This window comes from Streptomyces sp. NPDC026246, assembly GCF_055567995.1.
Map to the genome: position 1 here is coordinate 228,905 of NZ_JBVHPJ010000005.1, position 56,175 is coordinate 285,079.

At 71.3% G+C, this 56,175-nt stretch carries 50 protein-coding genes and 1 pseudogene (2 of these 51 only partly in view); 16 read left to right on the forward strand and 35 right to left on the reverse strand.

Annotated elements, in window-relative coordinates:
* The 3 genes from ACZ4M5_RS15455 to ACZ4M5_RS15465 all read left to right on the forward strand — a co-directional run.
* On the forward strand, window positions 1-904 hold the 3' portion of the coding sequence (locus tag ACZ4M5_RS15455; RefSeq protein WP_467736891.1) for a carbohydrate ABC transporter permease. The gene continues 83 nt to the left of window position 1, outside the view; only the last 904 of its 987 coding nucleotides appear in the window; its start codon lies off the left edge, out of view; it ends in the stop codon at window positions 902-904.
* Complete coding sequence (locus ACZ4M5_RS15460) at window positions 901-1,815, forward strand: carbohydrate ABC transporter permease (RefSeq protein WP_467736893.1); 915 nt, start codon at window positions 901-903, stop codon at window positions 1,813-1,815. The genes ACZ4M5_RS15455 and ACZ4M5_RS15460 overlap by 4 nt, the downstream gene beginning before the upstream one ends.
* Before the next feature lie 136 nt (window positions 1,816-1,951).
* Window positions 1,952-2,437 carry a hypothetical protein gene (locus ACZ4M5_RS15465; protein WP_467736895.1) on the forward strand — a complete coding sequence of 162 codons (486 nt, stop codon included), beginning with the start codon at window positions 1,952-1,954 and terminating at the stop codon, window positions 2,435-2,437.
* A gap of 18 nt (window positions 2,438-2,455) precedes the next feature.
* Here ACZ4M5_RS15465 and ACZ4M5_RS15470 read toward each other — a convergent pair whose 3' ends face one another.
* On the reverse strand, window positions 2,456-2,794 hold the full coding sequence (locus tag ACZ4M5_RS15470) for a hypothetical protein (RefSeq protein ID WP_467736897.1): 339 nt from the start codon (window positions 2,792-2,794) through the stop codon (window positions 2,456-2,458).
* 117 nt (window positions 2,795-2,911) lie between these two features.
* Between ACZ4M5_RS15470 and ACZ4M5_RS15475 the strand changes: the two genes are divergently transcribed.
* Window positions 2,912-3,646 (forward strand): SOS response-associated peptidase, encoded by a 735-nt coding sequence (locus ACZ4M5_RS15475; RefSeq protein WP_467736899.1) that lies wholly within the window; start codon window positions 2,912-2,914, stop codon window positions 3,644-3,646.
* A gap of 126 nt (window positions 3,647-3,772) precedes the next feature.
* On the opposite strand, the gene ACZ4M5_RS15480 is transcribed toward ACZ4M5_RS15475, so the two are convergent.
* The 3 genes from ACZ4M5_RS15480 to ACZ4M5_RS15490 all read right to left on the reverse strand — a co-directional run bounded on the left by ACZ4M5_RS15480 (window position 3,773) and on the right by ACZ4M5_RS15490 (window position 6,874).
* Window positions 3,773-6,049 carry a catalase gene (locus ACZ4M5_RS15480; RefSeq protein ID WP_467736901.1) on the reverse strand — a complete coding sequence of 759 codons (2,277 nt, stop codon included), beginning with the start codon at window positions 6,047-6,049 and terminating at the stop codon, window positions 3,773-3,775.
* Between the two features lie 155 nt (window positions 6,050-6,204).
* Window positions 6,205-6,591: an SRPBCC family protein gene (locus ACZ4M5_RS15485; RefSeq protein WP_467736903.1), complete on the reverse strand. Its 387-nt coding sequence runs from the start codon at window positions 6,589-6,591 to the stop codon at window positions 6,205-6,207.
* A gap of 43 nt (window positions 6,592-6,634) precedes the next feature.
* Entirely contained in the window at window positions 6,635-6,874 is a 240-nt protein-coding gene (locus ACZ4M5_RS15490; protein WP_467736905.1) for an HU family DNA-binding protein, read from the reverse strand.
* 176 nt (window positions 6,875-7,050) lie between these two features.
* Here ACZ4M5_RS15490 and ACZ4M5_RS15495 point away from each other — a divergent pair, with 176 nt between their 5' ends.
* The gene (locus ACZ4M5_RS15495) at window positions 7,051-7,974 is read left to right on the forward strand and encodes an NADP-dependent oxidoreductase (RefSeq protein ID WP_467736907.1); all 924 of its coding nucleotides are present in this window, start codon (window positions 7,051-7,053) and stop codon (window positions 7,972-7,974) included.
* Between the two features lie 113 nt (window positions 7,975-8,087).
* On the opposite strand, the gene ACZ4M5_RS15500 is transcribed toward ACZ4M5_RS15495, so the two are convergent.
* The 3 genes from ACZ4M5_RS15500 to ACZ4M5_RS15510 all read right to left on the reverse strand — a co-directional run bounded on the left by ACZ4M5_RS15500 (window position 8,088) and on the right by ACZ4M5_RS15510 (window position 12,576).
* The gene (locus ACZ4M5_RS15500; RefSeq protein WP_467736909.1) at window positions 8,088-9,524 is read right to left on the reverse strand and encodes a serine/threonine-protein kinase; all 1,437 of its coding nucleotides are present in this window, start codon (window positions 9,522-9,524) and stop codon (window positions 8,088-8,090) included.
* 141 nt (window positions 9,525-9,665) lie between these two features.
* Window positions 9,666-10,082, reverse strand: coding sequence for an STAS domain-containing protein (locus tag ACZ4M5_RS15505; RefSeq protein ID WP_467736911.1), 417 nt, complete (start codon window positions 10,080-10,082; stop codon window positions 9,666-9,668).
* Window positions 10,083-10,152: 70 nt separating this feature from the next.
* Window positions 10,153-12,576 carry an ATP-binding SpoIIE family protein phosphatase gene (locus tag ACZ4M5_RS15510; RefSeq protein WP_467736913.1) on the reverse strand — a complete coding sequence of 808 codons (2,424 nt, stop codon included), beginning with the start codon at window positions 12,574-12,576 and terminating at the stop codon, window positions 10,153-10,155.
* A gap of 166 nt (window positions 12,577-12,742) precedes the next feature.
* Between ACZ4M5_RS15510 and ACZ4M5_RS15515 the strand changes: the two genes are divergently transcribed.
* Window positions 12,743-13,093 (forward strand): STAS domain-containing protein, encoded by a 351-nt coding sequence (locus ACZ4M5_RS15515; protein ID WP_467736915.1) that lies wholly within the window; start codon window positions 12,743-12,745, stop codon window positions 13,091-13,093.
* A 50-nt stretch (window positions 13,094-13,143) separates the two neighbouring features.
* Here ACZ4M5_RS15515 and ACZ4M5_RS15520 read toward each other — a convergent pair whose 3' ends face one another.
* From ACZ4M5_RS15520 to ACZ4M5_RS15530, 3 genes are all read right to left on the reverse strand, one after another.
* A complete protein-coding gene (locus tag ACZ4M5_RS15520) occupies window positions 13,144-14,916 on the reverse strand; it encodes a serine/threonine-protein kinase (RefSeq protein WP_467736917.1) in 1,773 nt (590 codons plus the stop codon).
* A 529-nt stretch (window positions 14,917-15,445) separates the two neighbouring features.
* Window positions 15,446-16,009, reverse strand: a complete 564-nt coding sequence (locus ACZ4M5_RS15525; protein ID WP_467736919.1) for a DUF305 domain-containing protein — start codon at window positions 16,007-16,009, stop codon at window positions 15,446-15,448.
* A gap of 59 nt (window positions 16,010-16,068) precedes the next feature.
* Window positions 16,069-17,001, reverse strand: a complete 933-nt coding sequence (locus ACZ4M5_RS15530) for a DUF1996 domain-containing protein (RefSeq protein WP_467737370.1) — start codon at window positions 16,999-17,001, stop codon at window positions 16,069-16,071.
* A gap of 349 nt (window positions 17,002-17,350) precedes the next feature.
* On the opposite strand from ACZ4M5_RS15530, the gene ACZ4M5_RS15535 reads away from it, so the two are divergent.
* The 3 genes from ACZ4M5_RS15535 (at window position 17,351) to ACZ4M5_RS15545 (ending at window position 23,109) form a co-directional block, all read left to right on the forward strand.
* Window positions 17,351-18,352, forward strand: a complete 1,002-nt coding sequence (locus ACZ4M5_RS15535) for a LacI family DNA-binding transcriptional regulator (protein WP_467736921.1) — start codon at window positions 17,351-17,353, stop codon at window positions 18,350-18,352.
* Between the two features lie 255 nt (window positions 18,353-18,607).
* The gene (locus tag ACZ4M5_RS15540; RefSeq protein WP_467736923.1) at window positions 18,608-21,181 is read left to right on the forward strand and encodes a discoidin domain-containing protein; all 2,574 of its coding nucleotides are present in this window, start codon (window positions 18,608-18,610) and stop codon (window positions 21,179-21,181) included.
* Between the two features lie 224 nt (window positions 21,182-21,405).
* On the forward strand, window positions 21,406-23,109 hold the full coding sequence (locus ACZ4M5_RS15545; protein ID WP_467736925.1) for a glycosyl hydrolase family 28-related protein: 1,704 nt from the start codon (window positions 21,406-21,408) through the stop codon (window positions 23,107-23,109).
* Between the two features lie 48 nt (window positions 23,110-23,157).
* Here the strand turns inward: ACZ4M5_RS15545 and ACZ4M5_RS15550 are convergent, their stop codons facing one another.
* On the reverse strand, window positions 23,158-24,363 hold the full coding sequence (locus ACZ4M5_RS15550) for a glycosyltransferase (protein ID WP_467736927.1): 1,206 nt from the start codon (window positions 24,361-24,363) through the stop codon (window positions 23,158-23,160).
* A gap of 286 nt (window positions 24,364-24,649) precedes the next feature.
* Window positions 24,650-25,837 carry an MFS transporter gene (locus ACZ4M5_RS15555; RefSeq protein WP_467736929.1) on the reverse strand — a complete coding sequence of 396 codons (1,188 nt, stop codon included), beginning with the start codon at window positions 25,835-25,837 and terminating at the stop codon, window positions 24,650-24,652.
* Window positions 25,838-25,925: 88 nt separating this feature from the next.
* On the opposite strand from ACZ4M5_RS15555, the gene ACZ4M5_RS15560 reads away from it, so the two are divergent.
* Window positions 25,926-26,687 (forward strand): DeoR/GlpR family DNA-binding transcription regulator, encoded by a 762-nt coding sequence (locus ACZ4M5_RS15560; RefSeq protein ID WP_467736931.1) that lies wholly within the window; start codon window positions 25,926-25,928, stop codon window positions 26,685-26,687.
* A 24-nt stretch (window positions 26,688-26,711) separates the two neighbouring features.
* Here ACZ4M5_RS15560 and ACZ4M5_RS15565 read toward each other — a convergent pair whose 3' ends face one another.
* Window positions 26,712-27,218 carry a MarR family winged helix-turn-helix transcriptional regulator gene (locus ACZ4M5_RS15565; protein WP_467736933.1) on the reverse strand — a complete coding sequence of 169 codons (507 nt, stop codon included), beginning with the start codon at window positions 27,216-27,218 and terminating at the stop codon, window positions 26,712-26,714.
* Window positions 27,219-27,268: 50 nt separating this feature from the next.
* On the opposite strand from ACZ4M5_RS15565, the gene ACZ4M5_RS15570 reads away from it, so the two are divergent.
* Window positions 27,269-27,694: a nuclear transport factor 2 family protein gene (locus ACZ4M5_RS15570; RefSeq protein ID WP_467736935.1), complete on the forward strand. Its 426-nt coding sequence runs from the start codon at window positions 27,269-27,271 to the stop codon at window positions 27,692-27,694.
* Window positions 27,695-27,812: 118 nt separating this feature from the next.
* Window positions 27,813-29,984, forward strand: coding sequence for a TerD family protein (locus ACZ4M5_RS15575; RefSeq protein ID WP_467736937.1), 2,172 nt, complete (start codon window positions 27,813-27,815; stop codon window positions 29,982-29,984).
* Window positions 29,985-30,321: 337 nt separating this feature from the next.
* Here the strand turns inward: ACZ4M5_RS15575 and ACZ4M5_RS15580 are convergent, their stop codons facing one another.
* Together ACZ4M5_RS15580 and ACZ4M5_RS15585 are read right to left on the reverse strand one after the other, a co-directional pair.
* Window positions 30,322-30,525, reverse strand: a complete 204-nt coding sequence (locus ACZ4M5_RS15580) for a cold-shock protein (protein ID WP_333930472.1) — start codon at window positions 30,523-30,525, stop codon at window positions 30,322-30,324.
* A gap of 380 nt (window positions 30,526-30,905) precedes the next feature.
* Complete coding sequence (locus ACZ4M5_RS15585; protein ID WP_467736939.1) at window positions 30,906-31,292, reverse strand: gas vesicle structural protein GvpA; 387 nt, start codon at window positions 31,290-31,292, stop codon at window positions 30,906-30,908.
* Between the two features lie 341 nt (window positions 31,293-31,633).
* Between ACZ4M5_RS15585 and ACZ4M5_RS15590 the strand changes: the two genes are divergently transcribed.
* Window positions 31,634-32,305 carry a LolA-like protein gene (locus ACZ4M5_RS15590; RefSeq protein WP_467736941.1) on the forward strand — a complete coding sequence of 224 codons (672 nt, stop codon included), beginning with the start codon at window positions 31,634-31,636 and terminating at the stop codon, window positions 32,303-32,305.
* 288 nt (window positions 32,306-32,593) lie between these two features.
* Window positions 32,594-34,102: a cryptochrome/photolyase family protein gene (locus ACZ4M5_RS15595; protein ID WP_467736943.1), complete on the forward strand. Its 1,509-nt coding sequence runs from the start codon at window positions 32,594-32,596 to the stop codon at window positions 34,100-34,102.
* 66 nt (window positions 34,103-34,168) lie between these two features.
* Here ACZ4M5_RS15595 and ACZ4M5_RS15600 read toward each other — a convergent pair whose 3' ends face one another.
* Entirely contained in the window at window positions 34,169-35,239 is a 1,071-nt protein-coding gene (locus ACZ4M5_RS15600) for a glycoside hydrolase family 5 protein (RefSeq protein ID WP_467736945.1), read from the reverse strand.
* Between the two features lie 246 nt (window positions 35,240-35,485).
* Here ACZ4M5_RS15600 and ACZ4M5_RS15605 point away from each other — a divergent pair, with 246 nt between their 5' ends.
* A complete protein-coding gene (locus ACZ4M5_RS15605; RefSeq protein WP_467736947.1) occupies window positions 35,486-36,205 on the forward strand; it encodes a LamG domain-containing protein in 720 nt (239 codons plus the stop codon).
* 112 nt (window positions 36,206-36,317) lie between these two features.
* Here the strand turns inward: ACZ4M5_RS15605 and gap are convergent, their stop codons facing one another.
* From gap to ACZ4M5_RS15625, 4 genes and pseudogenes are all read right to left on the reverse strand, one after another.
* A complete protein-coding gene (gene gap / locus ACZ4M5_RS15610) occupies window positions 36,318-37,316 on the reverse strand; it encodes a type I glyceraldehyde-3-phosphate dehydrogenase (protein WP_467736949.1) in 999 nt (332 codons plus the stop codon).
* Between the two features lie 187 nt (window positions 37,317-37,503).
* A complete protein-coding gene (locus tag ACZ4M5_RS15615; protein ID WP_467736951.1) occupies window positions 37,504-38,463 on the reverse strand; it encodes a GlxA family transcriptional regulator in 960 nt (319 codons plus the stop codon).
* A gap of 165 nt (window positions 38,464-38,628) precedes the next feature.
* A pseudogene (locus ACZ4M5_RS15620) lies at window positions 38,629-39,352 on the reverse strand (dienelactone hydrolase family protein).
* Window positions 39,353-39,590: 238 nt separating this feature from the next.
* Window positions 39,591-40,847 carry a cation:proton antiporter gene (locus ACZ4M5_RS15625; RefSeq protein ID WP_467736953.1) on the reverse strand — a complete coding sequence of 419 codons (1,257 nt, stop codon included), beginning with the start codon at window positions 40,845-40,847 and terminating at the stop codon, window positions 39,591-39,593.
* A gap of 259 nt (window positions 40,848-41,106) precedes the next feature.
* Between ACZ4M5_RS15625 and ACZ4M5_RS15630 the strand changes: the two genes are divergently transcribed.
* The gene (locus ACZ4M5_RS15630) at window positions 41,107-41,622 is read left to right on the forward strand and encodes a hypothetical protein (protein WP_467736955.1); all 516 of its coding nucleotides are present in this window, start codon (window positions 41,107-41,109) and stop codon (window positions 41,620-41,622) included.
* A gap of 130 nt (window positions 41,623-41,752) precedes the next feature.
* Here the strand turns inward: ACZ4M5_RS15630 and ACZ4M5_RS15635 are convergent, their stop codons facing one another.
* The 15 genes from ACZ4M5_RS15635 to ACZ4M5_RS15705 all read right to left on the reverse strand — a co-directional run.
* Window positions 41,753-42,742, reverse strand: a complete 990-nt coding sequence (locus ACZ4M5_RS15635) for a BtrH N-terminal domain-containing protein (RefSeq protein ID WP_467736957.1) — start codon at window positions 42,740-42,742, stop codon at window positions 41,753-41,755.
* Between the two features lie 90 nt (window positions 42,743-42,832).
* On the reverse strand, window positions 42,833-44,611 hold the full coding sequence (locus ACZ4M5_RS15640) for a carbamoyltransferase family protein (RefSeq protein WP_467736959.1): 1,779 nt from the start codon (window positions 44,609-44,611) through the stop codon (window positions 42,833-42,835).
* Between the two features lie 15 nt (window positions 44,612-44,626).
* Window positions 44,627-45,022, reverse strand: coding sequence for a pentapeptide repeat-containing protein (locus ACZ4M5_RS15645; protein ID WP_467736961.1), 396 nt, complete (start codon window positions 45,020-45,022; stop codon window positions 44,627-44,629).
* A gap of 15 nt (window positions 45,023-45,037) precedes the next feature.
* A complete protein-coding gene (locus ACZ4M5_RS15650; protein ID WP_467736963.1) occupies window positions 45,038-46,075 on the reverse strand; it encodes a BtrH N-terminal domain-containing protein in 1,038 nt (345 codons plus the stop codon).
* Window positions 46,076-46,079: 4 nt separating this feature from the next.
* Window positions 46,080-46,832, reverse strand: coding sequence for a DNA alkylation repair protein (locus ACZ4M5_RS15655; RefSeq protein WP_467736965.1), 753 nt, complete (start codon window positions 46,830-46,832; stop codon window positions 46,080-46,082).
* Complete coding sequence (locus ACZ4M5_RS15660) at window positions 46,829-48,331, reverse strand: B12-binding domain-containing radical SAM protein (protein ID WP_467736967.1); 1,503 nt, start codon at window positions 48,329-48,331, stop codon at window positions 46,829-46,831. The genes ACZ4M5_RS15655 and ACZ4M5_RS15660 overlap by 4 nt, the downstream gene beginning before the upstream one ends.
* 15 nt (window positions 48,332-48,346) lie before the next feature.
* Complete coding sequence (locus ACZ4M5_RS15665) at window positions 48,347-49,180, reverse strand: carbon-nitrogen hydrolase family protein (protein WP_467736969.1); 834 nt, start codon at window positions 49,178-49,180, stop codon at window positions 48,347-48,349.
* Window positions 49,180-49,887 (reverse strand): class I SAM-dependent methyltransferase, encoded by a 708-nt coding sequence (locus tag ACZ4M5_RS15670; RefSeq protein ID WP_467736971.1) that lies wholly within the window; start codon window positions 49,885-49,887, stop codon window positions 49,180-49,182. The genes ACZ4M5_RS15665 and ACZ4M5_RS15670 overlap by 1 nt, the downstream gene beginning before the upstream one ends.
* Window positions 49,874-51,256, reverse strand: a complete 1,383-nt coding sequence (locus ACZ4M5_RS15675) for a coproporphyrinogen-III oxidase family protein (RefSeq protein WP_467736973.1) — start codon at window positions 51,254-51,256, stop codon at window positions 49,874-49,876. The genes ACZ4M5_RS15670 and ACZ4M5_RS15675 overlap by 14 nt, the downstream gene beginning before the upstream one ends.
* Window positions 51,253-52,227: an ABC transporter ATP-binding protein gene (locus ACZ4M5_RS15680; protein WP_467736975.1), complete on the reverse strand. Its 975-nt coding sequence runs from the start codon at window positions 52,225-52,227 to the stop codon at window positions 51,253-51,255. The genes ACZ4M5_RS15675 and ACZ4M5_RS15680 overlap by 4 nt, the downstream gene beginning before the upstream one ends.
* On the reverse strand, window positions 52,220-52,996 hold the full coding sequence (locus ACZ4M5_RS15685; protein ID WP_467736977.1) for an ABC transporter permease: 777 nt from the start codon (window positions 52,994-52,996) through the stop codon (window positions 52,220-52,222). Before ACZ4M5_RS15685 ends, ACZ4M5_RS15680 begins: the two co-directional genes overlap by 8 nt.
* Entirely contained in the window at window positions 52,993-53,847 is an 855-nt protein-coding gene (locus tag ACZ4M5_RS15690) for a carbon-nitrogen hydrolase family protein (protein ID WP_467736979.1), read from the reverse strand. The genes ACZ4M5_RS15685 and ACZ4M5_RS15690 overlap by 4 nt, the downstream gene beginning before the upstream one ends.
* Window positions 53,844-55,025, reverse strand: coding sequence for a tyrosine decarboxylase MfnA (gene mfnA / locus ACZ4M5_RS15695; protein WP_467736981.1), 1,182 nt, complete (start codon window positions 55,023-55,025; stop codon window positions 53,844-53,846). Before mfnA ends, ACZ4M5_RS15690 begins: the two co-directional genes overlap by 4 nt.
* A 1-nt stretch (window position 55,026) precedes the next feature.
* Window positions 55,027-55,815 (reverse strand): carbon-nitrogen hydrolase family protein, encoded by a 789-nt coding sequence (locus ACZ4M5_RS15700; RefSeq protein ID WP_467736983.1) that lies wholly within the window; start codon window positions 55,813-55,815, stop codon window positions 55,027-55,029.
* Window positions 55,812-56,175, reverse strand: partial view of a carbon-nitrogen hydrolase family protein gene (locus ACZ4M5_RS15705; RefSeq protein ID WP_467736985.1) — the final stretch only. 575 nt of this gene lie beyond the right edge of the window; the window shows 364 of its 939 coding nt (coding positions 576-939); the start codon falls outside the window, past its right edge; its stop codon occupies window positions 55,812-55,814. Before ACZ4M5_RS15705 ends, ACZ4M5_RS15700 begins: the two co-directional genes overlap by 4 nt.

Here is a 56,175-nt window from a genome sequence, read left to right on the forward strand (position 1 = left end):
GGTCCGGGCGGTCCCACGCTCCTACCAGTGGTGGACGCCCTATGTGTTCATGGCACCGTACCTGGTGCTGTTCCTCACCTTCGTGGTGATCCCCATCGGCTACGGACTGTGGATCAGCCTGCACCAATGGGACATCAACCTGCCGGCCAAGCCCTTCGTGGGACTGGCCAACTACCGGGAGTTGTTCGATCCCGGCAGCGTGGACGCGCCGCGTTTCTGGCAGGCCATGCGCGCCACGGGCATCTTCACCCTGCTCTCGGCGCCGCTTTTGCTGATCGTGCCGCTGTTCACCGCCCTGCTGATGAACGGCAGATTCCGCGGCCGCAACCTGTACCGGGCCGTCTACTTCGCCCCGTACGTCCTCGGCGTCGCCGTCGTCGGCCTGCTGTGGCGGTTCCTGCTCGACGGCAACATCGGTCTGGTCAACCACTACCTGGGGCTGATCGGCCTGCCCGACGACATCCAGTGGACCACCGACACCCCGGCCGCCTGGTGGGCCCTGGTCCTGGTCACCGTGTGGTGGACGCTCGGGTTCAACTCCGTCATCTACCTCGCCGGCCTGCAGGACATCCCGGCGGAACTGTACGAGTCCGCCAAGGTCGACGGGGCGAACGCCTGGCAGCGCTTCCGGCACGTCACGCTCCCGGGCCTGCGGCCGGTGGCGCTGTTCGTCGTCAACTCCACGCTGCTGGCCTCGGCCAACATGTTCGGCCAGTCGTACATCATCACCGGTGGGGCTCCCGCCGACGAGACCAAGACCGCCATCTTCCTCATCGCGGAGACGGGTCTGCGGCGCTTCGAGATGGGCTCGGCGTCCGCCATGAGCTTCATCCTGGCGCTCGCCCTGATGGCAGCCAGCGCGGTGGTGTTCCGTGTCTTCCGCGAGCGTCAGGAGGAACGATGACCCCTACGGAGACCGAGCAGTGGCGGACGGACCGGCACCCCGTCACCTCCGGGCGGAGCCCGTCGGGAAGGCCGCCTGCCGCCGCCGCCCGGCGCCTGCGCCGGGCGCTGCTCCACCTCGTCCTGGCCGTCGTGGCTGCGCTGTATCTCAGCCCGCTCGCCTACATGGCGGTCACCTCCTTCAAGACCGGGGAGGCCGCCGGGTCCACGGACCCGCAGTGGTTGCCCTCCCCCGCCACCGTGCAGGCCTACCGGGAGATCCTCACCGCCACGGACAGTCCGGTCCTGCGGTGGCTCGCCAACAGCGTCCTCGCCGCCGCCGCGCACGCCGCGCTGGTCCTGGTCACGGCGACGCCCGCGGCCTACGCCCTGGCACGCATGCGGTTCAGGGGCAGGAGGGTCTTCTTCACCTCGATCGTCGCGACGCTGTTCGTGCCGCCCATGGTCCTGCTCATCCCGAACTTCCTGATCGTCAACGAGCTGGCCTGGGTGGACAGTCTGCCCGCCGTGATCGTGCCGGGCGCGGCCAGTGCGTTCGGCGTGTTCTTCCTGCGCCAGTTCTTCCTCACCGTTCCGGCCGAGCTCGAAGAGGCTGCCGAACTGGACGGCTGCAACCGGTGGCAGATCTTCGTCAAGGTCGTCCTGCCCCTGTCCAAACCGGCGTTGACCACGCTCGGCATGCTGTCGTTCCTCGCCAACTGGAACGACTTCCTGTGGCCGCTGTACGTGCTCCTCAGCCCCGAGTCCCTCACCTTGCCGGCGGGCCTGGCCAACTTCCAGAACGCCAACAGCATCCACTACGACCTGCTGATGGCCGGGGCGGTGATCGCCAGCGTGCCCGTCCTGCTGCTGTACATCGTGGCGCAGCGCTGGGTCATCGAGGGTGTCTCCCGATCGGGCCTCAAGGGCTGAGCGCCGGGAACCTGCACCTGTCACCCAACTTCCTTTCCACCATGGCTCGTTGCCGCCGTTGACCACCCCGTCCCCTCGTGCGATCTTCGGACCGCCCCCGCGGTCGCGGGTGGTCACTCGACGGGAGGCGGACACGGTGGCGACCAGCAGGAGAAGCATCAGGCACCGGCATGCCGCGGCCGCGGTGGCGTTACTGGCCTCGGGCCTGGTGACGGCCGTCGCCGGGCCGGCCGCGGCAGCGCCTGCCGCGCCGCCGGCACACGCGCCGGTGGCCGTGGCATCCGGCACGCTGGGCGACCCGACCCCCGAGGAGCAGGAGAAGCTGCGGGCCGTGGCCGGTGCGATCTGGAGCCCGGAGCTCGCGGCCGGCTGGAACATGAACGCCGAGGTGGCGGACATCCTGTCCACCGCCACCGGCGAGATCCTCCAGTGCAGCGAGGCGTTCGCCCTCGTCCCGCGCCCGCCCGGCTTCGTCCCGGGGCTCGGCTATCTGGTCGGCTATTGGCAGAACCTGCGCGACTACTTCCGCGCGGTGTACGCCAACCGTACGTACCGGGCCTGCGTGGTCACCGCTGCCGCCTCCTACCGCTCCCCCGTCGAGATCGCCTCCATGGGCATCTGAGGACGGGGCGCCGCCGGGTCAGTCCTGCGCCTCGTCGTCCAGGGCCCCGTCGTCGAGGCGCGCCAGGCCCTGTTCCCAGCGTCGCCGGCGCTCGTCCGGGGTCTGGTCCCACCAGGGAGTGCCGCGTTCACCGAGCGCGATCTTCGCCTGGTCGACGCGTGCGCGCGCCGCCCGCTCGGCGTTCGCATCCCCGGCGCCCGTAGCCGTGCGCACCGCGCGGCGGGCCGCCATGAGGTGACGGCGAAGCCGTGCGGCGATCTCCTCGGGGACGGCCGGATCCGTGGCCCGCCACTTCCTGCCCTTGATGAGGACGAAGTGCCCGTCCGGGGTGCGCTCCGGTGACTGGTCTGCTTCCACGCGGACGATTGTGCCCGCCGGGCGGGCCGGTGTGCGGTCGGCGCCCGCCCGTTTCGGGCACCCGCCACTGCGGAGGTATCCGCACCCGCGGCGGCGGGGTCGTGGCACAGTGGCGGTATGTGTGGCCGCTATTCCTCCACCCGTGCACCCGAAGACCTGACCCAGCTGTTCGGCGTCACCGACTGGCGTCCCGAGGAGACCTTGGCACCGAGCTGGAACGTCGCGCCGACCGACCCGGTCCACGCGGTGCTCGAGCGTGCCTCGCGGGACGGGAAGGAGGAGGTCCGGCGGGAGCTGCGGGCACTGAAGTGGGGGCTGGTGCCGTCCTGGGCCAAGGACCCGAAGGTGGGAGCCCGGATGATCAACGCCCGGGTCGAAAGCGTGCACGAGAAGCCGGCCTACCGGCGCGCCTTCGCCAAGCGGCGCTGCCTGCTGCCCGCCGACGGCTTCTACGAGTGGGAGCAGGTGAAGGACGAGGCGACGGGCAAGACCCGCAAGCAGCCGTACTTCATCCACCCCGCCGACGGGCAGGTGATGGCCATGGCGGGCCTGTACGAGTACTGGCGCGATCCCGGGGTCCGAGACGACGACGACCCGGACGCCTGGCTTCTGACCTGCACGATCATCACCACCGAGGCCACCGACGCGGCCGGCCGGGTGCACCCCCGCATGCCTCTCGCCCTCGACCCGGAACACTATGACGCCTGGCTCGACCCCGGCCACCAGGACACCGAGGACCTCCGCGCCCTGCTCACTCAGCCCGCGGACGGGAACCTGCGGGCTCGGCCGGTCTCCACGGCGGTGAACAACGTCCGCAACAACGGTGCGCACCTGCTGGACGCGGTCGGCTGACCAGACGCACGGCCGCGCCGCGAGCCGATGGATGTGCGGGTCGGGACTGGCCCGGATCGCATCGGCGTCGCAGCGCCCGCTCGGGAAGCCTCGCCGCGTGTCGTCGACGGCGGCGAGGCGCGGGTGTCAGACCGACGTGACGAAGCGCTCCCACACGCGGTGCGTGGCCATCAGTTCCCGCAGCTGCTCCAGCACGGACGTGCCGTCGCCGCTCACCACCACGCCCGGCCCGTCCGTCGGGATGCCGACCGCGTCCAGCGCCGCGTCGCCACCCGCCCAGGCGCCGATCGCCTTGCCGTGGCGGAACGCCTCCGACAGCAGCAGGCCCACCCGCGGGTCGACGCCTCCGGGCGTGCCCGCGGGCAGTCCCTTGGCATCGCGGGCACCGTGGGCGTCGCCGCCCGGGGCGGGCGAGCCGGCCACGAGCAGCGCGTCGAACTCGATCGACCGGGCGGTCGCGAACGTCCGCTGTACCGTGACCGCGTCGTCGCCCGTGCCCAGCTTGCCGCCGGTGGGAGCCACGACCAGCGGCACCATTCCGGCGCCGAGCACCGCCTCGCGCACCGCCCGCACACCGTCCAGGTCACCGTCCGGGGTCGCGATGATGCCGATGAGCCGTCCGCCGGTGGGCCAGGTCTGCCCCACCTGGGAGAGAGCGGGGCTTGGCTCGACGTCGGCGGGCGGCTCGGTCGCCTCCGGCGCGGGCAGGCCGAGACCCTCGGCGACCCGGGCGCACAGGTCGGCGTCGATGCGGGCCAGCACCTGCAGCGCCCGTTCCTTGACGGCCTGCTCGTAGCACTTGCCCAGCTCGAAGGTGTAGGCGCCGATGATGTGTTCCCGCTCGACGTCGCTCATGCTCAGCCAGAAGCGGCGCGGCTGGCTGAAGTGGTCGGCGAACGACTCCGGGGCCTCCCGGACCTTCGTCGCCTCGGGCACCCGCACCGGTGTCTCGATGTACGCCCCCGTGTCCGCCCCCGCCAGGAACGGGCAGCCGCCGTCGAGCGAGTTGGGCCGGTAGGGGGCCACGCCCCGGTGCACCGCGTCCTGGTGATAGCCGTCCCGCAGCATGTCGTTGACCGGCGAGTGCGGCCGGTTGATGGGGATCTGCGCGAAGTTCGGACCGGCCAGCCGGGTGATCTGGGTGTCCAGGTAGGAGAACAGCCGTCCGGCGAGCAGCGGGTCGTCGGTGATGTCGATGCCGGGTACGAGGTGGCCGACGTGGAAGGCGACCTGCTCGGTCTCGGCGAAGAAGTTCGACGGGTTGCGGTTCAGCGTCAGCAGGCCGATGGGCTGGACGGGGGCGAGCTCCTCGGGGACGAGGTTGGTCGCGTCGAGCAGGTCGATGCCCTCGAAGGTCTGGTCCGGGGTGTCGGGGAAGGTCTGGATGCCCAGCTCCCACTCCGGGTAGGCGCCCGCCTCGATGGCGTCGGCGAGGTCCCGGCGGTGGAAGTCGGGGTCGACACCGCCCGCGATCTGGGCCTCCTCCCACACGAGGGAGTGCACACCGAGCTTCGGCTTCCAGTGGAACTTCACCAGCGTCGTGGAACCGTCGGCTGCCACGAGGCGGAAGGTGTGGACTCCGAAACCCTCCATCATCCGGTACGAGCGCGGGATGCCCCGGTCGGACATGTTCCACAGGGTGTGGTGCGTGGCCTCGGTGTGCAGGGTGACGAAGTCCCAGAAGGTGTCGTGTGCGCTCTGCGCCTGCGGGATCTCGCGGTCCGGGTGCGGTTTGCCCGCGTGGATGATGTCCGGGAACTTGATGGCGTCCTGCACGAAGAAGACCGGGATGTTGTTGCCGACCAGGTCGAAGACACCTTCCTCGGTGTAGAACTTGGTGGCGAATCCACGGGTGTCCCGCACGGTGTCGGCGGAACCGCGCGAACCGAGGACGGTCGAGAAGCGCACGAACACCGGCGTCTCCGCCCCCGGGGCCAGGAAGGCGGCCTTCGTCACGGCGGACGCGGTCCCGTAGCTCTTGAAGACGCCGTGCGCCGCCGCACCGCGGGCGTGCACGACACGCTCCGGGATGCGTTCGTGGTCGAAGTGCATGACCTTCTCGCGCAGGTGGTGGTCCTGCAGCAGCACCGGCCCGCGCGGGCCGGCCTTGAGCGAGTGGTCGGTGTCGTAGAGACGTGTGCCCTGGGCGTCCGTCAGGTAGGCGCCCGACTGTGCCATGCGGGCCTGGGCCGCACCGGTCGCCTGACCGGTGGGCGACATCGTGTCGGGTCCGCTCTGGTCGGGCTTGGGCGGCAGCGGCTCGCGCGGCTCCGTCGGTTCCGCGACGGCCGGGGACTCCGGGGCCGGCTTGCCGGGGACCCCCTCCTCCGGTCCCGCGCCGAGACCCTGAAGGGCTTCGGTGACCTTGTCCGTCGCCCGCTTGATGGGGTTGGGCTGGCTCATCGCTACGGTTCCTCTGCTTTCTACCGGCCGCGGCGTGCGGCCACGGGGGGATGGGGCCCTGTGATCCGGCGCCGGGTACCCGGATGCGCCGAACGCACCCCTGGGTCGCGTGTGCGGCCGGCCCACGGGTCACCGTGGTCCGGCCGGCACGGGTGTCAGGGCCGCACGAGTCGGTGCAGGGCGAGTCGCGCCAGGGGGGCGTAGGCCAGCAGGGCGAGTCGTGGGCCGTCCACGGCGAGGGTCGTGGTGCTGCCGCGGGGGTGTGTCCGGACGTCGTGCTCCAGTCGGAGTACGACGGGACCGAGGCGAACGCGCCAGGACCAGCGCCGGCCTTCCTGATCGACCGTCTCGATCCCGAACACGACGCGGAGGCCCGCCACCGACTCGACGGTGCCGCTCGTACCGGCGGTGAGCCGGCGCTCGCGGCAGTGCACCGCCCTGATCTGGGGTGACCAGGCGGGCCATCGGTCGAGACATGCGTAACGCTCCCAGACCACCTCCGGGGAGGCCCGTCCGGTGGCGTGCAGCGTCAGGTGCCCCATGACCGCGGTGTCCGCCCTCGCGCCCGCTCGTCCTGTGTGCTGCTCACCGGGTCCGGCTCTGCAGGTACTCGGTGAGGGCGGTGCCCGGCCGGAACGTGGCCACGCCGTCGTCCGCCCGGAAGCTGCCGAAGCTCCCCAGGGTGACGGTCTCCTGCGCCTTGAGCGCCTCGGCGATGGCACCCGCCTGCTCGACCGTACCGAACAGCAGATCGAGGACCCGGCTGATGTCGTCCGTGTCGAGCTGCCCGCCGTCGGGGGCGTCGCCGGCACGTCGAGCGGTCATCTGGCTGAGCTGCGACTTGTCCACGTTCACTTTCCCGTCGCGTTCCGAGGGCGGTGCTCCGACGCCTCCACGATCGCGGCAGGGCGGAGGCGCCGCATCTTCGGACCACCACATCCCATGCAGGCGCATTATTTGCTATCACCGCTTATCCGCGCACGCATGTATGCTCGGGTCCCATGAAGGCCATCACACTCACGCAGTACGGCGACGATCTCGAACTGACCGAGCGGCCCCGGCCCAGGGTCGCGCCCGGCGAGGTTCTCGTCCGGGTGAGGGCCGCCGGTGTGAATCCGGTGGACTGGAAGCTCGCCGAGGGCGCCCTGGACTCCCTGATCGAGACCCGTTTCCCCCTGATCCCCGGCTGGGACGTGGCCGGCGTCGTGGAGCAAGTCGGCTTCGACGTGAGCGAGTTCACCGAAGGGGACGAGGTCTTCGGCTACATCCGCAAGGACACCGCCCAGCTCGGCGCCTACGCCGAGGAGGTCTCGGCCCACGTCCGCATGCTCGCCCGCAAGCCGGACTCGCTCTCCTGGGAGGAGGCGGCCGGGATGCCGCTGGCGGGGTTGACGGCCCTGCAGTCCCTGGACCGCGTCGGAGTGCGCGACGGCTGGACCGTCCTGGTGCACGCCGCGGCGGGTGGAGTGGGGGTGCTCGGCGCACAGTTGGCCGTGGCCCGCGGAGCCCGGGTCATCGGGACGGCCGGCGAGCACAACCACGCGTTCCTGCGCGGTCTGGGCGTCGAGCCGGTGACGTACGGGGAGGGCCTGGCCGAGCGGGTGGCAGCCCTGGCGCCCGAAGGGATCGACGCGGCCCTGGACTTCGTCGGCGGGGAAGCCGTCGACGTGTCTCTCGGCCTGCTCGACGAGCCGAGCCGTCTGGCTTCGATCGTCGATCCCTCCGCCGCCACCCGCGGCGGCCACTACGTGTGGGTGCGCCCCGATTCCGCGCAGCTGGCCGAGCTCGGCCGACTGGCCGGTGAGGGCCGTCTGACCGTCCCGGTCGCCCAGGTCCTCCCGCTCGCGGACGCCGCCGAGGCGTGGCGGCTCAGCCGCGAGGGGCGCACCCGGGGGAAGTTGGTGCTCTCCGTCGGCACCGGCTGATCTCCGCCCCGCAGCCGCGGCCCGGCGGGCGCACCCGTCGGGCCGCGGACGATCGAGCGGACCGCGGCGCCCCCGTGAACGACGGCCCCCGCTCCCCCGCGTCCCCCCGGCCCTCACCTGGCGTGGGCCGGCTTCCCGCCCTTCTGGTGCTGGCGTGCGTGAGCCGGCGGCCCTTGCTGGGGCTTCGCCTTTCCCTTGGCCGCCTTCTCGGCCCCGGGCCGCTGAGGAGTGCCGGACGTCGGGGCGGGCCGGTCGGCCGGTCGCGAGCCGGACGAGGGCGCACGAGCGACCCGTGTCGCGGCGGAGTCGCGCACCGGGTGCCCCGGGACGGAAGGACCGGACGAGGGCGTGGTCGCCGATGCGGAGGGTGTGTCCGCGCGGTGAGCCGCGGAGTCCCGAGCCCGTGACGGGTCGTCCCGGTCCGTGGCCGACGGAGCCGCTTCGCCCGCGGCGCCGTGGTGCGAGAAGCCGTCCGTGACCACCAGGCCCGCGGCGACCACGGCGGCGAGTGCGGCCGCGGCACCGCCGGTCAGCAGCCGGGCACGCCTGGAGGCGGGCCGGACGCCCGTCTCGGCCGAAGCGGGGGAATCCGTGGCGGTACCCGGCGCTGCCACCGCCACGGGCAGGCTCCGGTGCGTGCTGTCCCCCCGATCCGCGACCGTGGGCGGCACGACGCTCAGCGCGCGCCGGGGAGCGGATCCGGCAGGGCTCGGCGTGTCCGTTCCGGCGAGACGGGCCAGCGCCCGGGCGCACTCGACCGCGGTGGGCCGGTCGTGCTCCTCCAGACTCGTCATGCGCCGCAGCAGGTTCGCGAAACCGTCGGGCAGGAGGTCCGGCACGGCGGGCGGGCGGTGCAGACGCGCGATGGCGGCCTCCAGGGGACCGCCGTCGTACTCGAGCCGGGCGGTGAGGCATTCGAGGAGGACCAGGCCGAGGGCGTAGACGTCGGCGGGCTGTCCGACGCGCCGGCCCAAAACCTGTTCGGGCGCGAGGTAGGCCGCCGTTCCGGTCAGGGTGCCGGTGGCGGTGCGGGTGGTGGTCGCGTCCAGCAGCCGGGAGATGCCGAAGTCCGTGAGGTGGGGACGGCCCGAGGAGTCCAGGAGGATGTTGGACGGCTTGACGTCCCGGTGGACGATGCCCGCCTCGTGGGCGTGGGCCAGGGCGTCGGCCAGGGCCGCACCGAGTCCCGCCACGGTTCCGCACGGCAACGGCCCCTGGGCGATGCGCGATTTGAGGGTGGGTCCGTCGATCAGCTGCATGACGAGGAAGGCCTCCCCGTCGTGGCGTCCGGCGTCGAAGGCGGTGACCAGCCCCGGATGCTGCAACCGGGCCAGGATCACGGCCTCGCTGCGCAGGGCGTCCTCCGAGTCGAAGCCGGTACCGGCGCGGAAGACCTTCACGGCGACCGGCCTGCGCAGCCGCAGGTCGAACCCGCGGTGCACGTCCGCCGCGCCGCCCGATCCGATCAGCCCGTCCAGACGGTAGCGGCCCGCCAGGATCCGGGCACAACCCCGCACCGTCCGTGCGCCCCGCATCTCGCGCAACCCCACTTCGTTCTCCCCACCGCGCCCACGCGCAACCGCTCGGACACCCGTCACCAACGAGCCACCGGACGCAGGTACCCAGCCCTCGGCGGCTTGCACCCCGGTGTCCCGCCGGCCTGCTCGGCGGTGGAGTCCCCGCAGGGTGCGTCAGGTCGACAAGGCCTCGTCGACCGTGGCGTACAGCGGCAGCACGGTCGTCAGTCGCGTGAGTTCCAGGATGCGCAGGACCTCGGGCTGCAACCCGGTCAGCCCGAAGCCGTGCCCCGCCTCGGTGCGGCCGCGGTGGAGGGCGACGAAGGCACCGAGCGCGCTGGAGTCGCAGAAGTCGACCTGGTCCAGATCGAGGAGCAGCAGGGGAACCTCCTGCATCTCCTTGGTGGTCAGGTGCCCGAGCAGCTGGGGCGTGGTGTGGTAGTCGAGGGGGCCGGTCACGGCGACGACCGCGTGCCGCGGGCCGCGACGGGAGACGAGGGTCAGGGAGGGCCCGGTCGGGAGCAGGCTGCCGGTGTCGGCCTCTGCCGGGCTGGTGGGCTCGTGCGCCTCGGGTTCCTGGGACGGGGTCATCGGGGGCGTCTTTCGGGTGGAGTGGGCGGGCAGGGTGGTGGGCTGTTCGTGGAGCGGGCCGGGGCGGACGTCACGCGGTGGCGACCTCCACCCACACGACTTTGCCGCCGTCGATCGGGCGGGTGCCCCATCGTGTCGCGAGCGCGTCCACCAGGAATATGCCCCGGTGCCCGAACTCCCCCGGGTTCGACACGATCAGCCGCGGCTCCTCGGTGCTGCTGTCCGTGACTTCGAGGACGACGCGTCCGCCGCTGCGCCGCAGTTCCACCCGCATCGCGGTCCTGGCGTGGCGTACGGCGTTGGCCACCAGCTCGTCGGCGATGAGCATCAGGTCGTTCGCGAGGTGGGGCAGGCCCCAGGCGCGCATGGTCCGGGCTGCCAGGTCGCGGGCCTCGGGGACCGCGCCGGAGACCGGTGGGTAGTCACGGACGACCGACACGACGTGATGGGCGGGGTCCTCCGGCCGGTAGAGGTACAGCATGGCGATGTCGTCGTCGTGCTGCCCTTCGGCCAGTGCCTCCAGCCAGGAGTCGCAGTCGGCCTCGACCTCGCCCACCGGTCCCGCCAGCAGTTCGCCGAGTTGCCGCAGGCCGTCGTCGATGGAGCGCCCGCGGCGCTCGACCAGGCCGTCGGTGTACAGCAGGAGCCGCGCACCGGACTCCAGGGGGGCTTCCGTCTGGGCGTACTGCCGCCGTCCCACCCCCAGGGGCGGTCCCACCTGGTCGTCGAGGAACCGTACGCCGCCGTGGGGATCGCGCAGGGCGGGCGGCAGATGGCCGGCCACGGCCGCGCGCAGCAGGCCGCGGTCCCGGTCCAGCAGGGCGTAGACGCAGGTGACGATGGAGCCGGGCGCGATGTCGTCGACGAGGATGCTCAGTTGCTCCAGGACTTCGGAGGGGGTGAGCGCGAGTTGGGCGTAGGCACGGCAGGCTGTGCGGATCTGCCCCATCACGGCTGCCGCTTTGACCCCCTTGCCCATGACGTCGCCGACCACGAGGGCCACTTCACCGTCGCGCAGCGGTATGAGGTCCACCCAGTCGCCCCCGGCGCCGCGACTGCGGGCCGCGGGGAGGTAGCGCGAGGTCGTGACGATGCCGTCGACCCGGGGCAGGCGCGGCAGCAGGTGGCGCTGGAGCGCCGTCGCCGCTTCCCGCTCCTGCCGGTAGCTCTGCGCGTTCTGCAGGGCCACCGCGGCCTGCGAGGCGACGCCCGTGACCAGGCGCTCGTGGCGCTGGGTGAACACTCCGGGCTCGGCGTGCCCGAAGAAGAAGCCGCCGAGCACCGTCCCGCGGGAGATCACGGGGACGGCGAGGTAGCTGCGAACCGGCAGGTGCCCTTCGGGCATGCCGTGGTGCGGCGCGTTGTGCCCGTAGCGGGGGTCGGCGGTGATGTCGTCCGACCGCACGACCCCCAGTCCGCGGAACGTGTGCTCGAACACCTGGGTGTTCCGCGGCATGGGGAACTTGTCGAACTCCGACCGGTCCACACCGGAGATGACGTAGAGCAGGTACGACTCTCCGGTCTCGCCGAGGACGTTGTAGAAGAACGCGCCGAACTCCGCGCCGGACAGGCGGGTCGCGGTGTCGACCGCACGCTGTACCAGTGCGTCGAGGTCCAGCTCCGCGGCGAGGGTGCTGCCGATCTCCTGCAGCAGTTCCACGATGGCGGCTTCCTCGCGCAGTTCGCTCTCGCGCTGCTGGAGCTCCCGCTGGGAGCGGCGCAACCGTGCCTCGGTGGAGCGCAGTTCGGCCACGGCACCCTGCAGGTGAGCGGCCCGCCTCGCCACCGTGCCGTCCAGGCTGTCCGCCAGGGCGGCCGCCGCTTGTGCCCGCAGTGCGGGCGGCGCACCTCCGGCCGAGAGCAACGCGAGGCGCGCGCCGCAGGCCACGGGACGCAACAGTTCCGCGGTCGCACCGGGCAGCTCGACGGGGCAGGCCAGCGTCACCACGAACCACTCCTCCCCGGTCAGTGGGCCCCCGAAGAGCAGGGCCGAGGCGGGACCGCGGTGGTCGCCTCCGTCCGGCTGCGGGGCGTCGCCGGTGCGGTTCACCTGCAGGACGGCGACACCCGCTTCGAGCAGAGGTGTGTCGTCCACACGTTCCGTCCCGGCGCCGATCCGCTCGAGCAGCCGGTACGCCAGAGAGGCACTGCCGGCGGCTTCCTTCGGCGACGACGGGTCCGTGGCCCGTCCCGAGGGGCCCGTGGCCGGCAGGTCGGCGGCCTGCGGGCGGAACTCCCGCAACACGCCCTGGCTCGGGCGGGACGCGAGATGCACGCTGACGTCCGGGCGCCGCGCGCCCCGGTCGATGCGCAGCCGACCGTGGAGGAAGTCGGCGAGGGACTGTGCCGCCGCGTCGAGCGTCGGCGCCGACCGGACGGCTTCCCGTAGACGCACACCGCACGCGGCCATATCAGCGAGATCGAAGGCCGAGAGGTCGTGTGTGGTGAGGTCGCCTACCGGGTGGTGTCCGTGGGCCGAGTGCGGTGCAGCCATGGTCAGACACAGTAGAGCACGTCGGCGCCCCTCCGGTCCGCCACCCGGGGCACGGGCGACGTATCCCGGTACCCAGGTCGGAACGGAGTCCTGCGCCCGTCGGTGTCATGGCGATCACACCGGGGGTTACTGGATCTTCGTTTCGCTCCGGTGTGAGGATGAGCCAATGTCTGTGCCCTTCGAGTCGACGAAAGTACACGTCACCCGCCTCGATCAGGTGGTGTGTGTCGCATTGCGCGGTGAGCTGGACTTCGAGGACGCGGAGGACGTCCAGGCCGCCTGGTCGGCGGCCGACCGCGCCGGGCTGCCCACCACCGCCGTGGATCTCTCGCAGGTGGTCTTCGCCGACAGCATGCTGCTGAACGCGCTGCTGGAGGCCCGGCGCCGTCACGACGCCACGGGCCGCGCCTTCGTCCTGCTCGGCCCGCTCAACGCCTCGGTCAGCCGCCTGCTGGAAGTCACCGGCGCACTCGGACACTTCACCGTCCAGGACACGCTGCCGGGAGAAATCGCCTGAACCGCGGCAAAGGTACGTGAATCACCTCGGAGCAGTCACTCGGCCACGGCTCAGTCCTGGGCGGGCAGGACCCGAGTCACCTTGCCCTTCAGGTCGGCCTCCAGATGGCCGCTGACGTGCTCGTCGGCGAAATACACGGCCAGTCCGAGGGGGGTGTCGAAGGTGTCGTCGGCGGCGCGGACCATGAGGTAACGCGAGGTCGGATGTGCCACGTTGAGGTCCTTCTCCGCCCGCTTCAGCAAGGAGGGAAGGACATCCCAGTCGAAAGCGTCGAGGTCGAACGGACGGTCGCCCCCGATGATCGCGCCGCTGATGATGCCCTTCTCGACACCTCGGCCCGGGCGGTAGATGTACGAGTCGTACTTGGTGCCGCTTCCCTTCACCATGATCTCCGCGGACACGTATCCCGGATAGACGACGAATCTGCACGCGCGGTCCGTGCCCGTCGCGGCCTTGATCTCCTTCACCGCCGTCCGGATGCCGTCCGGGGTGAGCAGATCGGTGTCCGCGTCCGCCTGCGAGGCCGGGGCCGACCGGGAGGCCTCGGGGGCTTCGGGGGTGGGGTCCTTCGTGCCGGTCGCCGTCGACGAGGAACCGGGCCGGCCGGCCGCCTCCCCGTCGCCCTTGTCATCTCCGTGCGGTACCAGCGTCCACACCAGGACACCGGCGAGCACCGTGCCGACGACGGACGAGGCGATGGTAATGCGGCGCCGCGCACGGCTGCCCGGTCGCGGCGTCGTCGACCGCGTGGGGCCCGTCGGGTAGGGCGTCGGCGGGGCGCCGTGCCCGGGCACGGCGTCGTACGGGCCCGTCGGCCGGAAGCCGGCCGGCGGGCCGAAACCCGTCGGGGGCCCGAAGCCGGAGGGTGTGGCTACCGGCTCCGGCGGCGGCGCCAGCCGGTAGGAGGTGGCCGGGCCGCCTCCGCCGGTACCGACGGGTGGGGCCTGGCTGTCCCCGCCGGTGGCCCGGGGCGCGGGGCCGGAGCCGCCGGCCGCCTCCGCCAGCATCCGGTCCGCCGTCTCGGCGTCCGCCCGGCCGGCCGGGTCCTTGACGAGCACGGCGGTCAGGAAGCCGGTGAGCACCCCGGCCCGGCGTGGGGGTGGGAGCTCCTCGCTGAGCAGGGCCGCGAGCGTCGCGAGGGTGGTGCCCCTGCGCAGCGGGTGATGGCCCTCGACCGCCACGTACAGCATCATCGCCAGTGACCACAGGTCGGAGCCCGGGCCGCCCTCGCCACCGGAAATGCGCTCGGGGGCCATGTAGTCGGGCGTGCCGATGACGGAGCCGGTCGCGGTCAGAACGGTCGACTCCCTGATGGCAGCGATGCCGAAGTCGGTGAGTACGGGGCGCCCGTCGGGCCTCATCAGGACGTTGGCAGGCTTCACGTCCCGGTGCTGGATGCCGACGTCGTGCGCGGCGCGCAGTGCGGCCAGCACCTCGCGGCCGATCCGGGCGGCCTCGACGGGCGTCAGCGGGCCCTTGTCCAGCCGGTCCTGCAGCGACCCGCCGGTCACCAACTCCATGACGAGCCACGGGTAGGTGTGCTCGCCGCCGTCCACGACGTGGTGGATGGTGACCACGTTGGGGTGGTCGACGCGGGCCAGGGCCCGTGCTTCGCGCAGCACCCGCGCCCGCAGCATCGCCGCGGCGGGCGGATCGTACTCGGCGAGCCCCGGGTCGGACGGCCGCACTTCCTTGAGCGCGACCGCTCGGTCCAGGATGAGATCACGGGCCCGCCACACCAGGCCCATGCCACCGCCGCCGAGTCGCGCCTGCAGTTCGAAGCGCCCGTCGATGACCCGTCTGCCGGATTCCCCGTCGTTCATGGCCGGGAGCCTACGGGATGGCGGTGACACGGCTCCTGACAGGTGGCCGGCACGCCCGGCACGGTCGGGACGCCGATGTGCGGCAGGCGCGGGCCGACACGACAGTGACGGCACTGACCGGTCCCTGGTCACCCGCCGCCTCGTGACGACCGCCTTCGCCCCCGGACCGGCCGGGCCACTGACACCGACGGCGTACCGGCGCCTCCAGGAGCGGTCCGCCCGGGACCGCTCCGCCCGGGGCGACGGGGGGCGACGAGGGCGCATCGCGCACAAATACCTCATCCGGCCGAACATCAAGGCCTGTCGCCCCCGGTATGGATGACCCACACCCAGCGCACGTGGAGAGGGGGTGACCTCGATGGACAGCGGATACGGCCTCATCCAGTTCCTGCTCGACCTCCTCGGCCTCGGCTGATCACGGTGGACGAACCCGGGTCGCGGCGTCGCACGACGCCGCACCCCCCGAACCGGTCGCCGCACACCCCTCAAGCCCTCCCGCGGCCGGTCGGGACGCATGGCCCGGCCGCGGTCAGGACGGCGGCATCCGGCGCAAGGCGTCCGACGCGGACGCACCCACGTCGAGCGCGGTCTCCCGCACGTCCGCACCGACGCCGGCCTTCTGCACTGCGGCGGCCAACCTCCGCGCCTGTTGCAGATGTTCCCGCAGCGCCGACCGCAGGAGCCGGTCGAAGGTCCGGCCGCGGGCGGTCCGTAGAGCCCGCAGTTCCCGCGCGTCGGCCATGCCCGGCATGTCGTGGCCCTCGTGGGGATTGTCGTCGGGCACTCCTCTCCTGCCCAGGAGGGCGCGGAGCCGGGTGAGTTCGGTGTCCCGGCCGGCGGCGGCCTCGGACGCCCAGTGCTCCACCTCCCTGTCGCCACTCCGCTCCGGTGCGAGCAGGAGCAGCTGCCGGGCCTGCACGTCCATCGCGATGGCCAACTGGATCCAGCCGACCTCGGTGGCGTCGGGCCTGGCGGCCGCACGCGGTTCCGGCCGCTCCGGCGGCGGGGAGCCGCCGCACCCCGACACGGCCACCGCGCACAACACGGTGGCGACGAGGGCCGTGCCGAACCGGCGAGGAGTCGGGTGGGCCATCGCTGCTCCTTGAGCGTGGTTGCCGTGCCGAGGCGTGGACTGTGCCGTGCCGCGCGCGATCAGGAGGGGTTGCCGTCCGCTCCGCACTTCACGATGGCGTTGATGCAGGTGGTGACCCTGCGGGCGAGTTCGTTCTCGGGCCAGGCGTTGAAGAAGTCACCGTGCATCGTGTAGCCGGGCCCGGAGGCGAGCCGCAGGCCCTGGGTGTTCCCCGACACGGGGTAGCGCAGCACCTGCCGCAGCTTGGGCACGGGCACGGGGTGGGTGGCCGGGCACGCGCCGTTCACCGGGTAGGACATGTGGCTCTTGTGGTCGGCGGAGTCCAGGTCCTTTCCGTTCCAGCACTGCGGGAAGTCCAGGTAGGACTCCAGCATCGAGCCCGCCGGGCAGGTGACGAAGTCCTTCGAGGGGTTGACCTCGCCGTGGTGGAGACAGGACCAGCGGGCCACCGAGGTGGGATCGCCGACGCCGGTCGCCTTGGCGTTGCCCGCCACGATCCGCAGCCCCTGCGGGAACGGGCGGATGCGCTGGATGACGTCGTCGCGGACGCCCTCGCCGAGGTAGTAGAAGGTGGTGCCGGTCGGTTCCACGGGCTGGTCGTTGCGGTAGAGCGTGGGCACCCAGTACGACGACGTGTCCACGGCGGGGGCGCAGGTCGAGGCCGAGCCGAGCAGGTCGGTGACGTCGGTGTGCGCGTTGGTCACCCGGCTGCCGAAGAAGCTGTGCATGTGGGAGGCGCCGGGCAGCCCCGGGAAGACGATCGGGTCGTCGGGGAGCCGGTGGCTGTAGGGGCACTCGGCGAGGAACTCCGCGACCCGGATCACCTGGGCGCCCTGCGGGGCGGCGTTCAGGGCGGTGCTGTCCGGGCGGCTGCCGGGGGTGGCGGCTCCGGTGTAGAGGGTCGCGAACAGCAGGCCGAGGGAGGCCAGGGCGGTCGTCCAGGCGCGTCGCCTGGACCGGCTGCCGGTGGGCGGGCGGGGGGAGGTTCTCAGCACAGCACTCCTCCTGGGGGAAGTGGTGGGGGCTGCCGCCGGAAGCGGTTCCGGAACCGGTTCCGGCCTTGTGCGTGAATGAAAGGGACACACCGCGCTGCCGTCAATACCTCCCGTAGCGATTGGTACGCCCAACTCCCGCCCAGCGAAACGAACTTCGCATCGGGCAGTGCCGTGTGCGGCAGCCCCGCGCAGGGCAGCGGCGAGGCACCGCCGCGGCGCCTCCCTGTGGTGTTGACGTGGGGGGAAAGCCGCTGTTTGACTCGGGCGTCGCTCCCGGAGCGGCGCCGGTTCCGGCCGGGGCGGCCCGTCCGGCGGCCGTGTGTTCGTGCGCAGGAAGAGGGATGCGGTGCGTGTCACCATCGCGGACGTGGCCCGGATGGCCGGCGTGAGCAAGACGACCGTCTCGCGGGTCCTCAACACGCGAGCCGAGGTGGACAGTTCGACTGCCGCCCGGGTCCGGGAGGTCATCGACCGGCTGGGGTACGTACCCAGTTCCGGTGCGGTGGGTCTGGCCCGCGGGAGGAGCCGCACGGTCGGCATGCTCGTCCCGTCCCTGACCTGGCCCTGGATGGGTGAGGTGCTCCAGGGGGTCGTGGACACGGTGGAGGCCGCCGAGTTCGGTCTGCTGCTGTTCACCTGCAACCGGGGCACCGACTCGGTGGAGTGGTTCACCAGTCAGGTCTCGGCCCGCGCCTTCGACGGACTGATCGCCGTCGAGCCGGAGGACACGCTGGCGATGCTCACCGCACTGCACCGCAAGGGGCTTCCGGTCGTGCTGATCGACGACCGGGGCCGCCATCCGGAGTTCCCGTACGTGACCGCGGCCAATCGCGAAGGGGGAGCCGCGGCCGCGCGCCACCTGCTGGACGAGGGGCGGCTCCGGCCGTTGGTCCTCGCCGGGCCGCTGCGCTTCGGCTGTGTACGCGACCGCCGCGAGGGCTTCGACGCCACGTACGCCGCGAGCGGCCACCCGACGGATTCCGCGCTCTTCGTCGAGAGCGACTTCACCGAGGCCGGCGGGGCGGAGTCGGTCCGCCGTCTCCTGCGGGAGGGACGGGAGTTCGACGCCGTCTTCGCGCACAACGACCTCGCCGCCGTGGGCGCCATGTCCGCCCTGCGCGCGGCCGGGTTGCGGGTGCCGGAGGACGTGGCCGTCATCGGTTTCGACGACATCCCGATGGCACGCCTGACCCAGCCGGCCCTGACCACGGTCCGGCAGCCGATGCGCCGGATGGGGGAGACCGCGGCCCGGATGCTCCTCGGTCACCTGTCGGGCGAAGCACATCCGGGGCGACCGGTCGTCCTGCCGACCTCGGTGATCATCCGCCGGTCGACCACCGCGGACTGATCCCCGCCGACGGGCGGCCCTCCCCCGGCCCCTCCTCACGGGCGGGCAGCACCGGCCCGGCCCAGAGCGGGTCCGCGTCCCCAATTCCCGCTCCTTTGACGGCAATCCGTGTCCGAGGGCTTGCCCCCCGATTGCGTCACCCCTTAAATCAAACCGTGAACTAAGCGGCCCCACCGCCGTTCTCCCCATCGGCATGCCTGTGCGCCGAGCGGCACGCTCGCGTGAGCCCGCACCGGCCCCGCAGAAAGTTGACGCATGAGACACATCACCGACGTGCGACGCCTCAGACGTCGAGCACTGGGTGTCACACTGATCGCCACAGCGGCGCTCGTCACTCTCCCGGCACAACTGCCCGCCGCGGCAGCGGAGACGCCGCTGTCGCAGGGCAGGACCGTCACCTCGTCCTCGAACGAGAACGCCGGGACGCCCGCCGCCAACGCCGTGGACGGCGACCACGGCACCCGCTGGTCGTCGGCCGCGGGCGACAACCAGTGGCTGCAGGTGGATCTGGGCGCCACGGCGTCCGTCACCCGGGTCGTCCTCGACTGGGAGGCCGCCTACGGCAAGGAGTACAAGATCCAGCTGTCCCGGGACGGCGCCAGCTGGAACGACGCGAAGACCGTCACGGGCGGCGACGGCGGCGTCGACACCGTGGACGTCTCGGGCCAGGCTCGCTACGTACGGATGCAAGGGCTCCAACGCGCCACGTCCTGGGGCTACTCCCTGTGGGAGTTCCAGGTCTTCGGCACCGCGGGCGACACGCCTGCCGGGGCGTGCGGCACCGCCGACGCCGCCCGCGGCAAGCCCTCCTCGGCCTCCTCCGTGGAGAACGCGGGGACTCCGGCCTCGGCGGCGTTCGACGGTGACGCGGGCACCCGCTGGTCGAGCCAGGCCTCCGACCCCCAGTGGCTCCAGGTCGACCTGGGCTCGGTCAAGGACCTGTGCAAGATCGACCTGAACTGGGAGGCCGCCTACGCCAAGGACTTCCGTCTCCAGGCGTCCGGCAACGGCCAGGACTGGACCACACTGAAGCAGGTGACCGGCGCGACCGGCGGACGCGCCTCCTACGAGGTCGACGGCGCCGGCCGCTACGTCCGCGTCCTGGGCACGGCCCGCGCCACCCCGTACGGCTACTCCCTGTGGGAGATGGCGGTGCACACCGAGTCCGGCGGCGGCACCGGTCCCATCCAGGGCGGCGGCGACCTGGGCCCGAACGTCATCGTGGTCGATCCTTCGACGCCGAACCTGCAGCAGAAGTTCGACCAGGTCTTCGCCCAGCAGGAGAAGAGCCAGTTCGGCAGCGGCCGTTACCAGTTCCTGCTCAAGCCGGGTACGTACAACAACATCAACGCCCAACTGGGCTTCTACACCTCGATCTCCGGTCTCGGGCTCAACCCCGACGACGTCCAGATCAACGGTGACATCACCGTGGACGCCGGCTGGTTCAACGGCAACGCCACCCAGAACTTCTGGCGATCGGCCGAGAACCTGGCCCTCACCCCGGCCAACGGCACCAACCGGTGGGCGGTCGCCCAGGCCGCACCGTTCCGCCGGATCCACGTCAAGGGCGGCCTCAACCTCGCGCCCGACGGCTACGGATGGGCCTCCGGCGGTTACATCGCCGACTCGAAGATCGACGGTACGGTCGGCCCCTACTCGCAGCAGCAGTGGTACACCCGTGACAGCAGCGTCGGCGGGTGGACCAACGGCGTGTGGAACATGACCTTCACGGGCGTCCAGGGCGCGCCCGCGACCAATTTCGCCACCGGCCCGTACACCACCTTCGACACCACGCCCCTCTCCCGCGAGAAGCCGTTCCTCTATCTGGACGGCAGCACCTACAAGGTCTTCGTGCCCGCCAAGCGCACCAACGCGCGCGGAGTGTCCTGGCCGGCGAACAGCGGCGGCACCTCCCTGCCGCTGGACCAGTTCTACGTGGTCAAGCCCGGCGCCACGGCCGCCACCATCAACGCGGCCCTCGACCAGGGCCTCAACCTGCTGTTCACGCCCGGCGTCTACCACCTCGACCAGACCATCGAGGTCGACCGCGCCAACACCGTCGTCCTCGGACTCGGACTGGCCACGATCATTCCCGACGGCGGCATCGACGCCATGCACGTCGCCGACGTGGACGGCGTCCGCCTCGCGGGCTTCCTGATCGACGCCGGCGCGGCCAACTCCGACACGCTGCTGCGCATCGGCGAGCCCGGCGCGTCGGCCGACCACGCGGCCAACCCCACCACCATGCAGGACGTGTTCGTGCGCATCGGCGGCGCGGGGCCGGGTCTCGCCACCAACTCGGTGGTCGTCAACAGCGACGACGTCCTCATCGACCACACCTGGATCTGGCGGGCCGACCACGGTGAGGGTGTGGGCTGGGAGACCAACCGCGCCGACTACGGCCTGCGCGTCAACGGCGACGACGTCCTGACCACCGGCCTGTTCGTCGAGCACTTCAACAAGTACGACGTGCTCTGGAACGGCGAGCGGGGCCGCACGATCTTCTTCCAGAACGAGAAGGCCTACGACGCTCCCAACGAGGCCGCCATCACCCATGACGGCATCGTCGGATACGCGGCCTACAAGGTCGCCGACTCGGTCAACGAGCATGAGGCCTGGGCCCTCGGCAGCTACTGCAACTACACCTCCGACGACACCATCGTGCAGCACCACGGCTTCCAGGTGCCGGTCAAACCCGGCATCAAGATGCGGCACCTGATGGTGATCTCCCTCGGTGGGAAGGGTCAGTACCGCCACGTCGTCAATGACACCGGAGCTCCCACCTCGGGAACGGACACCGTCCCGTCCAAGGTGGTCCAGTTCCCCTGATCTGACCTGACCTGACGTGACATGACGTGACGTGACGTGACGGCCCGAGTCCCCGGATAGGCCCTCCGACCCGGGGACTTCGGGCTGCCCAGAGCAGGAGTACGCACCTTCACCTTGGTCGATGAGTTCATGGACATGAACTTCGTACGTATGGGTGTACGTGTCGGCTTCCGCGTGTCACCCTCGGGTGGCCAAGCCCCCGGGAACGAACAGGAGATGCGCGCATGAAGGGACACGAGGCCGCAGCCGCCTCCGGGCTCAGCAGACGGGCGCTGCTCGGCGGTGCCGCAGCCGTGGCGACCGGCGTGATCGCGGGGAGCGGCACCGCGTTCTCCGCGACGGGCACCCGTGGGACCGTGCCGGAGCTGTGGCACGAGTTCGTCCGCGAGCCGTACCGGCATCCCCAGATCCCCTTCGTCGGACGGGCGGGCTTCGGCGGCGGGGCCGTACGGCTGCCCCGCCGCCCGGTCGTCGCCGACGTACGCGACTTCGGCGCGGCGGCGGACGGCCGGACGGACTGCGCCCCGGCGATCAACCGCGCCATCGCCGCGGCCGGTGCCGCGGGCGGTGGCACGGTCCGCATCCCGCCCGGCGTCTTCCGCATCGACGGGCTGATCCGCCTCGGGCACTCCCACGTGGTCCTGCGTGGTGCCGGCAGCGGACGGACGACGCTCCACGCCACCAGCAACCTCACCGAGCTCATCGGTGCGTACGGCTCCCGGTACGGCGGCGACAAGTCGTCCTGGTCATGGGCGGGCGGCCTCATCTGGCTGGCGCCCGAAGCGCGTTGGAACTCCCTCACCGAGGCGATCAGGGCGCGCGCGTGGCCGTTCGAGGGCTGGACCGGCAACCGGCGGGAGGAGTGGCGCACGCTCACCCGCACAGCGGCAGCCCGTGCAGGCGACTGGACCGTGACCGTGACCGACCCGGCGCGCCTGCGCCCGGGCGCCCTGGTCCTGCTCCGTCTCAGCGACGACTCCGGGCACACCCTGCTGCGGCACATGGCGGGCGACGGTCCGGGCCCCGACGCCTACACCTGGACCGACAAGAGCAAGCTGCTCTCCTACGTCCCCTACGAGTGGCCCGTCCGCATCACCCGCGTCCGCGGACACCAGGTGACGCTGGAACGCCCCCTCCCCCTCGACCTGCGGCCCGAGTGGGAGCCACAGTTCACCACGCACGTACCGGAGTTGACGGGCTCGGGCGTCGAGGGCCTGACCCTGGAGGCGGTGGAGACACCGCAGCGGCCCCACCTCCTCGACCTGGGGTACAACGGCGTCGTGCTGCAGTGCGCGTACGACTGCTGGGTGGACGACGTGACGGTCCGGAACACCGACAACGGCTTCGGCCTGGTCGCTGCCTCCGCCTGCACCCTGCGCCGCACACGTGTCTCGGGGCGAGGCAGTCACCACCCGTACTTCTGCCGTGAGGGCTCACACGACAACCTCGTCGAGGACTTCACCATCGAGGAGCGCACCACCCCGGCTCCCGCCGGCACCCAGCTGCACGGCATCAACGTCGAGGGGTTGTCCTCCCACAACGTCTGGTCGCGCGGGGACATGAGGATGGGCACCTTCGACAGTCACCGGGGCATGCCGTTCGCCAACGTCCGCACCGACATCACCGTGCACAACAACGGCCGCCACGGCGGCGACGCCAGCGCCGGCCCCCTCTTCGGTGCCCGCTTCACCCACTGGAACATCCGCGTCACCAACGGACGCGCGGGCCTCATGAAGATCGACTCCCTGGCGCCGTACTCCGCGACCGTCGGCATCAACGAGGTCCGGGAGTTCGACCAGATCGACGTACCGGACTTCGAAGGCGACCTGCACAGCCGGCTGGAGCTGTACGGCACCACCGACGTGGTCCGGCCGGCCAATCTCCACGAGGCCCAGCGTGCCGCGCAGGTGAGACGCTCCGGGCGCTGAGGCGAACGGTCGCGGAGCCGGGGGCGGCCAGGCGGTGAGCGGGCCCCGTCACCCCGCGACCAGCCGGCGTGCCGCGCGGGACGCACCGTCCGTGCGGATCCGCCCCGCGAGAGCGCGCGCGGCCTCGGCCGTTCCGGGTGCGAGAGCACGGACCAGCGCCGCGGTCAGGGAGTCGACCGTGGGATCGCCGCCCCCATGGGCGCAACCGTTGCCGAGCCGATCGACGCGACGGGCGAAGTAGAACTGATCGAACATGCGCGGGACGATCACTTGAGGCACCCCGGCCGCGGCCGCCGTGGTGGTGGTGCCCGCCCCGCCGTGATGCACGACCGCGGCGACCCGGCGGAACAGCGCCTGCTGGTTCACCTCGCCGATCAACAGGCAGTCGGGAGCGGCTTGGTCGAGCGACAGCTCCGCCCAGCCGCGGGCGATGATCGCGCGACGGCCGAGGGCCCGGGCTGCGGCGACCGCCGTACGGGCGATGCCGGCCGGGGCGTGCATGCTGCCGAATCCGAAGCAGACCGGCGGATCGCCGGCGTCGAGGAACTGCCGCACCTCGGCGGGGAGCGGCCGGTGATCCGTCAGCATCCACGCCCCGGTCTGCCACACCTCCAGCTCCGACGCCCCGGGCCACGGGGCGAGAGTGGGGTCGGCGGCCAGCCACGGCGTGCGGGTGAAGAGGTGACGGCTCACATCGCCGACCGGGGCCAGACCGGCGGCCCTGCGCTGTGCGTCGAGGGCAGCGCCCCACAGGGCGTTCCAGCGCTGGGCGTCCTGGGCCCACAGGGCGCGGTTGTCCAGCGGACTGTCCGTCGGCTCCTCCCCCGACAACCCGAACACGGGCGGGGCGTGATGCGTCGACGGCAACGTGAGGGGAGCGAACGCCGCGTACACGTACCCGATGCCCCGTTCCTCGGCGACCGAGCCGGCGGCGATCGCCAGAGCACCGCCTCCCACGATCACGTCACACCCCTCGGCGGCCGCGCGCACCGCTGCGAACTGGTCGGCGACCGTGCCCTCGATCATCGTGCGCCGCTGTTCCGGCGTGGGCACGACGCCCTGGGGCTGCTTCGCCGTGGCGCGCAGCTCCGGACCGACCGCGACGTACGTGACCCCCAGTGACTCGGCCCATTCCCGGAAGTCGGGGGGCGCGCACACCACGGCCTCGTGCCCCGCTTCCCTCAGCCGCACGGCCAGAGCCATCACCGGCTGGACTTCTCCACGTGACCCGATCGTGGACAACAACACCCGCATACGCCCTCCCTCGGACCTGCCGCGCCTCGTGACGCGAGGGGTCATCTTCGCCCGATATGGGGGCCTTGCGGCAAGATCCCCCCTGCGCTGTACGCTGAAGCGGGAGGCGAGGTGAGGGACCGCTTGCCGTCCCCGGTCGAGTCGCTCACGGACAGTCGACCCCCTGGCTGACGAAGACGTTCTCGCCGAACTCGCTGCCCGGTCCGTGGCCGGTGTGGAAGGGCGGACAGGCTTCCGCGGGGTGAGAGCCTGCGCGGCGCGTGGTCAGGCCGCGCCGCGCAGGCGGTCAGGAGACCGGCTCGGCGGTGCGCGGCCGTTGCGGCACCGGGCGCAGGACGCCGGCCGCGGCGACGGCGGTCGCGCAGAAGAGGGACAGCAGCAGGAACGTGTGGTTGAGCGCCACGAGGTGCGTCATCCAGCCGATGACGGCCGGGCCCGCCAGCATGCCGATGTACCCCAGCCCGGCCACCCGGGAGACGTTGACCCCCGCCGCTGCGGGGTCCGCGTGCCCGGCGGCACTGAACAACTGCGGGACACAGCCCGACAGTCCGAGGCCGAACAGCGCCCAGCCGGTCAGCGCCGCCCAGACCCACGGGGACAGGGCCGCGACCGTGATACCGACGGCGGCCAGAGCCGCGCCGTGGCGCAGGACCGCGACAGGGCCGAAGCGCCCCGAGATCCGGTCCGCCAGCAGCCTGCCGATGGTCATGGTCGTCGCGTACGTGCCGTAGGCGAAGGCGGCGGTGCTCTCGGGCGCGTCGAGCACGGTCCTGAGATGCAGGACGCTCCAGTCGTTGGCGGCTCCCTCGCACAGCATGATCAGCAGCGCCAGCACGGCCAGGAGCCGGATGCGCCCGGGGACGGGCCGCCTGGGCGGCCGGGCCAGGTCCTCGGTGGCGGCCACGGGGGCCGTCGGCGCGGGGGGCAGCAGGCCGCGGGCCGCACCCAGGGCGACGACGGCTCCGGCGGCCGCGGCGACCCCCAGGGTCGTGGCCGGGCCCCAGCCGATGTCGACGGCCGCGGCACCGGCGAGCGCGGCGAGGACACCGCCGACGGAGAACGTGGCGTGGAAGGCCGACATGACAGGCCGCTCGTAGGCCTTCTCCACCTGCACGGCGTGCGCGTTCATGCTGACGTCGAGGGTGCCGTTGCCGAAGCCGAAGAGCAGGAGGGCCGCTCCGAGGGCCCACGGCTCCCGCGCAAGGCCGGGCAGCACCAGGGTGGCGCTGCACAGCACTCCTGCCAGGGGGACGACGGTGCGGGTGCCGAGCCGGTCGGACAGCCGCCCTCCGATCTGCATGCCGACGAAGGCTCCGGCGCCGAGCAGCACGAGGAAGCCGCCCAGGGCGGCGTGGGAGATGCCGACGCGCTCCTCGACTGCCGGGATCTGCACCACCCACATGCCGAGCAGCGTGCCGTTGAGCACGAAATAGACAACCGTCACAGCGCGGGCGACGCGCAGCGCTCTTTCCATGCGCCCACCCTAACGAACATACGACCTGTGCGAAACCCTGCCTTCCTCACACTTCACATGTTCGTAGGTCGTGGTGTTGAATCAGTCCATGAACACCGTGGAACGTCATCGCCTGATCACCCAGGCCGTCCAGGAGGCTGGCCGGGCGTCGGTCTCCGAACTGGCCGAGCTGACGGCGGCCTCGGAGATGACCGTCCGCCGGGACCTGGACCACCTGGCCGCACAGGGCGTCCTCGAACGCTTCCGGGGTGGCGCGCGCACCCTTCTGCTGCGGGGCGAGGAACCTCCCTTCTCCCTGCGCGCGCACGAAGCCGTGGAGGCCAAGCGCCGGATCGCGGCGGAGGTGGCTTCCCTCGTGTCCGACGGGGAGACGGTGCTGCTCGACAGCGGCACGACGTGCCTGGAGGTCGCGCGGCTGCTGCGAGGGCGACCGGTCACCGTGATGCCGCTCTCGCTGCAGGCGATCCACGTGCTCGGCGACGCGCCGGAACCGACCTCGCTCCTCGTCCCCGGCGGCCGGCCGCGCGCCGCCGAGGGGGCCCTCATCGGGCCCCTGACCCTCGCCTCCCTGTCCGCGCTGCGTTTCGACACCGCCGTCCTGGGTTGCTGCGGCCTGACCGCGGGCGATGGTCTGACCGCCTACGACCTCGACGAGGCGGTGGTCAAGAAGGCGGCGATCGCTTCCGCCCGCCGCGTCATCGCCGCCGCCGACGGCAGCAAGCTGGGCCGCACCGCGCAGGCCCACGTCGGCCCACCGTCCTCCGTGCACGTCCTCGTCACGGACACCGGCGCCCCTGCCGACGAGACCACCGCGCTGGAGAACAGCGGCATCACGGTCAGGCTCGCCTGAGCCGAAGGCCCGGCGCCCCCCGTCTCACCGCGGCGGCCTGACGTCCCGGCGATGGACCGCCGCCGCGCCGCCGAGTTCGTCGAGGAGATCGAGGAGCACCGCCCGTGTCACGTCGAAGGCCGTGCCGTGCGCCCCGTCGGAGGCCGTCCCCGCGGACCGCTCCCGCAGTCGCGCTTCGAGTCGCTCCCTGGCGTGCCGCGCGGCGGTGACGGCTTGCCTGCCCTTGCGGGTCAGGGCGACGTGACGGATGCGCGCGTCGCGAGGACTCGGCAGGCGTTCGACGTAGCCGAGCCGCTCCAGTTCGGCGACGGCCTTGGAGGCGCCCTGCTGGGTCATGTCGAGCTTCTCCGACAGGTCGCTCACGGTGGGCTGCGCGTCGATCAGGTGCTGGAAGACGTACCCGTGCGACATCCGCAGATCGCCGAAGCCCTGGGCCGCCAGGTCGGTCTGCACCGCACCTGCGGCCGCGAAGCCGACGAACAGGGCGATGGTGCCCAGATCGAGGCCGGAGGGGTCAACTGGTTCGCGCATGTTCCCAGCATCTCTTTGACAACCTAGGTTGTGCAACTATGGTTGTGGATATGTCGCAGACCGATCAGCCTCAGCACCCGCACCCCCACGTCCGTACGGCTCTCCGCTATCACGAGGCGGTGGCCAGACTGGCCGCGCCGGAGGAGCTCGCAGAGTTCCTGCACCCGGACATGACCCACTCCCAGGTGCCCAACGCCCTGTTCCCCACGGGCGCCGACCGCGACCTCGCGGAGACACTCACCGCGTCCGAACGGGCACGTACGCTGCTCGCCGCTCAGAGCTACGACGTCGTCAACGCCGTGGCCGCGGGCGACCAGGTCGCCCTGGAGATCAGATGGTCCGGCACCCTGGCCGCGGGTTTCGGCGATCTGCCCACGGGCCACGTCATGCGGGCGCACATCGCGGCCTTCCTCGAATTCCGGGACGGCAGGATCGTCGCTCAGCGCAACTACGACTGCTACGAACCTCTCGTCTGACGCCGGCCGAGGGACGCAACGCTGCGATCTTCTCGACCGCGGTCCTCGGGCGGGCCGGGCCCCGGGCGGCCGGGAAACTGCGATGCGTCCGTTCGCACAGACCTGCGATCATCCCCGCATGGCGCACGGTCTGGAAGCACTGGTCCTCCGACACACCCACCGCATCCCCTCCCCCGCGGGCTCAGCCGGGGAAGGCGCCACCGCCGCGCGGCAGTTCGACGCGGCGCTGGCGTCCGTGGGCTTCAAGCTCTCGGCGGAACTCCTGGCCCACCTGTCCGGGCTGTCCGAAGCCGCGGTCGTGCACACCGCCAGGCGGACCCTGCGCACCGTGCGGGAGATGGTGGGCGACCACGTCCGGCACAACGCGTACTTCATCGACTTCCCGGCCAACGTGCCCCGCACCGAGGAGTTCTGGATGCGGTGCGTGGCGCAGGCACTCGGCGACGGCACATCCCGCACGAACACCCTGACCCAGCTCGCGCACGGTGTGCTGGACCTGCTCAGCCTGCCCGTCTACGGCCGTTACCAGCACACCTACGAGGAGATGCTGGCGGCGCAGGACGAGTTGATCGCCTCGGCGGGCGACCGCGTGACCGTCCTGCACCTCGGACGGGACCTGGACGACGAAGTCACCGACCTGTACCTGGCCCTGGCCGGCAGTGCGACACCGCTGAGCGAGGAGCACCTGGGCGACCTCGGGATCCTCGCCGAGCGGTGCGCGTCCGGGCCGCAGCCGGAGACGATCCCGGTCAGGGAGAACCGCGCCCTGGTCAACGCGGCCCGCCTCACCGTCGGCGCCGATCCGCTGCTCGACACGGTAGTCGACGTGCTCCGACTGGCGTGCGCGCTCTCGGGCGGCGATGTGACACTGCGCGAGCCGACCCGGTTCCGGGCGATCCCGCGGCCGGTGCGCCGCACGCTGCTCGCGTCCCTGGACGCCCTGGTCGAGGCGAACCCCGCCAAGCTGGCCGACGTGCACGCCCACCGGGAGCCCTTCAAGCGACTCGGGGAGCGCCTGCATCCGCACGAGTACCCGCGGTGGCCGTACGCCGCCGACGTGTTCGCCGTGGCGCGGGGCGAGAAGGAGGCGCGGTCGTTCGACAGCCGCTTCGAGCAGCTGCTCGGCGAGTCGGACGTCGTCGGTGCCGTGCACCTGCTCAAGTCCGCCCCCGGCAGGCTCTTCCGGGCCCTGGACCTTCTGCTGCGTGCCGCCGAAGGCCAGGACGAGCGGGACGTGGTGGTCGCCGCCGCGGTGGAGGTCGCCCCCCGGGTCTCCGGCCGGGTCGTACTGTCCGTACGCGAGCACTTCCAGAACCGGGAGCGGGAGAGCGGACGGCTGCGGCTCTTCGTCAACAGCCGGGGCCGGGGCTGGGTCGCTCCGGATCTGCGGCCCCCGGTACCGGCCGCCGACCGCGCCCGCCTGATCGACGCCCTCGACACCGAGATGCGCCGCAGGCTCCCCGCCACCGGCCGGCTGCTGCTCGATCCCTTTGTGCTCGACGTGGCCCTCCCGGTCAGCGGCAAGGCGTCCGCGGCCGGGCTCGGGATGCTGCCCCGCGGTTCGCTCTCGACGGTCGAGGGTGAGCGTCTGCGCTTCTTCGTGTACTGGCGGCAGACCCGGCTGCGCACCGACTACGACCTCTCGGCCCTGCTGCTCAACAGCGACTACAGCACTGCTTCTTGGCTGTCGTACACGTCCCTGCGGGCTGTCGGGGGCAGGCACTCGGGCGATGTGACCGAGGCGCCCGAGGGGGCCTCGGAGTTCATCGACCTGTCTCTGGGCCGGGTGCGCGGCGCCTTCGTGGTGCCGCAGGTCAACATCTATGCGGGAGAGGGCTTCGAGGAGACCGAGGAGTCGTTCTTCGGCTTCATGGTGCGTGACGGCGAGCAGAAGGGCCGGCCGTTCGAGCCGCGCACGGTGCGTGCGAAGTCGGAGCTGCGCGGGGTGGGACGGGTGGCGTTGCCGCTGGTGTTCCGGCGCGGGGGCGACGGCCGGTGGTCGGCGAAGTGGCTGCACCTGTATCTGAAGGGCATCTCGGACGCCAACCGGGTCGAGGAGAACCAGGTGTCGGTGTCCAAGGTGGTGCGGTCCCTGGTGGAGCGCGAGTACCTGACGGTGCGCTATCTGACCGGTCTGATGGCCGACGGCGTCACGGCCGTGGAGCTGTGGGACGGCGCGGCGGTCCCGGACGAGCCCGTGACGTACATCGGTCTCGAGCGCCCCGAAGGGCTGCCCGTCGGCTCCCGCGTGGTCACACTCGAAAACCTGCGGGACCTGATCCCGGACTGAGTGCTAGCGTTGCCTTCGGCGAGGCCATGAAGGGGCTTCCTTCTCACATTCCTTTGCACCAAGTCCCTTCGCTCTCCTCGCCGTCGACGTCGCTCCGGGCGGTGTCCGCGCCCTCTCGCGCGGGCGCCGCCCGAGCCGTCTCTCGGCCTCCGGCACAGGCGGGGCGCCAGCCGGCCGCAGGAACGCGTCAGGGGCCCGGCCGGTGCCGGGCCCCTGGTGTGCACGGTGCGGATTCAGACCTGCGGCCTCTGGGGTGTGAGCCTCATGGCTGCCGAGTGGCTCCCCGGCGCGTCGGTGATGTCACTCCGCGACGGGGCTCCAGGGGCCGACGGGGGCGTCAGCCGCGGACGATGTTCTCGGCCTGGGGGCCCTTCTGGCCCTGGGTGACATCGAACGTGACCTGCTCGCCCTCGACCAGCTCGCGGTACCCGTTGCCGGCGATGTTCGAGTAGTGAGCGAAGACGTCCGGTCCGCCGCCGTCCTGGGCGATGAACCCGAAGCCCTTTTCGGAGTTGAACCACTTAACGGTGCCGCTGGCCATACAGAATCCTTCGATCTCGCCGGGAGTACCGGCCTGGTGAGTGGCGGGTCTCTCCACTCCGGGATCAGACCCGTGATCCGTTCTACCCCGAAGTCGGCTCGACTATTCGATCATCGACACAAAAGTCGGCACTTTCATGCTCCCGGTGTCTCCCTGCCCTCCCGCACGGCCCCGGCGTGCCGATCCGCCCGTCCGGTCGGGCACCGGCGAGCCCTGCGTCCCGGAGTACCGCCACGGTGCGGGCGAGACCCCGACCGAGGTCGTCGCGGACCGCTCGACTCCACCCCCGGGGAAGCGACTTGCAGCCGGCCGGCCGGAAGCCGGACGGGCCAGGACCCTGGCTGATCGGCCGGGCCGCCGTCCCCGTCCCTTGGGCCGTCCTAGGAGCGGCGGCGTCCCGCCTGGCGTTCCCGGCCCTCGTCCCGGGCCTGCTGGAAGGCGTCGGCGATGGTCTCCGCGGCGCCCGACAGGGCCCCCTTGGTCTTGCCGCGGGCGCCGGACTCGGTGACCTTGCCCGCCAGCTCCGTGAGGCCGGCCGACTTGCGCGGCCCCGCTTCCAGGTCGAGACGGTTGCACGCCTCGGCGAAGCGCAGGTAGGTGTCCACGCTGGCCACCACGATCCGTATGTCGATCTTGAGGATCTCGATACCGACGAGGGAGACGCGCACGAAGGCGTCGATCACCAGGCCGCGGTCGAGGATGAGCTCGAGAACGTCGTAGAGGCCACTGGAACCGCCCCCGCCACCCTGTTGTGTCGCGACGGTCATCGCCTCTCACCCCTCGTCTGCGTCGTCTCGCGGCGTGGTGCTGTCCGGGCCGCCCCGCTGGGAGGCGGGCATGGCATGCGAATGACCCCTATTCGCCGCATCAAACGCGCGTACGACTCCGGGAGGGGCGACCGGGGTGGGTGCGCCGACATCACGCCGAGGCCGGCCGGGGCGGTCGGGAAGGGGCCGAGGAGATCGATTGCGTAACCCTTCGGCACACGGTCGATCACGCCTTCCGCCCCGCTCGCGGCCCGCCCCTCCGGGGTGATCAGGATGAGCCCACCGCACCACGCCTGCCCCGGCGCCACAGCGCCCGGGACCTTACGACCACGGGGGACCCTTTGCAGCACCACCGGACGGCGACCGCCCTCCTGGCTCTCGCCGGGCTGATGCTCACGGCATGCGCCCCGGACCCGGCCGAGCAGCCGGCGGCCGACCGGCAGATGGTCCGCGACCGGCTGGCGTCGGCCGACGACGCCCCTTGCTCGGCCGCGCTCAGAGCCGTCACCCGGTCCGGCTCCAGGCGCCTGCAGCTCATGGTGGGACGGATCAATCTCAACGCCGCCCTCACGGGCCGCACGACGGACACGACCGAGCAGTACACCGAGGACGTCGTGATGACCGAGCGGAAGGTGTACCGCCGTGCGCGAGGCACGCACGGCGCCTGGCAGGAGTTCCCCGCGTCGACCGCCAAGGGCGGCCTGCCCACGGACCGGCTTCCGCAGTACGTGCGCCTCATGCTGGACCGCAGCGCGTCCGTGCAGCGCGGGAAGGAGGCCGTGCGGGTGTCCGCCCGTCTCACCCCGAAGGACATCGGATCGGTCGACGCGGTCGCCGGGCGCAATCTGAGCCCGGCCAGTTCGATCGACGCCGACGCCTGGGTCGACGAGCGGGGGCGCGTCGTACGCGTGCGGCAGATCATCCACTTCGAGTCGGAGGCCGACATCCAGGCGACCCTCACGCTCAGCGACTTCCGCAAGCCCGTCCCGGTGCGCCCACCCGCCACACGGTGAGCGGTTCCCGGCGGTACGAAGCAGCGCTACCGACGGCGCGAGTTCGGGCGGCGAAGGCACCGGCGGGCGCCGACACCGCGCGGCACGCACGGCCGTGAGCCGTGCGGGTGGCACGGCCGGTCCGGCGGCGGCCGAACGGGGGACGCCGGCGGCCGGTCGCATCCGGTACCGCTCGAGGTGCCGAAACCTGGGTGGGTGATCCCCACCGGGCGGGGACGGTGGCGGCGGGCGGAGCGCCGGACCTCACCGCCCGCATGCCGGCCCCGGCCCCTCACGGAAAGCCACGCCATGCCCACCTCGCACTGGATCTTCGGCGACCAGCTCGGCCCGCACTTCCTGTCCCCCGCCGGTGCGCAGGGCCCCGGGCGCGGGGCACCCGTCGTCATGATCGAGGCGCGGTCCGTCTTCCGGCGCCGGCGCTTCCACCGCGCCAAGGCCCACCTGGTGCTCTCGGCGATGCGCCACCGCGCGGCGGAGCTGGGTGAGCGGGTGACGTACGTGAGGGCGGAGACCTACCGCGAGGGTCTGCGGCGCGCGGTGGGGGACGCGCCGGTGACCGTGTGCCATCCCACCTCCTACGCGGCACTGCGGCTGGTGCGCTCCCTGCCGGCGGTGCGGGTGCTGCCCGCCCGCGGATTCCTGGTCGCGCACGAGGAGTTCGCGCGGTGGGCCGAGGGGCTCGGCGGGCGGCGGCTGCTGCAGGAGAACTTCTACCGCTGGGTGCGTGAGCGGCACGACCTGCTGATGGACGGCGGGCACCCGGCGGGGGGCCGGTTCAACCACGACCACGCCAACCGCGAGCCCCCACCCCGCGGCGCCACCGTGCTGGAGGTGGCGGCGCCGTACCGGCCGCGTGAGGACGACATCGACGCCGAGGTGCGTGAGGACCTCGACCGGTGGGAGCGCGAGGAGGGTGTGCGGTTCGTCGGCCGGGACGGCCCCCGTCTCTTCCCCGCCACCCGGCGCGAGGCCCTGTCGGCGCTGCGGCGCTTCGTGACGCACCGGCTGGCCGCCTTCGGGCCGTACGAGGACGCGATGCTGGCCGGCGACCCGGTGATGGCCCACAGTCTGCTGTCGTCCTCGATGAACCTGGGGCTGCTGCACCCGGCCGAGTGCGTCGAGAATGCCGAGCGCGCCTGGCGGGAGGGCACCGTCGCCGTGAACAGCGCCGAGGGGTTCGTCCGCCAGGTCGCGGGCTGGCGGGAGTACGTCTGGCAGTTGTACTGGCATTTCGGGGAGGACTACCGGCACGGGAACGCCCTGGGGCACACCGGGCCGCTGCCGGCCTACTTCGCCGAGCTCGACGCCGACGGGGTCACCGCCCGCTGCCTGTCCGGGGTGCTCGCGCAGGTCCGCGACACGGGCTGGACGCACCACATCCCCCGTCTGATGGTGCTGGGCAGCCACGCCCTGCAGCGCGGCTGGGACCCGGCGGCCGTCACCGACTGGTTCCACCGCTGCTTCGTCGACGGCTACGACTGGGTGATGCTGCCCAACGTCGTCGGCATGTCCCAGTACGCCGATGGCGGCCGGATGACGACCAAGCCGTACACCTCCGGGGGCGCCTACATCCACCGCATGAGCGACCTGTGCGGCGGCTGCGCCTTCCGGCCCACCGACCGCACCGGCCCGCGGGCCTGCCCGTACACCGCCGGATACTGGGCCTTCCTGCACCGGCACCGTGACCGGCTGTCCGGGAACGCACGGATGCGGCGCGCGGTGCAGGGGCTGGACCGGCTCGGCGATCTGGAGGAGGTGCTGCGCCAGGAGGCGGACCGGGGTGACGCGGCACCGTGACGGCGGGCGGTGGCCCAGGCCGCCGAGCCCCGTGGACGGGAACCCGGCGACCGGGGCCGAGCATGGTCAGGCAGCGGGGAAGGAATCCGGCGTCCTGATGCGTTCGCGGATCCAGACCCCGGCCGGCTTCAGCGGCGCGGTGCCCGTCCAGGGCCCGGACCGGTCGCACGTGCCGGTCTTGAAGACGGCCCCCGAGCGGTGGTCGTCGGAGAAGTTCCAGTTCACCCAGCTGATCTTCTTGGCGGCCATGAGGTCGAGGTAGCGCTGCGACATGGCGAAGTCGTCGGCGCCCTCGCCGGCGTAGTTCTGGGTGCCGAACTCGGTGACGAAGACGGGCAGTCTGTCCGCGGCCCGGGAGAGCGTCGCCAGATACTCGTCGCGGTGCGAGGAGGCGTAGAAGTGGAACGTGTACATGATGTTGGACGCCTTGACCGGGTTGCTCACGACCTCCGTCTCGTTGCCGCCCTCGGAGACGCCGAACGAGGACCAGGCGCGGGTGCCGACCAGGACGGGGGCGTCGTGGTCGAGGGCACGGATCGTCGGGATGATCTGCTCCGCGTAGCTCTTGATCCGCGACCAGCTCACTCCGCTGGGCTCGTTGGCGATCTCGTAGAGGACGTTGTTCCTGTCCTTGTTGCGCTGGGCGATGTCGGTGAAGAACTGCCGCGCCCGGCTGAGGTTGGCGTGGGGGTCGCCCGGGGTGAGCATGTGCCAGTCGACGATCACGTACAGGCCGCGGTCGCTCGCCTGCCGGATGAGTGAGTTCGCCAGCTCCGTGAAGTGCTGGGGATCGGTCTCGTAGCCGTCCTCCTGCACATAGGTGGAGACACGCAGGACGTCGGCCCTCCAGTCGTCGGCCAGGGCGTTGAGCGAGCCGCTGGTCAGGCAGTGCGGGTACCACTGGGTGCCGTGGGTGCTCATGCCCCGCAACTGGACGGGGTTGCCGCGGCTGTTGCACAACTTGGTGCCGCAGACCTTGAGCTGGCCGTTGGCGGAGACCGGGGTGGCGGCCGCGGTACGGGGAGCGGCGGCCGCACGTGCGGAGCCGGTCGGCACGAGAGCGAGCAGGAGCAGCAGGACACTGCCGAGTGCGGCGACTGCGACTTCTCGGCGGAGCGACGGGTGTGGGGCCCTCATATGAACTCCGTTCAGACGCATGACTAGTAGGAAACTTTCCTAACAAGAGAGAAGCAGAGGCCTTCCGAGCCATCAAGAGGCTGCGGGCGTCCACACAACGGCCCGCGTTCACAGGGGCGTTCGGATACGTGGAGGGAGGCGGAGAGCGGCGGCCGTGCTCCGGGAGCGGTCACCCGAAAGGGTCAAAGAGGGTGCGGTGGGAGGGTTCGGCGCATGACACGCCGAGGGCAGGGTGAGACATTCGGCATGACCGAACCCTTACCGGCTCGCCCGGCCACCGCACCGGTCGTCTTCACGGCCGACTTCACGTCCACCGCTCAATGGGTCGCCGGGCGTTCGTGGGCGTATCCGGACGGGGGCCCGATCAATCCGCGCGACGACAAGCTGGACCACCTGGTGTCCGATGCCGCGTACAGCCGGTCGGGGGTTCTGCGGGCCCGGCGACGGCGCGACGGACGGTGGAACACCGGGCTGCTGACCACCGAGGGGAGCCAGGAGGAATTCACCGTCCGCGCCGGGGACGTACTGGAAGCCCGGGTCAGGCTGCCCGAGGAGATCGGCGCCTGGCCGGCCATCTGGACCTGGCGCGACGGCGATCAGGAGATCGACGTCTTCGAGTACCACCCGGACAACCCGGATCTGCTCGAGTTCACCAACCACGTGCGCGGCACGAACCTTTACCACCGCGACGAGGCGGTCCGTCCGGGCGCGTGGGTGGACCTGCGCACCGAGTTCGGTGCCCGCTCCGTGCGTTGGTGGCTCAACGGCAGACAGGTCTTCGCCGACGGCCGGGGGGTGGGGCGCGGCTGGCACGCCTACCTCATCGTCAACCTGTCGGTGTGCGCGGGCCGTTACCACCCGCCCCCGCTGCCGGAGACGACCGAGATGTCGTACGAGGTGAGCCGGCTGACCGTACGGCGGCCCGGCACCGTCGCCGCCGCTCCGGCCGACGCGGAGACCGCCTAGCCGGTGGGGACACGCGTGAGCGCTCCGGCCGACCGGAGTGGTCGGCCGGAGCGCTCCGAGGGAAGTGCCGCCGTGGGCGGTCGCCGCCGTGGACGGCCGCCCCGGCGTCGGATCAGCGCCCGGCGAGCAGTTCGAGCGTGTCGATCACGCGGTTCGAGAAGCCCCACTCGTTGTCGTACCAGGCGACGACCTTGACGTGGCGGCCGTCGACGCGCGTGAGGGCGGAGTCGAAGATCGAGGACGCCGGGTTGCCCACGATGTCGGTCGACACGAGCGGGTCCTCCGAGTACTCGAGGACGCCGGCGAGCGGCCCCTGCGCCGCCGTGCGGTAGGCCTCCAGCACGTCCTCGCGCGACACGTCGCGGGCGACGGTGGTGTTGAGCTCGACGATCGAGCCGACCGGCACCGGCACGCGGATCGAGTCACCCGACAGCTTGCCGTCGAGGCCGGGCAGCACCAGGCCGATCGCCTTGGCGGCACCGGTGGTGGTCGGCACGATGTTGACGCCGGCGGCCCGGGCGCGACGGGCGTCGCGGTGCGGGCCGTCCTGCAGGTTCTGCTCCTGCGTATAGGCGTGCACCGTCGTCATGAATCCGTGCTCGATGCCGGCGAGCTCGTCGAGCACCTGGGCCAGCGGCGCGAGCGCATTGGTCGTGCAGGAGGCGTTCGAGACCACCGTGTGCAGGTCGGGGTCGTAGGCGTCGGTGTTGACCCCGTACGCCAGGGTGACGTCGGCGCCGTCCGAGGGCGCACTGACCAGCACCTTCTTCGCGCCCGCGTCGAGGTGCGCGCGGGCGGCCTTGGCCGCGGTGAAGCGTCCGGTGGCTTCCAGGACGATGTCCACGCCGAGCTCGGCCCAGGGCAGCTGCGCCGGCTCGCGCTCGGCCAGCACCTTGATCCGGCGCCCGTCGACGACGAGGAAGTCCCCGTCGGCGGTCACCGGCCGCCCGAGCCGGCCGGCCGTGCTGTCGTAGGCGAGCAGCCGGGCGAGGGCGGCGGGCTCCGTGAGGTCGTTGACGGCGACGACCTCCAGGGCGCTGTCGCGCTCCAGCAGTGCGCGCAGCACGTTGCGTCCGATGCGGCCGAAACCGTTGATGGCGATGCGAGTCATGAGTGGTGTCCCTTCCCTTCGCCACCAGGCTCGCTCGTCGGCGGCGCGGCGGACAGTGGCGGTATCGCCATGGTTCAAAAGGATCCCGCCACGGGGGTGCCCGGCCGGGGCGGGACGGAGCGCTGGACAGGGCGGGACGGAGCGCTGGACGGGGTGCGGACGGGGTGCGGACGGGGTGGGGACGGGGCTATTCGCCCCGGGTGAAGGTGCGCCGGTACTCGCTCGGTGTGGTGCCGAGGATGCGCTGGAAGTGCAGGCGCAGGTTCGCACCGGTGCCCAGGCCGATGTCGGCCGCGATCTGCTCCACGCTGCGCTCCGATCGCTCCAGCAGTTCGCGGGCCAGGTCGATGCGGGCGCGCATCACCCACTGCATCGGCGTGTAGCCGGTCTCCTCTACGAAGCGCCGGGAGAACGTCCGCGCCGACACGCCCGCCTGGCGCGCCAGGATGTCGAGGGTGAGGGGCTCCCCCAGCCGGTGCAGCGCCCACTCGCGGGTGTCGGCGAACCGCTCGCCGAGCGGCTCGGGCACGCTGCGGGGCACGTACTGGGCCTGGCCGCCGCTGCGGTAGGGCGCGGCGACCAGTCGCCGTGCGGCGTGGTTGGAGGCGGCCACTCCCAGGTCACCGCGCAGGATGTGCAGACAGAGGTCGATGCCGGAGGCGGCGCCGGCCGAGGTGAGCACGCGGCCCTCGTCGACGAAGAGCACGTTCTCGTCCACACGGACGTCGGGATGCTTGGCCATGAGGGCGCGGGTGTAGTGCCAGTGCGTCGTGGCGCGCCTGCCGTCGAGCAGTCCCGTGGCGGCGAGGGCGAAGGCACCGGTGGAGATCGCCGCGAGCCGCGCACCGCGCTCGTGGGCGGCCACCAGCGCGTCGACGACGGCCTGCGGCGGGTCGTCACGGTCCGGGTGGCGGTATCCGGGGACGAAGACGATGTCGGCCCACTCCAGCGCGTCCACACCGTGGGCCACGTGGTACGCGAGACCGTCGCCGCCGGTCACGAGCCCGGGCGTCGCCCCGCACACCCGCACCTCGTACGGCATGCTCGCGCGGGTCGTGAAGACCTGAGCGGGGATGCCGACATCGAGCGGCTTCGCACCTTCGAGCACGAGAACGGCGACACGATGCAGACGGGAGGCAGACGACACAGGTCGAGGCTACGCGGGGTGTGCGGGCGAACGGCGCAGCGGCCGGGGGTGCCGACCCGGCCGAGGCGATGTCCCGCCCGCTCGCACAGGCGCAGGCGCAGGCGGGCGGGAGACGCCGGCCGGGCGGGTCGGGCCGCCGTCCGGCCGCCCGACCGCCGTACGGCCCTACATGAGGTGGCGGTCGAAGAACCGGGTCCCGTCCTCCAGCTCGAACCAGGGTGTGCCGGTGTCTCCGCCCATGTTGGCGTGCAGCGTCTTCTCCTTGGTGCCGAACGCGTCGAACAGGTCCAGGGCCCGCTGCCGGGGATTGCCTTCGTCGTCCCACTGCAGCAGCAACAGCAGCGGAACGGTGACCTGCCGGGCCTCCTCGCGCTGGCTTCGGGGCACGAACCCGCCCGCGAAGAGACCGGCGGCGGCGATGCGCGGCTCCGTCACCACGAGCCGGATGCCGAGGGCGGTCCATCCCGAGTAACCGACCGGGCCGTCGATCCCGGGCAGCGCGAGAAGCGCGTCCAGGGTGGTCCGCCAGTCCGGGGGGGGCCTTCTCGACCAGCGGGCCGATGAACGACTCGAAGATCTCGTCGACCGGCTCGCCGGCTCTCATCGCCCTGCGGAGTTCGGCGCGGGCCTGTTCCTCGGCGGCGGAGCGGGGGCGGTCGCCGCAGCCGGCGGCGTCGATGGAGGCCACCGCGTAGCCCCGCGCCGCGGTGTAGCGGGCTCGGGCGACCAGCCGGGGCTCCGCCTTGGGCAGGCCGTTGTTGTGGGCCATCAGGATCAGCGGCACGGACGCCGGCCCGGGCGGCGTCCACAGGGTGCCGGGGATGTCGCCCAGCACGAACTCGCGCGTGAGGACGCCGTCGTCGATACGGGTTTCCGAGGTGAACTGCATGGTCGTGTCCTTCGGGAGTGCTGTTGAACGGCGCTCCCGGGCGACCTACAGCCCGACCGTGACCCCGCAGGAGAGCACCCATGTCGATACGTTCACGGGTACCACCTCCTCGGTCTGTCGCACGGCCTCGGGAAACGTAGCAGTGGCCGCCGCGGCCTGCCAACGGCTTTTCCGGTCGTTGGTGTCCACGGCGGACCCCGCCCTGCGCCACCGTCGTCGCGCGTCGCCGATCCGGGCGCTACGGGGACCGGATGCCGCGCAGCCGGTCGAGGCGGGTGATGACCGGGCCCGCCGTGACACCGTGCAGCACCACGGAGACCAGCACGGTGAACACCACCACCGACCACAGCTCTCGCTCGGGGACACCGAAGCCGTGCTGCCCCAGGCCATAGGCGAGGTAGTAGAGCGAGCCGATCCCCCGCACCCCGTACGCCGCGACGACCCAGCGCTCCCGCTTCCCCAGCGGTGCCCGCAGCAGTCCCAGCCACCCGGACAACGGCCGGACGACCAGCAGCACCGCGATCGCGGCGAGCGCGCCCTGCCAGGTCAGGGCGGACAGCCCGCCCGAGGCGATGAAGGCGCCCAGCAGGAACAGCACGGCGGCGGTGAGCAGTCGCTCCACCTGCTCGATGAAGTCGTGCAGGACGTTGTGGTAGCCGTGGGCCCGCTCGGCGGCGCGGATGGCGCACGCGGTGACGAACACCGCCAGGAAGCCGTAGCCCCCGGCGAGTTCGGTCAGCCCGAAGGACAGGAAGGTGGCGCCGAGGGCGACGAACCCCTCCCGGTGCTGGGACAACCGCAGCGAGTCGGACCGGGCCCGGAAGAACTGCCAGCCGAGCAGCCGGCCCACCAGGAGTCCCCCCAGCACACCGACGGCGCACTTGTAGGCCACGTCCTGCGCCGCCCACGAACCGATCCAGCCGGTCGACCAGCCGGTGCCCGCGACGGCGGCCAGCCCCACGGCGGCGTACGTCAGCGGGAAGGCGAGCCCGTCGTTCAGGCCCGCCTCGCTGGTCAGGGCGAACCGGGCCTCGTCCTCGTCGTGTTCGTCGTCCGTGGGCTCCCCCACCCGCACCTCCGAGGCGAGCACCGGATCCGTCGGGGAGAGCACTGCGCCGAGCAGGAGGGCCGCGGCCGGCGGCCAGTCCAGCAACCACCACGCCAGGCCCGCGGTGGCCAGGAAGGTCAACGGCATGGTGATGCCCAGCAGACGCCAGGTCACCAGCCACCGACGCCATCCCACCGGCCGGTTGAGCGCCAGCCCCGCGCCCATCAGCGAGATGATGACGACGACCTCGGTGATGTGCTCGGTCACCATCCGGTCCGCCACCGGATCGACCGCGGGGAGCGGCAGGGGCAGCAGATAGACGCCGACGCCGCACAACAGGAAGATCAACGGCAGTGACAGCGGCCGCCCGGCCAGGACCCGCGGCAGTACCGACGCGAGCAGCGCGCCCACTCCCAGCGAAGCGAAGACCGCGTCGGGATTTGTCACCTGTCGAACCGCCCTCTCGTCACATGCCACCCGGCGCGGTGGTCACCCACCGGTACCCCGCGTCACGCAGGTCATGAACGACGATGTGCGGCCGGCGGCAGGGACATGTGCGCGGGTCCGGACGCGTCGGCCTCGGAGCAGTGAACACGGCGTTCCGTTTTGTCCTCTGGCGGACGCGCGTAGACCACGGGCATCATCGGTCTGCACCGCCTGCACAGCGCCCCACAGGAAGCATGGCCCACCGCAGGAAGGTCTCCCCATGAAGGCATTCCACGCCCCGAAGCTCCGTTCCCTGCTGACCGCTCTGGCGCTCGTCGTCGCACCCGGCGCGGCCGTCGTCGGCACCGCCGGCGAGGCGTTCGCCGTCACCAAGATCAGTCATGCCACCGCGACCTCCATGTTCCGTGAGGTCGGCATCACCTGGTCCTCGTCCGGCAACTGCTCCAACCGCAACAACGCCACCTGTACGTCCTTCGAGCAGCTCAACCTCGCCACGGCCCAGGGCGCGCAGACCCTCAAGCGGGCCAGCGGCTGCGCCCTGAACATCACGGGCGGCACCGAGACCGGGCACGCCTCGGGCACCTACTCGCACTGGAACGGCTACAAGCTCGACTTCAGCAAGTACACCTGCGTCGGCAACTACATCAAGAACACGTTCACCTACATCGGTGTGCGCGGTGACGGTGCGCCGCAGTGGCGCTCCGGCTCCGGCAACATCTACGCCGACGAGGGCAACCACTGGGACGTCCTCTACTACAACTGCGGCGGCTGCTGAGCCTGCTCGCCGCGCAGCCCGACACCGGCACCGTCGCCGGCGGCCGGCACGGTCCGGCCGCCGGGGCGGTGCGGCCGGGCCGGGGCGGTGCGGCCGGGGGGCCGCTGCACCGGACCTCGCCGGATCTCGCTCAGGCGGAGAGCTCCAGCAGGCGCTGCATCAGCTGCTGCTCCTTGTCGGCCGCCTCGTGGACGATCTTCGAGGCGCTGTGGAGGGATTCCCGGGACGACGAGGCTCCCGCTTCGTTCACGAGTGCGGCCACCTCGGTCCATTTCTTCGCCACGTCGCGGTAGGCGTCCGCGGTCTCCTGGTATTCGTCGACCCCGGTGATCTCGGCGGTTTCCGCGAGGAATTCCGCCCACATCTTGCGGAACAGGCCACCGCCGGTTCCGGCGTCCTCCATGATCGTGGCGATTTCCGCGAGACCTTCGGCGGGCGATTCGAGGTCGTCGAGCCACTGCGGCATCAGGTCGGCGACTTTGTGCATGCCCTTGTATCCGAAATTGGAGATCGGTGGATCGAGGAAGGTCTCCGCCGCCGTTCTGATGCCTTTTCGCGCCGCTTTCCCGAGATCGGGGAGGCCGCCCTTCGGGAGGTCGAGGGTGAAGGCGCGATTACGGGAACTCATCGGGCCGCGCGGGTTGCGCGCCGTCGCGAGGGATTCACCCGACGCCCACTGCAGACCGAGCGGCCGGGTCTCGACCAGGGCGAACCGGTCGTCGTCGTCATGCCCGACACAGGCCACGTAGTGGGCCGCGAAGCGGAAGTCGTCGGTGGAGTAGTCGAGGCAGTAGCGGTCGAGCTTGAGTCCCACCAGGGAACCGGACTCGAGCTCGGCCAGCAGATGGTCCCTCGCCCGCTTCGCCGAGGACGTCTCGTGCACGGACAGCCGTAGTTTCAGCGCCTGCGCGAGGTTGTCCGTCAGGGTGTCGGGTTTGATGCGGCCACCGACGAACGGAGTCGGCATCTGCTTCGTCCGCCAGTAGATGAACGACAGGCCGCCTGCGACTCCGAAGACGAACGGCTCCGACACATCCACTTCTCGCTGCCGCAGCAAATTCACGAGTGTGGTCGACTCGCAATGTTGACCGACGTACGGTTCTGCTTCTAAGAGCGCCACCTGGTCACGTCTCCCTTCCGTCGCGTAGAGCGTAGCGCAACCCGCGAAAGCACGATTGCGGACGCCGGGATCAGGAAGGTGTGCGCCACGTCAGATACGGGACACCAGGTAGGTGCCGAGGAACAAATGATCCATTTCTGTTTTGAGGAAGCAGGACAGGGCGTCCGCGGGCGAGCAGACGATGGGTTCGCCGGCGACGTTGAACGAGGTGTTGATCAGGCAGGGAATGCCCGTCAGTTCGTTGAACTCGTGCAGGAGCCGGGCGAGCAGGGGGTTGCTCTCCTCGGTGACCGTCTGGATCCGTGAGGTGCCGTCGACGTGGCAGGCGCCCTGGATCCTCTCCTGGTACTCGGGCCGCACCGGAACCACGAACGTCATGTAGGGCGACGACGTCTTCTTGCCGAGTTCGAAGACCTCCGGTGCCAGGTGCTCCAGCACGACGGGGGCGAAGGGCCGGAACTGCTCGCGGTGCTTGATGCGTTCGTTGATGATGTCCTTGATGTCGGGGAACTTCGGATTGGCCAGGATGCTGCGGTTGCCCAGGGCCCGCGGTCCGTACTCCATACGCCCCTGGCACCATCCGATCACGCACCGGTCCTGCATCAGGGTCGCCGCCTCTCGCGGCAGCTCGGCGGGGTCCAGCTCCCGCCAGACGACCCGGTCGGCGAACTGCCGCAGCGCCGCCCGGATCTCCTCGTCGCCGTAAGCGGGGCCCAGGTAGGGCGAGGTGCTGATCCTGGGGGGTGTGCCCGCCTGCCCGGAGGCGAACAGGGCCGCCCCGATGGCCACGCCGACGTCGCTCGCGCCGAAGCTCACATCCATCTCGGTGAAGCGTGAACGCTCCAGCAGTTTGCTGTTGTTGACGCAGTTCAGGGCCAGCCCGCCCTCGAAGACCATGCGGGGCAGGTCGCTGCGGGCCTCGAGTGTGCGCACCTGCCCGGCGGTCACCGTCTCGAGCATGTGCTGCGCGGCGCCGGCCACCCGGACCCGGTAGTCGAACTGCTCCCGGCTGTTCTCGTCACCCCCGAAGATGCGGTCGAAGAGTGCGTAGTAGGCGGGCACGGCGTTGGCCGGATAGGGGATCCGGTAGGTGCCGTCGGGACACGTCTCGACCACGTGCTCGAGGAAGGGGTTGGGCTCGGGCGGCGCGCCGTAGCCGGCCAGGCCCATCACCTTGTACTCGTCGTTGTTCGGGACGAACCCGAGGTAGCGCGTCACCACGGAGAAGAGCATCGCCAGCGAGTGCCGGGAGTCGATGGTCATGTCGTCGAAGACCTTCACCTCTCCGTCCCGCACCTCCCCCATGATCGCGGACAGCCATTCGGCACGGCCGTCGCTGACCAGGAAGGCCGCGTCCCGGCCGCCCGCCAGGTGGTGTCCCGTCATCAGGTGTGCGAGGTGGTGCGGCACGCGGACGAGCTTGTCCGGGTCCAGCCGGTGTCCCGTGTGCCGGAGGAAGTCCGCCTCGGTCGCCGCCTGGCTGAACAGGGCCGCGTGCGTCTCGGCCAGGCGTTGCAGCCGCGCGAACTTCTGCTCGACGGACGCCGCCGGGTCCTCGGTGATCTCGGCGATCATCTTGTTCAGCACGTCCTCGGAGAACTGCCAGGAGAACGCGAACACGTCGACGTCGTCGAACGATATCCCGGCCGAATCCAGGCACCAGCGCATCGCGTTGACCGGGAAGCTCGACGTCTTCTTCTCCCGGTTGAGCCGCTCCTCCTCCACGGCGGCGACCAGCTCGCCGTCGACGAGCAGGGCGGCGGCGGAGTCGTGCCCGTACAGCAGATGGCGGTCGATGCCGGTGGCGCGAAAGAGGCGTCCGAAGATTTCCGCAGACCTGCCGAACCCGTTGTAGCCCAGAACGATCACGAGGAGCTCCTTTCGCTATGGCCAGATCGTGAGGTAGTCCGAGATCACGGCGGACCGCCGGAAGTCCGGGTCGAGGACCGCGCCGCTCAGATCGGCACCGCTGAGGTCGGCGCCGTCGAGGTTGGCGCCCACCAGGCGGCAGCCGTTCAGCTCGGCCAGGATGAGGTACGCCTCGCACAGATCGGCGCCCTCCAGGTTGGCGCCCCTCAGATCCGCGGAGATGAGGTACGACTCGGTCAGCACCGCGTCGGTGAGGTCCGCGTCGGCGAGTTCGGCACCCTGCAGATCGGCGCCGTGCAGCACCGCCTTGCGCAGGTCGGGCCGGAAGGCGCCCTGCGCCCGGCGCCGGCGCGCGTGCTCGTTCCAGCGCCTTGGCCCCTGGAGCAGTATGGTCTCGTCCTCGGTGGGCATGTCTCGACCTCGCGTCTACAGAGGGGTGAGGGCGGTCAACGCCCGCTTCTCGACGTCCATCGTGGACCGCGCCGTGTCCGACACGGCGTCCACGAGTGCCTTGAGATCGCCACGGGCCGTGACGGCCCCTGCCGTCAGCAGCGCGGATCCGAGGGTCGACCACAGCCGGCCGCTGTCGAGGAACCGCTCGGCCGCCTCGGCGTAGCGCGCCTCACCGGTGCTGTCGGCGACCCTGTTCAGGTAGCGGCCGATCATCGGGCGGAACAGACCTCCCCCGGTGCCGAAGGACTCGATCTGGCGTCCCAGGTGCAGCAGTTGGCGCGCCAGGGCGTCGGTGCGGATCACCCGGCCGGTCAGGTCCACGTCCTCGACCTCGCCGCGTTTGGACTCCGGCCAGGACGGCGCGGTCGTGGCCAGTTGCCTCATTCCGGGCAGGCCGAGGTTCCGGCTGCCCGGCTTGAGGACCTCACGGCACAGGGTGCGTACGGCCACCGGGCCGACGCGGTCGAGTTGCGGGGTGCGCCGGGGCGCGCCGAAGACGTAGACCCTCCAGTCCGGGTTGAGGGGCGGGGAGTTGCGGCTGGAGCGGGCGGCCTGCAGATCGGCGGTGCCCACGGTGACGGGCTCGTCGAACGCCGGGTCCGACACCTCGAACGCGTCGGCCCCGAGAGGGCGGACGACGTTGACGAAGTACCCGCCGAAGGAGGAGCGCCCCTCCAGTCCCCAGTGCGGCAGCAGCCCGAGGTCGACCCGGGTCATCACGGCCGGCGCCGACTGAAGCAGCTTGGCCAGGCCCGCCCCGGACGTGGGGGTGTGCTTGACGACCTCGACCCCCATCAGCCGGCAGGCCCTGAGCGGCATGACCGCCTGCTTGCCGACGACGATGTCCGGAGCGTCACCGCCCGTCGGGAAGAACGAGAACCCGAAGCCCCCGTCCAGCCCGAACACGGTCTCCTCGTCCGCCTCGTACCCGGCGGCCGCGAGGACGGCGCACTGGCAGGCGGACTCGCAGTGGATGCCGCGCCGGTGGACGTAGCGGCCGGTCGCGTTCATGACGTCACCCCTGTCCCAGTTCCATCAAGGACCGGCGCAGCCGCGGGTCCATCTTCTCCACCGCGTACCGGAACGTGTCGCGGGGCATCTCCTCGTGCCAGGTGCGCAGGAACGCGGCCACCTCGTCGGGGTGGGCCTCGGCGGTCACCTTGAGCAGCCAGCCCGAGCCCTTCTGCACGTACACGTCGCCGTCGTGCATGAGCCGCGCGCAGTTGTCGAAGACGTGCGACGTCGGCAGTTCGAAGACCGTGCGGCCCACCTTGCGCCGCACGAACTTCACGACGGCCACGTTCGCGGCGCGCCGGGCCCACGGGGAGGCCGAGTCCACCCAGTCCCGGGTGCGCGGGATCAGCTCCAGGTGCCCGAGGAAGAACGGGTACAGCAGCTTCAGGCACAGGTCGTCGCACTGCGCCCAGTTGGACACGTACGTCCGCAGCCAGTGCTCGCAGCGGTCGAGCAGTTCGGCGCCGAGGCCGGTCCTGGCGACCTTGTGCAGGACGGCGAAGCCCAGCAGCACCTCCTCGTGGTACTCGGCGCGCGCCAGCACCTCCTCGGCCAGCTGCAGCCGGGTCGCGGCCGGGACGGCGGGCCGTTCCCGGAAGTAGTGGCCGGCGATCTCGGCCACGGTCGCGTTGCCGACCCCGAGGGCCCGGATCTCGTGCGGGAAGTAGCGCTGCATGCGCACCGCGAAGTCCGGGTCCGCGCGGGCCGCGAGGGCCTTGGCGAGGTCGTCCGCGGCGGCTGGAACATGGGTCACGGGGTGCCGATCGTGAGTTTCAGGGGCTGGGCGGCCGGGAGCGGCTTCGGTGCGCGTTCCAGCCGGGGTTTGCCTTGCATGACGTACTCGTACTCCTGTTGCATGTCGGCCACGGCCTGGACGGTCTCCCTCGAACGGTCCGTCAGGTTCTGCCCGCCCAGGCCCCACCACAGGTACCAGTTCTTGTGGCTCAGGTAGGCGTTGCGGACGTAGTCCAGCGTGTCCCGGTCGGCGAGGATCGCCGGCTCCACGTAGAAGGCCGGGACGAACGTGCCCTGGCCTTCGCGCAGGATGCCCGCCTTGACGGCCTGCCGCTGGAGTTTGGTGCCGCTGAGGATGCGGATGCCGAGGTTGGCGTAGATCTGGGCCGGGTTGAGGTAGCGCTCGGTGAACCGGATGGACTCCCTGAGCGCCTGAGGCGTCTCCCCCGGCCCGCCGAGGAAGATGCAGTGGGTGTGCTCGATGGGGCTGGCCGTGAACAGGCGGTCGATCTCCAGGACCCGGGCCATGTCGAAGCCCTTCATCAGGTCCGACAGGGCTTCGTCGGTGAGCGCGTCGGTGCCGAGGTCCACCCGGATGCAGCCCGCCGCGTGCAGGAGCTTCACGAACTCCGGTGTGACCGCGTTCGGCGTCAGCTGGCAGTACCAGGGCACGTCGAGCTTGGCGCGGATCATCTCCTCGCACACCTCGGCGGCGTACTCCATCGGGTAGTTGAAGGTCGCGTCGACGATCTCGAACTCCCGCACGGCCGGGTTCTGCGCCATGGCCCGCTGGATCTCGCCGACGACCTCGGCGGGTTCCTTGAACCGGTCGCCCTTGCCCTCGGTCTTGCGGATGATGCAGTACGAGCAGAACAGCTTGCAGCCCCGCTTGGTCTGCAGCGTCTCGATGGCCGGCTGGTGGTCGCGGGTGAGATCGGAGGCCGCCGAGACGCCCTCCTCGAAGTACCGCGGGTCGTACACGGACCGGTCGGGCTCCAGCGCTCCGAGGTCGAACGCCTGACTCGACTGGTTCTGGCAGAACTTCCCGTCGTCGTCGAGGTAGCAGAGCCCGGAGATCGACTCCAGCGGCCCGCCGTTCTCCAGGTGGTCCAGCAGCTGGACGATGCCGGCCTCGCCCTCACCGGCGATGCCGTAGTCGGGCTGGGCGTACTCGAAGAACGACAACGGCTCGACCGAGAAGCCCGATCCGCCGAGGACCACCGTGGCGCTGGTGTACTTGCGGACGCACTGGACGATCTTCTCGGTCATCGGGCCGAAGAAGACCGGGTCGATGAACGTCAGGTTGTCCAGATTGCGGACGGCGATGCCGACCACGTCGTACGTCCCGGTGGTCAGCTTCTCGCGGACCGCCTTCAGCTCGCGCGACTCCCAGAGCAGGTCGAGGACGTCGACGTGGTGCCCGGCGTGCTTGAGCGCGGCGCTGATGTAGGCCATGCCGATGGGCAGCGCCGGCCGCGGTACCCGGATCTTGTTGGTGGAGATGAGCAGTACGCGCATGGGCCTTCACTCTCGTCAGGACTGCCAGTACGTCGCCGGCTGCAGATCGCCGCTCAGGGTGGCCTTGGTGCGGTAGCGCCGCATGCGGTCCAGGTCGACCTCGACGACGCCGACTCCGGGCTCCTTTCCGAGGTCCACCATCCGTTCGTCGCCGTCGACGAAGTCGAACCGCTCGGCCTCCAGGAACAGCGGGTCCGCCAGGACCTGGCTGCGCCCCATGTAGCCGAATCCGGCGTACAGGTTGTTGCCGATCCCGGACGCGAACGCGACGACGCACTCGGCGTCCACGGCCCGGACCGGCAGGCGCATGTTCGCCACGTAGGCGAACATCTCCGGCACGAGCGCGGAGCACACGATGACGTCGACCCCGCGACGGCAGTACTCCCGCGCGACCTCCGGGAAGTTGATGTCGTAGCCCTGCATCAGGCCGATGCGCCCGAACTCGACGTCGAAGACCGGGTATTCGGACCCGCCGCTGAGGTAGCGGGCCTCCAGTTCGTGGCAGTGCACGCGCCGGTAGCGGCCGAGCACGGTTCCCTCGGGGCCGCACAGGACCGAGGTGCTGTAGTACCTGCCGTCGTCGCCGCGCTCCAGCAGGCCGGCCACGAGGTGCACACCGGCCCGCTGCGCCTGCTCGCACAGGAACGCGGTCTCCGGGCCCGGGACGGGCACCGACACGTCGGCGACCTCCAGGATGTTTCCGGAGGTGGAGAACGCCTCGGGCAGACAGATCAGGTCCGCGCCCTGCGCGGCGGCCTCACCGATGTAGTGCTCGGCGCGCCGCAGGTTCTGGGCCGGTTTGCCGAGCTTGGACTCCATCTGGACCACGGCGATCTTCGTCCCCGGCATCACATGCTCACCGGTTCGAGGGGGCGCGAGGAGATCACCAGGCCGAGGTCTTCCTCGACCACCTGCCAGTCCGCCAGGCCCGCCTCGCGCAGCAGCTCGGCCGCCTCGTCCCGGGTGTAGGCGGCCTGCAACGAGCGCATGAACTCGTCGCCGCCCTCCTTCACGAACTGCAGGATGAAGGTGATGTGTCCCTCCTCGGCGTGCCGGTTCATGTCCTCGATGATCACGACACCGTCGGGCTTGCAGATGCGGGCGCACTCCTTCAGCGTCTCCACGGGCCGGCGCCAGCGGTGCAGCGAGGAGAACGAGAAGACGATGTCGGCGGAGTCGTCCGGGAAGGGCAGCCGGTTCAGCTTGGCCATCTCGAACTCCACGTCGCCGGCGCTGTTGGCCCACACGGCCAGCGTCAGGTTGTCCTCGGCGACGTCGACGAGGTTCTGGTTCTCCTCCACCCCCGACACGGCCAGATCGGGCAGCTTCCCGGCGACGTGCAGCGACAGCAGGCCCGTGTTGAAGCCGACCTCGACCAGGTCGGTCATGCCCTCGCGGACGTGCGCCAGGATGCGGTCGCTCGGCCGCTTGTAGGCCATCAGCGCGGAGCGGCGCATGCCCAGGTCGTAGAAGCGCACCTGGTCGATGTCGTCGTGCGGCGAGGCCTGCGGTACGCGTTCGCTGAGGTTCAGCAGTCGGGTCTCAGCAGTGGTCACAGCCGGCCTCCTCGTCCTTCGGGCGCGTGGTGAGCTGCAAGGGGATCGGCTGGCGCGAGATGAAGTTGGAGATGTCCGCTCCCAGGTGCTGCGGGTAGCGCCGGTACTCCGGCGAGTAGAACGCCTTGGAGATGTTGTCCAGGTAGTACCAGCCCTTGGGGCCGGTCACCTCGATGCCGTTCTCGTCGGCGGTGATCAGTTCCTTCTCGATGAGGTCGTCGATCTCGGCGCGGAACATCTCCATGAAGTCCACGCCGTGGATGCGCCGGAAGCGCTCGCGGTTGACCCGTCCGGCCTTCACCCCGAGGACCATCGAGCGCCGGATCGACTCCGACTTGGTGATGTGCTTGCCCATGGAGATGGGCAGCCGGCCCTCCCTCACGGTCTGGATGTAGCGGCCGATGTCGGGCTCGTTGAAGTACCAGTGGTCGCGCAGGTGCCCGGTGGCGGTCGGGCCGAGCGGGATGATGGGGATGTCCTCGCTCCAGGACGTCTCGCCGTACTTGGGCTGGTAGCCGGGCTTGGCGAAGCAGTCGCCGTAGTAGCCCAGGAACCCGTTCTTGGACAGCTTCTCCGCGGCGAACAGGAACATGTCGTCGACCACGGCCTTCTCCGGCACCGGCGGCAGTTTCCTGCGCTTGGTGGAGACCTGGGCGAACTCCATGTACGTGTAGAACGAGATGCAGGTGACCCCGAGGTCGATGGCGACGTCGAGGCTGTGCTCCCAGCTCTCCATCGTCTGCCCGTTGATGCCGTGCATCAGGTCGATGTTGATGTTCTCGAAGCCGCACCGGCGCAGCAGCCTGATGCTCTCCTTGAGCATCTCGGGATCGTTGGGCCGGCCGATGTTCTTCAGTTCCTCCGGCACGAACGTCTGCACACCGAGACTGATGCGCCGGATCCCGCGCTCCAGCAGGACGGTGGCCTTGCGCTCGGTGATGTCGACCGGGGTGGTCTCGATGGAGAAGTCCGCGCCCTCCTCGACGTCGAAGCTGCTGTACATGTGGCCCAGCAGGTCGTCGAGCTGGGGTGCGGTCAGTGCGGTCGGGGTGCCGCCGCCGATGTAGCCGAGGGTGATGACGTGGTCCTGGATGTAGGGCCGCTCGGCGTAGTTGGTGATCTCCGCCTTCAGCGCGTCGAGATACGTGCGGGTCAGGTCCCGGTCCGTCTGGTGCTTGATGTAGGGGCAGCTGAAGCACAGGCGGTTGCAGAACGGGATGTGGACGTAGACGCCCATGGGCTTGCGGGTGAACACCTCGTCCTCGTTCACCGGCACGTGCTTGGTCGGGTACTGCCGCACCCACTCGCTGTCGCGCTCCGGGTACTCCTTCCAGAACGGCATGCTCGTGGTCGTGGTGGTGATGCTCATGCGATGTCCTCCGGTTCGACTCGGTCGACGATGGAACGGACGACGTCCGCCAGAGTGGGCTGGAAATAGGACGCGGAGCGCAGTGCGAGGCCGGCTGTGTGGGCCCGGGCGACCACCTCGGCCAGGGTGCCCTGGTGGTCGCCGTCGGCCAGGTCGAGCCGCACGCCCTGGTCCGCGGTGCCGGCGCTGCGGATCAGGCCGCCGGCCTGCGCCTGCTGCCCGGCCCAGTCGCGCAGCCGGGCGAGATCCGTGTCGGTGAAGGCCTCCAGGATCAGGCTGGAGCGCTCACCCCACCGGGTCACGGCGTCGAGCGAGGCGTCCTGGACCTGCCGTCCCTGGTGGAGCACGACGACGGAGTCGGCCAGCGCGACCAGTTCGTCGCGGTGGTGGCTGGCGAAGAGCACGCCGACGCCGTCCTTCTTGAGACTTCCCAGCAGCTCCAGCAGCGTCTCGCGCGCCGCGGGGTCCAGGCCCGTGGTCGGCTCGTCGAGGATGAGCAGGTCGGGCCGGTGCGCCACGGCGCAGATGACGTGCAGCTTGCGCTGGCTGCCGCCGGACAGACTGCGCACGTACTGGTGCCGGTACTGCTCCAGGCCGGCCAGGGCGATCAGCTCCTCGTAGCGGCCGGGGTCCGCCCGCCGGAGCTTGAGCTGGTGCTTGACGTAGGTCTCCACGCTGACGCCGTCCGGGAGGTCCTTGGCCTGCTGGACGTAGCCGATGTGACGGCCGACCTGGCCCCAGCGGCGGGGCGGGGTGCCGCAGACGCGCACCTCACCGCCGGAGGGGCGCAGCAGGCCGGCGACGAGCCGGATCAGCGTGGTCTTGCCGGCGCCGTTGGTGCCGATGATGGCCACGCCTTCACCCGCGTGCACGGAGAAGGTGAGGGAGCGCAGGGCGAAGTCGGGACTCACCCGGTGGTCGAGGCGGGTGACCGACAGGACCGGTGCTGCGGCGTTCGTTAAGTCAGCCATGGCCGATCCTCCTGCGGAAGGCCCATGCGGCGACGGACAGGGCCAGGACCGAGTAGGCCACCGCCAGCACCGACGCCCCGGTGGCCGAGACGTCCGGCGAGGTGGCGGCGCGGAACATGTCGACGTGTACCGCGAGGGGCAGCTTGTCGAAGACCTCGCCCAGGGTGCCGAGGTTGTCGAGGGGGAAGAAGATCCCGGCGAAGTACATGAGCGGGATCACGATGATGTTGACCACCGCCGGGAAGGAGATCTCGTTGGTGTAGGTGGCGATGAGGATGCCCAGCCCGGCGAAGGCCGTGCAGGCGGTGAAGAAGCCCAGGGTGAACATCGGCACCGACTCGATGCGGGCGTCGAAGACGCCGACGCCGAGCAGGAGCACCAGCACGAACTGGAACAGGCACTTGAGGACGACGCCGATGATCCGGGCGAGCAGGAACCCCGAGTACGACAGCGGGGAGAGGATGAGGTCCTCGATGGTGCGGCGGTTGCGGTCGATGATGACCGTGTAGCCGACGGTGTAGGTGCAGCTGAACATGATACCGGCGCCGATGATGCCGGGGAAGACGAATCCGAAGTAGTTGGCGGCCGTCGGGGCCGGGCTCACCATCTGGTCGGTCGCCGCCCCGAAGGCCAGCACCATCGACACCGACGTCAGCAGCGTGGACACCGCGAACAGGCGGTTGTCGAAGAACTGCCGCATGTCCATGGCGACGAGGCCGAGCACGTCGCCGAGCCAGCCGGACTCCGGCTGCATACGCGTGGCCCTCATCCGGCGCGCCCCCCGTGGATCGTGGTCCAGGTCGCGCGCAGGTCGTCGTGGAAGGGCAGCCCGGCGCGGACCTTGCGCCGCTGCCGCCAGTGCACGTCCGCGTGGATCACGGCTTCCCCGCTGCCCGGTGGGGCCTCGGCGAGGATGTCCGCGTCCCGGTCCTCGCGCGCGTCCTGCACCAGACCGTCGACGATCATGCTGCGGCCGACGTAGGTCATGTTCGCGAAGCGGTTCTCCCCCACCCCGCTGGCGAACACCAGTGCGCACTCGTTGTCCGCGGCCCGGGCCCGGCACAGGGAGCGCAGCGGGTGGGAGAACGGCCCGAAGAGGTTCGCCACACAGACGACGAGGTCCGCGTCCTGGGCGAGGTACTGCCGGCTCGCCTCGGGGAAGCGCAGGTCGTAGCTGACCTGGAGGCCGATCCGCCCGACGGGGGTGTCGATCACCTCGCCGGGTGAGCCGGTGGAGATGTACGCGGACTCACCCGCCCACACGCAGGCGCGGTGGTACCAGCCGAGCGGGTTCCCGCCGGGGCCGACCAGGACGGCGGCGTCGTAGACGTCCCGCCCCGCGCCGAGCAGGACGCCCGCGGCGATGTGGATGCCGAGGGTGCGGGCCTGCTCGGCGAGGAACTCGACGACCGGGCCGTCCTCGCCGGTCGCGTCGGTGCGCAGCGTCGGGAAGTTCAGGCCGGTGGCGAAGGTGGCCGGCAGGCACGCCAGGTCGGCCTCGCGCTCGCGGGCGGTGGACAGCAGCTTCGCGGCCCGCGCCAGGTTGTCGTCCCGTTGCCCGGGCTCGATCCGCATCTGCAGGGCGGCGAGCCGGGTGCGGGCGCCACGGAAGAGGCTCATCGCGGCGCCACCTCGGCAGCGGCGTCCCGGCAGGCCCGTTCCAGCTCGGGGAGGAACTCGTCCACCGTCTTCGGTGTCACGTGGCGGGTGACGACCAGCCGCAGCGTCTCGCCGAACCGCTTCGACGTGGAGACGATCCAGCCCCGGGCCTCCAGCAGCTGCGAGATCCGCACGGCGTGCGGCATGGTGACCACGACGATGTTCAGCTGCGGTTCGGCGAACAGCTCGTGTCCCGCCGTCCGCAGTCCGTCCACCAGGTAGCGCGTCACCTCGTAGTTGGTGCGGGTGAGGTCGCGGAAGCCGTCGCGCCCGAGGTGTTCCAGCACGGCGTAGGTCGAGACGGCCGCCGAGCCGGGGCGGGTGCCCAGCAGGGTGTGGTGGACCGGTGTGTCGATGAAGAAGGAGTCGACGGCGAAACGGCCGGCGTCCTGTGCGCCGCGGAACAGGATCGCCCCCGCCGGGACGTTGGCCAGTCCGTACTTGTGCGGATCGATGGTGATCGAGTCGACGCCCTCGACGGTGAAGTCGAACTGCGGCAGGTCGTGCCCGAGTTCACGCGCGAAGGGGATGATGAAGCCGCCGGTGGCCGCGTCGACGTGCAGGTGGACGCCACGCCCGGCCACGACCGGCCCGATCTCGTCGACCGCGTCCACCACACCGAACTCGCTGCTGCCCGCGGTCGCGACGACCGCGACCGTGTGCTCGCCGATGCTGCGGGCCACCTCGGCGGCCGGCAACCGCAGCGACTCGTCGACCGGCACGACGACCGGTGTGAGCCCCAGGAGGGAGAAGACCTTGGTGAAGGAGAAGTGCACGGTGCTGCTGACGACGACCTCGGGCCGGTCGGTCAGCCGCCCCCGGGCGCGGGCCGACTCACGGGCCACCAGCATGGCGATCAGGTTCGCCTCGGTCCCTCCGGACACCAGGCTGCCGGATCCGCCCGGGTTGCCGAGCAGGTCGAGCAGCAGCCCGACGACCTTGCGCTCGATGCGCTTGGTGCCGCGGAAGATGCGCACGTCGCCCAGGTTGGTGTGCGCGGCGGCGGAGGCCATCTCCACACCCAGCGGATGGGGTTCGGTGCAGATGGAGTTGAGCACCCTCTCCCACGGCACGTCGTCCGCCATCTCGGCGGCGATGCGCCGGCGGACGTCGTCGGCGGGGGAACCGGCTGTGCGCATCTCAGCTCACCTGCGCCGTCAGGTCCGTGTACAGCTCGGTGCGCCGCGCCCACAGCCCGAACCAGAGGGTCTGCTGGAACCGCAGGTCGGGCTCGCGCAACGTCCGGATCCTCGCCACGTCCCAGGGCGCCTCCACGACCTCCTCAGTCGTTCCCGCCTCGGCGAGGAACCCCTCGGGCACCGCCACGGCACTGCCCCCGCCGCACCGCCCGCTCAGCGACCCGGCGAAGGCGACGGCGACGGTGTTGAGGGTCGCGATGCCCCACACCGCGGCCCGCTGAGACTCCTGTTGCGTGCCGTCGAGCGAGCCGGCGACCAGCAGCAGTTCGGCGCCGGTCAGGCAGGCGATGCGGGGCGGTTCGATGAGCCAGAAGTCCGGGCCCAGGAGCACGCCGACCCTGCCGAAGGGCGTCTCGACGACCGGGAAGTCGTCGCCGGTGCCGGTCGTCCCGTCGGCGAGGACGGGTCGCTCCAGACGGACGCACTCCGCTCCGTCCGGATCCAGCAGCCTGGACACCTGCACCAGGGTGCCGCCGGGCCCCTCCTCCGCCCAGGAGCCGGTGAGCACATAGGTGCCGCGGGTGCGTGCCAGGGCCGACAGCCGGTCCAGGCACCGCTCGCGCAGCGGCAGGGGCAGCGCCCGGACGTCGTCGCCGGTGGTGAAGACGTTCTCGGGCAGGACGACGAACGTCGCCTGGTCGGTCACCCGGCCGTCCAGATCGTCGAGTACGGCGGAGGCCGTCGCCTCCGGTGTGGCCCGGCGGGCGTGCTGCGCTACGAAGATGGTCACGAACGAGTCCCCTCCTGTGTGCTGGTCGCGGTGGCGGGCCCGCCCCGCTGCGGGCCGCCGCCCCCGGTCAGGCTCGCCCGCAGTTCGGCCGCCAGGTCCCGGTCCGCTCCGACGTACGGGGTCAGCAGCGCCCCGTACGCCTCGGGCCTGCGCAGGTGCTGCCAGCGGCGGCCGTCGCCGGCCGCGGGCTCCTCGATGTCGACGACGAGGGTCTCCGGCTCGTCACTGCCGGCCTGCGCGATCACGCCCTGGGGACCGGCCACCAGACTGGTGCCGGCGAAGTGGATCTCCACGAGCCGGTCCCCGCGCCTGCCGCGCACGACGCCGACGGAACTGGCGTAGACGATGGTGACGTCGTTC

What these genes read in the sequence shown, in the direction of transcription:
- ACZ4M5_RS15460 (WP_467736893.1), top strand. Translation starts at nt 901, where the DNA reads ATGACCCCTACGGAGACCGAGCAGTGGCGGACGGACCGGCACCCCGTC.
- ACZ4M5_RS15515 (WP_467736915.1), top strand. Translation starts at nt 12,743, where the DNA reads ATGTCTGTGCCCTTCGAGTCGACGAAAGTACACGTCACCCGCCTCGAT.
- ACZ4M5_RS15665 (WP_467736969.1), bottom strand. Translation starts at nt 49,180, where the DNA reads ATGCCGGGGACGAAGATCGCCGTGGTCCAGATGGAGTCCAAGCTCGGC.
- ACZ4M5_RS15550 (WP_467736927.1), bottom strand. Translation starts at nt 24,363, where the DNA reads ATGCGGGTGTTGTTGTCCACGATCGGGTCACGTGGAGAAGTCCAGCCG.
- ACZ4M5_RS15580 (WP_333930472.1), bottom strand. Translation starts at nt 30,525, where the DNA reads ATGGCCAGCGGCACCGTTAAGTGGTTCAACTCCGAAAAGGGCTTCGGG.
- ACZ4M5_RS15555 (WP_467736929.1), bottom strand. Translation starts at nt 25,837, where the DNA reads ATGGAAAGAGCGCTGCGCGTCGCCCGCGCTGTGACGGTTGTCTATTTC.
- ACZ4M5_RS15680 (WP_467736975.1), bottom strand. Translation starts at nt 52,227, where the DNA reads ATGGCTGACTTAACGAACGCCGCAGCACCGGTCCTGTCGGTCACCCGC.
- ACZ4M5_RS15485 (WP_467736903.1), bottom strand. Translation starts at nt 6,591, where the DNA reads ATGGGGCACCTGACGCTGCACGCCACCGGACGGGCCTCCCCGGAGGTG.
- ACZ4M5_RS15585 (WP_467736939.1), bottom strand. Translation starts at nt 31,292, where the DNA reads ATGACCGTCGCGACACAACAGGGTGGCGGGGGCGGTTCCAGTGGCCTC.
- ACZ4M5_RS15605 (WP_467736947.1), top strand. Translation starts at nt 35,486, where the DNA reads ATGACCGAACCCTTACCGGCTCGCCCGGCCACCGCACCGGTCGTCTTC.
- ACZ4M5_RS15560 (WP_467736931.1), top strand. Translation starts at nt 25,926, where the DNA reads ATGAACACCGTGGAACGTCATCGCCTGATCACCCAGGCCGTCCAGGAG.
- ACZ4M5_RS15510 (WP_467736913.1), bottom strand. Translation starts at nt 12,576, where the DNA reads ATGGCTGCACCGCACTCGGCCCACGGACACCACCCGGTAGGCGACCTC.
- ACZ4M5_RS15675 (WP_467736973.1), bottom strand. Translation starts at nt 51,256, where the DNA reads ATGAGCATCACCACCACGACCACGAGCATGCCGTTCTGGAAGGAGTAC.
- ACZ4M5_RS15595 (WP_467736943.1), top strand. Translation starts at nt 32,594, where the DNA reads ATGCCCACCTCGCACTGGATCTTCGGCGACCAGCTCGGCCCGCACTTC.
- ACZ4M5_RS15685 (WP_467736977.1), bottom strand. Translation starts at nt 52,996, where the DNA reads ATGAGGGCCACGCGTATGCAGCCGGAGTCCGGCTGGCTCGGCGACGTG.
- ACZ4M5_RS15630 (WP_467736955.1), top strand. Translation starts at nt 41,107, where the DNA reads ATGAAGGCATTCCACGCCCCGAAGCTCCGTTCCCTGCTGACCGCTCTG.
- mfnA (WP_467736981.1), bottom strand. Translation starts at nt 55,025, where the DNA reads ATGCGCACAGCCGGTTCCCCCGCCGACGACGTCCGCCGGCGCATCGCC.
- ACZ4M5_RS15490 (WP_467736905.1), bottom strand. Translation starts at nt 6,874, where the DNA reads ATGACCGCTCGACGTGCCGGCGACGCCCCCGACGGCGGGCAGCTCGAC.
- ACZ4M5_RS15575 (WP_467736937.1), top strand. Translation starts at nt 27,813, where the DNA reads ATGGCGCACGGTCTGGAAGCACTGGTCCTCCGACACACCCACCGCATC.
- ACZ4M5_RS15475 (WP_467736899.1), top strand. Translation starts at nt 2,912, where the DNA reads ATGTGTGGCCGCTATTCCTCCACCCGTGCACCCGAAGACCTGACCCAG.
- ACZ4M5_RS15570 (WP_467736935.1), top strand. Translation starts at nt 27,269, where the DNA reads ATGTCGCAGACCGATCAGCCTCAGCACCCGCACCCCCACGTCCGTACG.
- ACZ4M5_RS15540 (WP_467736923.1), top strand. Translation starts at nt 18,608, where the DNA reads ATGAGACACATCACCGACGTGCGACGCCTCAGACGTCGAGCACTGGGT.
- ACZ4M5_RS15520 (WP_467736917.1), bottom strand. Translation starts at nt 14,916, where the DNA reads ATGAACGACGGGGAATCCGGCAGACGGGTCATCGACGGGCGCTTCGAA.
- ACZ4M5_RS15545 (WP_467736925.1), top strand. Translation starts at nt 21,406, where the DNA reads ATGAAGGGACACGAGGCCGCAGCCGCCTCCGGGCTCAGCAGACGGGCG.
- ACZ4M5_RS15525 (WP_467736919.1), bottom strand. Translation starts at nt 16,009, where the DNA reads ATGGCCCACCCGACTCCTCGCCGGTTCGGCACGGCCCTCGTCGCCACC.
- ACZ4M5_RS15690 (WP_467736979.1), bottom strand. Translation starts at nt 53,847, where the DNA reads ATGAGCCTCTTCCGTGGCGCCCGCACCCGGCTCGCCGCCCTGCAGATG.
- ACZ4M5_RS15660 (WP_467736967.1), bottom strand. Translation starts at nt 48,331, where the DNA reads ATGCGCGTACTGCTCATCTCCACCAACAAGATCCGGGTACCGCGGCCG.
- ACZ4M5_RS15650 (WP_467736963.1), bottom strand. Translation starts at nt 46,075, where the DNA reads ATGAACGCGACCGGCCGCTACGTCCACCGGCGCGGCATCCACTGCGAG.
- ACZ4M5_RS15600 (WP_467736945.1), bottom strand. Translation starts at nt 35,239, where the DNA reads ATGAGGGCCCCACACCCGTCGCTCCGCCGAGAAGTCGCAGTCGCCGCA.
- ACZ4M5_RS15505 (WP_467736911.1), bottom strand. Translation starts at nt 10,082, where the DNA reads ATGACCCCGTCCCAGGAACCCGAGGCGCACGAGCCCACCAGCCCGGCA.
- ACZ4M5_RS15645 (WP_467736961.1), bottom strand. Translation starts at nt 45,022, where the DNA reads ATGCCCACCGAGGACGAGACCATACTGCTCCAGGGGCCAAGGCGCTGG.
- ACZ4M5_RS15495 (WP_467736907.1), top strand. Translation starts at nt 7,051, where the DNA reads ATGAAGGCCATCACACTCACGCAGTACGGCGACGATCTCGAACTGACC.
- gap (WP_467736949.1), bottom strand. Translation starts at nt 37,316, where the DNA reads ATGACTCGCATCGCCATCAACGGTTTCGGCCGCATCGGACGCAACGTG.
- ACZ4M5_RS15480 (WP_467736901.1), bottom strand. Translation starts at nt 6,049, where the DNA reads ATGAGCCAGCCCAACCCCATCAAGCGGGCGACGGACAAGGTCACCGAA.
- ACZ4M5_RS15565 (WP_467736933.1), bottom strand. Translation starts at nt 27,218, where the DNA reads ATGCGCGAACCAGTTGACCCCTCCGGCCTCGATCTGGGCACCATCGCC.